The organism is Pseudonocardia sulfidoxydans NBRC 16205 (assembly GCF_007989085.1).
GTDB classification, from domain to species: domain Bacteria; phylum Actinomycetota; class Actinomycetes; order Mycobacteriales; family Pseudonocardiaceae; genus Pseudonocardia; species Pseudonocardia sulfidoxydans.
Genome location: NZ_BJVJ01000050.1, coordinates 1 through 45,951 on the forward strand (window position 1 = coordinate 1; position 45,951 = coordinate 45,951).

Below are 45,951 nucleotides of genomic sequence, written 5' to 3' on the forward strand. Positions count from 1 at the left end.
CACATATCGGGGCGCCGTTCGTGCACACATCGGGGGCGCAGGTGGCGCGTCAGGCCGGGACCGGGGCGCCCGGGACGAAGCCGGGTGCGACCTGCGCGGCGAGGTCGAGACCGGTGGCGCGGTCGCCCCAGGCGCGGGCGTTGCGCAGGTGGAACTCGACGGTGTCGCGGTGGTAGCGCTCCCAGTCGCGGGGGCGGGCGTCGAGGGCGGCGAGGACGTCGGCCAGCACGGCGAGGTTGGCCGGCTCCAGGTCGGCGACCGGGCGCAGCTCCCCGCGCTCGGCGGCACGCACCCACGGGGAGCGGCCCAGCCAGCCGATCAGTGCGTCGCCGGCGTGCTCGCGCAGGTAGGCGACGTCGGCGTCCTCGTCGACCTTGTTGCCCAGCACCGCGAGTGCGACGTCACGGCCGGCGGTGTGCGCGGCGTACTGGTGGAAGACGCCGACGCCGCGCCGGGTCGGCTCGCTGACCAGCACCGTCAGGTCGAAGCGGGTGAACAGACCGGACGCGAAGGCGTCGGCACCCGCGGTCATGTCGACGACGACGTACTCCCCCGGGCCGTCGACGAGGTGGTTGAGCCACAGCTCCACGGCGCCGGTCTTGGAGTGGTAGCAGGAGACGCCGATGTCGGCCTCGTCGAACTCGCCGGTGACGAGGTAGCGCACGCCGTCGGGGGTGGCGGCGGCGCAGCGGGCGAGCACCGGGTCGTCGGCGCGCAGCCCGGCGGTGCGGGAGCCGGGGCCGGGCGGGGTCGTCTTGATCATGGCCTCGGCCGACGGCACGAGGGGGTTGTTGCCGCGCAGGTGGTTCTTGAGCCAGGGCAGGTCGGCGCCGAGCGCGCGGGGCGCGGGGCCCGTGGCGCCGAGCGCCTCGCCGAGGTTCTGGTTGATGTCGGCGTCGACGGCGAGCACGGGGTGCCCGCGGTCCGCCAGGTAGCGGCTGAACATGGCCGCCGCCGTCGTCTTGCCGCTGCCGCCCTTGCCGACGAACGCTATCCGCACGAGCCGTCCCTTCCCCGATCCCTGACTGAACACGGTAACGGTATCGGTTTTCACTAACGGGTGATCATGCCGGGGTCTCGGATCGGCGTCGCCGGATTCACCACGCATCGTGGTGAATCACGACCGACTCGGTGTTTCACATCACATCGTCGTGGGCCCTAGCGTCGGCAGGACCCGAGGTCGAGGAGGACACCGTTGCGGCTCGTCACCTACCGCCCACCCGGCGACGCGGAGCCGCGCGTCGGCGCACTCGACGGTGAGCGGGTCGTCGACCTGCCGGGGTTCACCTCGATGCTCGACCTGCTCGAACGAGGCCCCACCGGGCTCGACGACGCCCGCACCCTCGCCTCCCTCGCCGCGACCACGCACCCGCTCGCCGACGTCACGCTGCTCGCGCCGCTCCCCCGGCCCCGCACGATGCGCGACTTCATGCTGGTCGAGGAGCACGTGCGCAACAGCTTCGGCGACGTACCCGAGGAGTGGTTCCGCATCCCGGTGCACTGGAAGTGCAACCCCGACACCGTGATCGGCCCCGACGCCGTCGCACCCTGGCCGTACTACACCGACAAGCTCGACTACGAGCTCGAGGTGGCCGCCGTGATCGGGGCGCCACTGTTCCGCGCGACCGTCGAGCAGGCCGAGGCCGCCGTCGCCGGGTACACGATCTTCAACGACTGGAGCGCCCGCGACATCCAGTTCCGCGAGATGTCCGTCGGCATCGGGCCCGCGTTCGGCAAGGACTTCGCGACGTCGCTCGGCCCGTGCCTGACCACCGCCGACAGCTTCGACGCCACCGGCGCCCGGATGAGCGCCCGGATCAACGGCGAGACCTGGTCGGAGGGCTCGATCGGCGCGATGCGCTTCAGCTTCGGCCAGGCCGTCGCGACACTGTCGCAGTACCAGCCGCTGCACCCCGGCGACGTCATCGGCGGCGGCACCACCGGCCGTGGCTGCGGTCTGGAGATCGACCGCTGGCTCTCCCCCGGCGACGTCGTCGAGCTCGAGGTCGAGGGCATCGGCGTGCTGCGCAACACCGTCGGCCGCAAGGACGACGACCCGCCGGCCGATTCCGGCATCAACCTGGTGAAACCCGAGGAGTTTCCATGACCGAGGTGATCCTGCAGGTCTACCCGACGCTCGGCGACGAGGCGGCCATGGCCGCCCAGCGACCGATCGGACGCAACAACGACGCCTACCAGAAGATGCTGGCCGGACTGATCGAGGTCTGCCAGGCCGCCGACGACCTCGGCTACTGGGGCATCACCCACGTCGAGCACCACATGCACACCGAGGGCATGGAGATCTCCCCCGCCCCGCTGATGCTCAACGTCCACCTCGGGCACTACACGAAGCGGCTGCGCCACGGGCAGCTCGGCCTCGTGCTGCCCGCCCACGACCCGCTGCGGCTGGCGGAGGAGATCGCCATCGCCGACCACATGCTGCAGGGCAGGCTGTTCGTCGGCATGGCCCGGGGCTACCAGGCGCGCTGGCAGAACATCCTCGGGCAGCGCTTCGGCGTCACCAGCACCGCGTCGGACCAGAGCGACGCCGACCAGCGCAACCGCCTGCTGTTCAGCGAGAACTTCGCGATCATGAAGAAGGCCTGGACCGAGGACCTGCTCACCTACGACGGCCCGACGTACAAGATCCCGTTCCCCGTCGAGGGCATCCCGAACTGGCCGCCGGCGTCCACGATCACCGGCAAGTACGGCGTCCCCGGCGAGGTCGACGAGAACGGCACGATCAAGGGCGTCGGCGTCGTCCCCAAGCCGTACACGAGCCCGCACCCGCAGCTGTTCCAGGCGTTCGGCGCGAGCCCCGGCACGCTGCGCTGGTGCGGCGAGGAGAACGTCACCCCGACGATCCTGATGGGCTCGCTGACCAAGCTGCGCGCGCTGATGGAGATCTACCAGGAGGGCGCCGCATCACGCGGCCGCAACCCGCGCTTCGGCGAGGGCATCGGCGTCTGCAGGACGTTCTACGTCTTCCCCAACGGCACGCCCGAGGACGAGGTCAGGGCCAAGATCCGGCGCAGCGTCGAGCTGTACGAGGAACCGGTCTGGCGCGGCTGGTACGAGCAGTTCGGCTTCATGGAGGGCAGCCGCCTCGACGACGAGGAGGGTCCCGTCCCGAAGCCCGGTGAGCACCTCGCCGACCGGCTGATCAACTCCGGGCTGCTCATCGGCGGCACGGTCGACGACGTGAAGCGCCAGATCGACGGTTTCCTCACCGACCTGCCGATCGACTACTTCGTGTGGCTGTTCCACTGGGGCATGATCCCGCGCGACGAGGGCCTGCGGATGCTGGAGCTGTTCGGCGAGAAGATCATGCCGGAGTTCGGGATCACGGGGGCTCCCGCCACGGTGGCCGGCTCATGAGCGAGGGGCAGCGAGCGAGTCGTCGACACAGCGTCCGCGCGCAGCGCCGACCGAGCCCCGGCGAGGGAGTGCGATGAGTACGCCTCGTTCGCGGCAAGCCGGGATGCCCGACCCCGCCGTCCAGGACCTCGGCAAGGGCTTCCACGTGTTCGTCCAGCTCGACGGCAGCTGGGGACTCAACAACGTCGGCATCTTCGCCGGGCGCGACGGGGTGATCCTCGTCGACACCACGTTCACCGAGGGCCGGGCGCGGGCGCTGCGGGCCGCGGTGACCGAGCTGTCGCCGCACCCGATCCGCACCGTGCTCAACACCCATCACCACGGCGACCACACCTACGGGAACTACCTGTTCCCGGAGGCCACGATCATCGGCCACGAGCTGTGCCGGTCGGCGACGATCGCCACCGGCTTCGAGACGAAGAAGTGGTTCCTGGGCGTCGACTGGGGTGACATCCGGATCGTCCCGCCCGCGGTGACCTTCCGCGACGAGATCACGATCTGGTGCGACGACGTGCCTGCCACCGTGAAGTTCGTCGGGCCCTCGCACACGACCAACGACGTCTACATGTGGGTGGCGGGGCACTCCCTGCTGTTCGCGGGCGACCTCGTGTTCAACGGCGGCACCCCGTTCGTGGTCATGGGGTCGATCTCGGGGCTGCTGCGGGCGCTCGACGAGATCGACGCTCTCGGCGCGCAGACGGTCGTGCCGGGGCACGGGTCCGTGGGCGGCCCGGAGCTGATCGGGCAGCAGCGCGACTACCTGCTGTGGCTCCAGGACGTCGCGAAGCAGGGGTTCGACGCGGGCACCGAACCTCTCGACCTCGCCCGCAGCCTGGACCTGGGCACGTTCGCGCGGCTCACGGACTCCGAGCGGCTGGTGGGCAACCTGCACCGCGCCTACTCGGAGCTGCGCGGCGAGCCGCTCGGCGGCGCGCTGGACTACGACCGGATCGTCGACGAGATGGTGGCGTTCAACGACGGGCAGCCGTTGCACTGCGTGGCGTGACGGCGGGGCCTCCGGCCCCTGTGAGTGGCAATAGTCGCTGTAGCGACTATTGCCACTCACGAGGCCGTGCGATCACAGGGCCCGCAGCTCCCCGGACCGCACGGGTCGCGGACCGGTCCACCGCTCGCGCTCGGCGACGTCGAGTGCGAGGGCGCGGAAGTTCTGCACCGCGGGCCCGGCGACGCTGCGCCAGAACAGATGGACCGGGACGACGGGCGCGGGCTCGACCGGCCGCCACACGAACCCGTCGGGAACGGGATGGAACTGGGTCTCGAACGCCACCGAGAACGCCCGGCCGTCCGCGACCCGGGCACGCGCGGCCGGATCGGTGTGGAACACCCCCGACGACAGGTACTCGAACTCGAGGATCGGCCCGTCGAAGCCGTTGAACCGGTAGAAGCCGACGACCTCGTCGAAGAACCCGGGCGACAGCGCCCGGGGCCAGATCGTCAGGGTCATCGCCGACAGTGCCGCCATCGGCACCGGCGACTCGCCGGCCAGCGTGTGGTCGGCCGCGAGGATCACGCCGATCTTCTCGTGGCGCAGCGTCGCGCACTCCAGGTCGCCCGAGAGCGTCGGGCAGCGCGCGAGCCCGATGTCGAACCGGCCCGCCTTGACCGCTTCGACGCCTTCGGCCTGCCACATCTCGCACATCTGCAGGGTCACGTCGGGGTGGCGGTGGTGCAGCTCGGCGACCAGCAGCGGGAGGGTCTCGTCGGCGAGCGTGGGGGTGAAGGAGATCGCCAGCAACCCGGCCTCGCCCGCCGCGGTGCGCCGGGTGCGTTCGAACGCCGTCGACACCGCGTCGAGGATGCCGCGGGCGTGGTCGAGCAGCTCACGGCCCGCCTCGGTGAGCTCGACGTTGCGCGTGGTGCGCCGCAACAGCTGCACCCCCAGCTCGTCCTCGAGCTGGCGGATCTGCGTCGACAACGCCTGCTGGACGACGTTGAGGCGCTTCGCGGCGCGCGAGAAGTGCAGCTCCTCCGCGACGGCGACGAAGGCGCGCAGATGCCGCAGCTCGGTGTGCCCGCTCACGTGTCCGATTCTCACCTCCCCGACCCGTCGCCTGCCAGGGCCGTACGGGCCCGGCACCCCGTCTCGGTCTCGTGAGCGGCAACAGTCGCGACAGCGACTATCGCCGCTCACAGGGGGACGCCCCCTGGGCGAGATCCCCCGTTGGGCACCAAGATGGCCCGAGACGGTTCGGGGACACGCGGACGCCACACACGACACGCACGGGAGTCGAGTATGAAGATCGGGATGGTCGGGCTGGGTCGTATGGGCGCCAACATGGTGCGCCGGTTGATCCGCGACGGGCACGAGTGCGTCGTGCACGACGTGTCGCCGGACGCCGTGACGCAGCTGGAGTCCGAGGGGGCGATCGGGGCCGCGTCGCTGGCCGAGCTCGTCGGCAAGCTGGAGGCGCCGCGCACCGTGTGGCTCATGCTGCCCGCCGCGATCACCGGCCAGATCGTCGACCAGGTGCTGGAGCTCGTCGAGCCCGGCGACGCGATCGTCGACGGCGGCAACTCGTCCTACCGCGACGACATCGACCGCGCCGAGCACACCGCCGCGCGCGGCGTGGACTACGTCGACTGCGGCACCAGCGGCGGCGTGTGGGGCCTGGACCGCGGCTACTGCCTGATGATCGGGGGGCCCGACCGCGCCGTCGAGCGGCTCGACCCGGTCTTCGCCTCCCTGGCGCCCGGCGTCGGCGACGTCGCCCGCACGCCGGGGCGCTCCGGGGACCCGTCGCCGTCGGAGCAGGGCTACCTGCACTGCGGGCCGTCGGGCGCCGGGCACTTCGTGAAGATGGTCCACAACGGCATCGAGTACGCCCTGATGGCCGCCTACGCCGAGGGCCTCAACATCATCAAGAACGCCGGCATCGGCACGCACGCCCACGACGTCGACGCCGAGACCGCGCCGCTGGCCGCGCCGAAGTACTACCCCTACGACGACATCGACCTCGGCGAGGTGGCCGAGGTGTGGCGGCGCGGGTCCGTCGTCAGCTCGTGGCTGCTCGACCTCACCGCGCAGGCGCTGCACGCCGACCCGACGCTGGAGCAGTTCTCCGGCCGCGTCTCCGACTCCGGCGAGGGCCGCTGGACCTCGATCGCCGCGATCGAGGAGGGTGTCTCGGCGCCGCTGCTGACCACGGCCCTCTACGCGCGCTTCGGGTCCCGGGGCAGCGAGCTGTTCGCCGACAAGATCCAGTCGGCGCAGCGCATGGGCTTCGGTGGGCACATCGAGAAGAAGGCATGACCACCCCGGCGGCTCCCGTCGCCGGGGACGTCCTCGTCCTGTTCGGGATCAGCGGGGACCTGGCGCACAAGAAGATCCTGCCGGCGCTGTACCGGCTCACCGAGCGTGGCGAACTGACCGTGCCGGTGGTGGGGGTCGCGCTCACCGACTGGGACACCGACGCGCTGCGCGCCCACGCCGCCGACGCCGTCCGCGAGGTGATCGACGACGTCGACGACGCTGTGCTGCAACGGTTCCAGGACCTGCTCACGCTCGTGGCGGGCGACTACGCCGACGCGGGCACGTTCTCCCGGCTCGCCGACGAGGTGCGCTCCCGGGCGGAGGCCGACGACCCGTTCGTCGTGCACTACCTCGCGGTGCCGCCCAGCCTGTTCGGCACGGTCGCCGACGCACTGGCGTCGGTCGGCCTGCACGAGCGGGCGCGGCTCGTCGTCGAGAAGCCGTTCGGGCACGACCTCGCGTCGGCCCGCGCCCTCAACGCCGGGCTGGCGAAGAACTACACCGAGGACCAGGTCTTCCGCGTCGACCACTACCTCGGCAAGGAGTCCGTCGAGGACCTGCTCGTGCTGCGCTTCGCCAACACGATGCTCGAGCCGCTGTGGAGCCGCACCTGGGTCGAGCGCATCGAGATCACCATGGCGGAGAGCTTCGACGTCGCCGACCGCGGCTCGTTCTACGACGCCGTCGGCACGGTGCGCGACGTCCTGCAGAACCATCTGCTGCAGGTGCTCGCCTACCTGACGATGGAGGCGCCGCTCAGCGACGCCGCCGACGACCAGCGCGACGCCAAGCACGCCCTGCTCGCGTCGGTGCGCGCGATCGACCCGGCCGAGACCGTCCGCGGCCAGTACACCGGCTACCTCGACGTCCACGGCGTGAAGCCGGGGTCGACGACGGAGACGTTCGTGTCGGTCGTGCTGCACATCGACGACTGGCGCTGGACCGGGGTGCCCGTGCACATCCGGGCGGGCAAGGCGCTGCCGGAGACGGTGCTGGACATCGAGCTCGTCCTGCAGGCCCCGCCGCGGCCCCTGTTCATGGGTGCCGACGCCGGCCCGCCACCCGCCAACCGGATCCGCATCCGGCTGCAGCCCGACTCCGGCCTGACGTTCTTCCTGCTGGCCAAGCAGCCGGGCAAGGGCGACGTCGCGGTCGAGGTGCCGGTCGCGGTCGACCTGCGGCAGGTCCTGGGCCTCGCGCACGAGCCCTACGAGCGGATCTTCGGCGACGCGCTCGTCGGCGACCCGGCGCACTTCGCCCGGTTCGACACCCTGGAGGAGGCGTGGCGGATCGTCGCGCCGATCCTCGACGCGACGACCACACCGCAGCCCTACGCGCCGGGCACGTGGGGTCCCGGATCCGTCACGGGCGGCACCACAGCGTCCAGCGGGTGACGGGCAGGTAACCGAGCCTGCGGTAGACGCCGACGCCGGCGTCGCTCGCGATCAGCACCGCGGGCGACGCCGGCTCGGCGACCGTCGCCGCGTGGGTGACGGCCGCGCCGATCCCCCGTCCGCGCGAGTCCGGCAGGGTTGCCACCGCCTCGACCGACACGACGCCGTGCGCGGTGTGCGACAACGCCGCCGCGACGGGAGCGCCGTCGAGCCGGGCGAGCCAGAACCGGGTCGGGCCGCCGAGCAGCGCGGGCGGCGCCGGCGAGTACGGCACCGGGTAGCCGTCGGCGAGGACGCGGTCCCACTCCCCCACCGACGCCGGTTCGGTGAGCTCCTCGACCGTGACACCGGGCGGTGCTGCGGCGGTGGTCCCGCCCGCGGGCCGCACCATGAACGGTGGGTGCCCCATCAGGGTCAGCCCGGCCGGGGCGAGGTCGACGGTCGGCGCGGCGCTGACCAGCAGGAACGGCCGCCCGGGCGGGAAGAACGCGACGATCCTGTCGGCGTCGGGCGGGTCCTCGGCGACGGCGACGTTGAGGAACAGGCAGGGCGACAGCGCGTCGGCGAGTACGAGGCCCGGCTCGCGGACGACGGTCCCACCGGCGGCACCCGCCCACGCGCAGGCCCTGTCCCCCATGGCGTGCAGGGCCGCGACGATGAGGGTGTCGGCCACCGCGCGGGGTGTGTCGGTCGCGGTCACGGCGATCAGCCCTCCAGCCGGTAGAAGCGGAACAGGGCGTCCTCGATCGGCAGGTCCACGACGCGGGCGAACCCGGCGTCGGCGGCGTAGCGGCGCAGCGTCGCGGGCCGCATCACGGTGCCGGTGGCCGCGGACGGCTGCGCGGACCGGCCGACCGGCAGGCAGTGCAGGACGCTCGCGGCGTAGAAGAGCCGGTCGACCGGGCCGCCGGGGACGGTGAAGACGTCGCCCACATTCTCGTCCATGACGATGACGGGCCCGCGGGTCAGCCGCCGGGCCGTCCGCAGGGCCGCGACGGGGTCGGCCAGGTCGTGGATCATCTCGAACGCGAACACGCCCGCGTGGTCGCCGGTCAGCGCCGGGTCGGTCACGTCGGCGACGACGAAGCGGACCCGGTCGGCCACCCCCGCGTCGGCGGCGTTGCGGCGGGCCGCGTCGATCGAGACGGGATCGGCGTCGAACGCGTCGACCGTCGCGTCGGGGTAGCCGCGAGCCACGGCGATCGCGGCCCAGCCGACACCGCAGCCCAGCTCCGCGACGCGCCCGCCCCCGCGCAGGGCCTCGTCGAGGTCGGGGACCGCGGGCAGCCATTCGGACACGAGCCGGCCCGTGAACGCCGCCCGGTTGAATCCGCCCTGGGCGTGCGCGACGCCGTAGTCGGCGTAGGGCACGCCGCCGCCGGTCCGGTAGGCGCGGTCGAGTGCCGGCATGACACGGGCGGCCGACTCCAGGAACTCCGGCAGTGGCACGACACATGCCGGGCTGTCCGGGTCGAGCAGCACCGCCTCCGCGCCCAGGGGCAGCGCGTAGCAGCGTTCCGCGGGGTCGGCGGCGGGGTCGTCGACGTCGAGGATCCCGGCGGTGGCCTGCTGCTCGCACCATTCCCGGACGTAGCGGGCGTCGACACCCGCGGAGCCGGCGAGGTCGTCGGCGGTGGTGGGACCGCCGTGGCCGGCGAGGGCCTGGTAGAGCCCGAGCCGGTCCCCCAGCCCGACGGTGAGCAGCTCGAACGCTGCGATCCCGGCCTGGAACAGCCGGCCCGCCACCTCGTCGGCGACCTGTTCGGGGGTGCGTGGCGCGATGGTGGTCATGTCGTCCTCCTCCTCGGGTCGTGCCCTCACGGGAGGAGGCGCCATGTCGCGCGTGGCGATGCCACGCGACAGTGCTACAGCTGCCAGTGCACGTCGCGGTCGGGGGCGTAACGGCAGGACGTGCCGGTCCGGACCGACACTGCCAGGTGCCGTCCGAGGTCGGGGTCGGCGGCGTCGATGCGGGCCAGCGCCTGCCGGATCCGGTTGCCGACGGCCTTGCGCATCCGCTCGACGTCCGACCCGGCGGTGCGGGGCCGCCCACCGAGCCCGGTGACGGCACCGAGCTCGGCGAGCAACGCGTCGCGCTCGGCGGCCGCCCGGGCACCGCGGGGCCCGGCGTCGTCGATCTCCGCCGCCAGCTCCCGCAGCCGCGACCGGTAGGCGGCGATCGCGGTGCGGTCGGCCACCTCGACCGCCGGGGCCGCGACCCGGGCACCCGTGAGCTCGTGCACCGTGACCTCCCGGCCCGGCCGGGCGAGCAGGACCGCGAGGTCACGCATGCCCTTCGAGTCGCGCAGCCGCACCTCCCGGCCCTGCCAGCCCACCGTCCAGATCTCGCCGCACCGGCGGAACGTCGCGTCCGCACCGGACGCCGGTGCCGGGGCGGCACCCGCCCAGCGGCGGGTCCGTTCCCCGAGGGCCGCTCCCGCCGCGCCGTCGAGACCGACCGCGACGGCGAGGTGCTCGCGCGCGGCGGCGTCGTCGCCGAGGAGCGCCGCGAGCCTGCCCAGGTGCCCGTCGACGCACCCCCAGGTGCCGGCGAGGATTCCCTCGATCGCGAACAGGCCGGCGAACGGTTCGAGCAGCTTGCGGACGGTGCGTGCGGCGACCCGGTCGCCGATCAGCACCGCGGTCTGGGCGGCCTGCACGACCTCGGGCAGCCACTCGCTGTCCCGCACACTCGTGCGTTGCTCGAGGTAGCGGTGCAGCGCCGGCCGGGCCGCCGTGGCGTCACCGGACAGGGCGTGCAGGAACGCGATGGTGCAGGCCGCGGCGGCGACCGACTCCGGGACCTGTTCGAGGAACAGGTCGACGCTGCCGAAGGCGCGCCCGGCGTTCGCGTCGCGGACGAAGTCCTGGGTCATCCGCAGCAGCCCGGCGTTGGGGCTCGACGACAGCGCGACCAGCCGGCGCAGCTCGGCGGCGTGTGCGGCCTCGGCGGCCACGTCGCCGCGCATCGCCGCCCGGGTCCCCCGCCACAGCGGCACCGGCCAGGCGAGGTCCGGGCGCCGCACGCTGTCCGCGACGCGCGCGTACACGTCGATCTCGGTGTCGACCGCCGGCCAGTCGCCCGCCTCTGCCGATGCCACGAGCCGCAGCCGTCGTCCGAGCAGCTCGGCGGCCCGGTCCCCGGCGTCGCGGGCGGTGTCGACGATCTCCGTCGCCGCGGCGCGCCGGGCCCCGACGTGCTCCGGCCCCGCGGCCGCGTCGCACCACGCCGCCAGCGCGCCGGCCAACGCCCTCACCTCACCCACCCGCCGCGCGGACCCGACCGCCTCCTCGGCCAGCCGCGCGCGGCGCCCCGCCCCGGCGGTGAACGACAGCGCCACCGAGAGCCGTGCCGTCACGGTCGCGCGCAGCACCGAGTCGGCCGCCGGGAGCGCGGCGAGCGCCTCGTCGAGGAGCGCGACGCGGTCGGGGTCCACGAGGTCCACCTCGAACCCGGTCGCCCCGCCGGTGCGGCCCAGCGCAGCCGTCGCGAGCAGGTCGGGGCGGTCGAGGGCACGCGCGAGCACCGCCGCGGCGGCGAACGACTCCCGCGCCGCGGCCGGGTCACCCGAGGCCAGCAGCGCCTCGCCGCGGGCACAGAGCAGGGCCGGGTCGGCCGTCGGGGTCGGGCTCGTCGCCGGGCAGGGCGGCGAGGGCGGCGTCGAACCACACGACCGCGTCCTCGTGGGCGGCGGCGGAGACCGCGCGGTCGGCCGCGGCCTCGGCGGCGCAGGCGGCGGTGTGCGCCTCCCCGGGGTCCCCCGACAGTCTCGCCGCCGCGACCCGTTGGCGCGCAACGGCCGCCGCCGACGCCGTGCCGGCCGCCTCGCGGACCGCGAGCGCCGTCGCGGCCCGCCGGTGCAGGTCGAGCCGCTGTTGCGGCGGCGTCCTCGCCGACACCGTCTCCGCGACCAGCGCGTGCGGGAAACGGAACCGGCCGTCGACGACCCGCAGCAGGCCCGCGTCGACGGCGGGGTCGGCCGTCCCGGGGACCGCACCGGCAGCGATCCCGGCGACGCGGGCCAGCAGCACCGCGTCCACCCCGGCGGTGACGCCCGCGTCGAGGACGGCCGCGGCGCGCAGCACCACCTCCGTCCCGTCGGGGAGCGCGTCGAGGCGGCGGTCGAGGACCGCGCGGACCCCGCCAGGGACACCGGCCTCGTGCCCCGCGCGGCGCATCCGCACGACCTCGGCGGCGAAGAACGGGTTGCCGCCCGTGCGCGCGTGCAGATCCGCCGCACCGGCCGCGTCCAGCTCGGTACCCGTCAGCTCGACCAGCACAGGGACCAGATCGGGCGGCGCGAGACCGCGCAGGACGATGCGCCGCTCGGCCACGAGCTCACCGAGCGCCCGGCCCGCACCCGGGTCCGTGTCGCGCACGGTCGCGAGGAGCACCACGGGGGCGGCGGCGAGGTGCGCCCGCAGGGCGGCGAGCAGGCGCAGCGTCGGTAGGTCGGCCCACTGCAGGTCGTCGACCACGACGAGCAGCGGCCCGGCAGCGCGGAACACCTCCGCGACGGCGTCGACCAGCAGGAACCGGGCGAACTCGGGCTCGGCCGACGTCGGCGGCCCGATGGCGTCGCCGCGGCCGAGCACGCCGAGCAGCTGCGCGACGGGCCAGTACGGCGGCGCCCCGCCGTCGGCACGGCAGGCCGCCCAGGCGACGGTGGCGCCGTCGGCCCGGGAGCGGTCGGCGACCTCGGCGACGAGGCGGGTCTTGCCGATCCCGGCGTCGCCGACGACCAGCGCGGACGTGCCGCGGCCTGCCGCGAACGCGGCGGCCACCGCGGCGAGCAGCTCACGCAGCTCGGACTCCCGCCCGTGGAGCACGGCGGGAGTATGGCCCGCGCCGTCCCGCCGCGGAACCCCTCGGCGGGACGACCGGACGCGACGACTGCGCCGTCACCGCTGGTAGACCGGCCCCATGGTCCCGTCGAGGTCCGGGGTCCGGTCGACGACGCCGTAGCGCACCATCAGCTCGCCGAGCAGCGCGACCTTGTCCTTGTCGAGGGTCGGCGAGTAGTTGGGCAGCGCCATCTTCTGCAGCGTGGCCGGTGGGATCTTCGTGTAGGAGGCGACGACCGCGCGGGTCTCGTCCGGGTTCGCCTTCGCGTAGTCGGTCGCCCGGTCGATGACGGTCCTGAACGTGCGGACGGTCTCCGGGTTCTCCGACACGAACTGGCGGGTCGCGAAGTAGACGCCGATCGGGAAGTCCAACGCGGGTCCCTCGAAGTTGTAGAGCACCGGTCGCAACCCGGCGTCGAGGCCCGCGGTCATGTACGGCTCGACCAGCCATGCCGCGTCGATCCGTCCCGCCGAGACGGCCGCGGACATGTCGGGGAACTGCATCTCGACGAACTTCAGCCCGGACGGGTCGACGCCGTCGCGTTCGAGGGTGGCCTTGATGGTGAGGTCGCCCAGCCCGTTGAGGGAGTTGACCGCGATCGTGCGGCCCTTCAGGTCTGCCTCGGTCGTGATCGGGCTGTCGGCCGGCACCACGACCGCCGACGTGATGTGTGCCGTGTCCTCGAGGCTGCTCGCGGAGTTGTTCTGGCCGGCGATGGCCTGCAGCGGCAGTCCCTGCGTGTTGGCCTTGAGCACCGAGATCAGGTTGCCGGTGCCGACCTGACGTTCGCCGTTGACCAGCGACGGGATGATCGCGGCAGCTCCGCCGCCGGTGCTGATGTCGACGGTCAGCCCCTGTTCGGCGAACCATCCCTTCTGGTCGGCGAGGTAGAGCGGCGCGTCGGTCGTGAGCCCGACGATGCCGACGGTCAGCGCCGTGGTCTCGGCCGAGCCCGAACCGGAACCCGATCCGGATCCGCAGGCGGCGAGTGTGGTGGTGAGGGCGGCGATCGCGACCAGCGCGGCCGCCCGTGGGGGGAATCGCATGGGTCCGTCCTTCGGTCGGCGTGCATGAGTGGTGTCAGTGCCGTGCACGGTGGCGGCGCCCGCCGGTGCGGGCGCCGCTGCTCCGGACCGCTGCGGCGGTCAAGACCTCGTCCCGAGCCAGGTGAACCGGTCGTCGTCGAGGCGCGCGGTGCCGACCGCGCACATGTCGGCGAGGTAGGCGCACATCGTGTTGAGCAGCGGGCTGCCGTCGTCGTAGCGCGGGTAGTGCTCGCGCGTGGCCCGCGAGAGCTCGGCGACCGTCGCCGACCCGGCCTTCGCGAGCAGGGTCTCGATGACCGCCGCGTACTCGTCGGCGAACCGGCGGGACTCGGCGACCAGCTGCGCCGCGCGGTGTGCGCTGCACACCCCGGTGTGGGCGGTCCCGACGATCTCCGCGCCGCACCCGGCGAAGAAGTCGAGGGACCGGCGGTACTCGTCGACGTGGCGGTAGTTGGGGAAGAAGTCGGCGCGCCGCTGCAGCGGGGTGCCCCTGGCCTGCAACGCGTCCCCGGTGAACAGCACCTTCCCGGCCCGGTGCAGCAGCGCGACGGAACCGTCGGTGTGGGCCGGGATGTGCTCGACCGACAGGACGTGACCGCCACCGAGGTCGAGCTCGTCGCCGTGGGCGAGCTCGACGGTGACGGGGAGGTCGGCGCCGCAGAGCCGCCGGATCCGGTCCACGGCCTCGGCGGGCGGCTCCCAGGCGGGCCGGAAGCGCAGGTACTCCTCGGCGAGGTAGCGCTCGGTGTCGGTGACCCAGGCGGCGTCGGCGGGGTGCGCGGCGATGGCGACGTCGGGGTTGTGCTCGGCGACGACGCCGTTGCCGCCCCGGTGGTCGTGATGGCCGTGGGTGTTGATCACCAGGTCGACGTCGGCGAGCCGGCGACCCAGCTCGCGCAGCCCCTCCGCCAGCCGGCCCGCCGCGGTCTCGGGAACGCCGGGATCGATCACGGTGAGCCGGCTGCCCTCGACGACGTAGATCTGCAGCGGGACGTCCTCGAAGGGGGCGTCGATCGCGTGGACACCGGGCGCGAGGGTCTCGACGATCACGACCGCACCCCCAGTGCGTCGGCGACCAGCTCGCGGGCGAACAGCGGCGCGAACTTGAAACCGCGGCCCTCGCAGGCGACGACGGCCGTGACCGGGCCCGACCGCTCGATCACGAATCTGCCGCCGGTGTGGGTGAACAGGCAGGTGTCGAGCCCGACGGGCGCCGCCGACGCGTGCGGGAGCCGGGCCCGGACGTGGTCCATGAGCACCTCGACCGTCCGCGGGTCGGGCTCGCCTCGGGTGCCCGGTTCCGGCGCGGGAGCGCGGTGGTCGTCCATGCCGAGACGGACGGTGGTGTCGCCGCTGGACACCCAGTACGTCGACGGGTCGCCCTCCTCGAACAGGGCGGGTAGCGTGCGGGCACCGGGGTCGTCGACGTAGACGACGGTCTGCCGGGTCGCACAGGCGTCGACCCGGATGCCCAGCGGCGCGACGAGCGCGGGCGTCCACGACGCGGCGGCGACGACGGCGTGCCGCACCCGGGTGGCACCGATCGCGGTCTCGAGGACGACCCCGTCGCCGTCTCGGGCGACGCCGTGGACGGTCACGCCCTCGCGGACGACGGCGCCGTCGTCCTCGGCGAGGCGGCGCAGCAGGGTGAGGACGCGGTCGGCGCGCAGGGTGCCGCCGTCAGGGGTGTGCACGACGGGCGCGCCCGGTCCGAGGGTGAGACCGGACCAGCGGGCCTCGACGGCGGCGGGGTCGAGGACCTCATGCTCGATCCCGGCCGCGGCGAGGGCGGCGGCGACCGGTTCGGGCCGGGCGGTGCGCAGCATCGCGCCCTGCGCCCAGTGGATCTCCGGGTCGTGGGCGGCGAGCTCACGCCAGATCGCACCGGCCCGACCGGCCGGTTCGACCAGCTCGGGCATCAGGTGCGGGGTGGCGAACGCGCGGGCCGGGCCGTGGCTCGACCCCAGTGGATGACCGATGTGGTCGCGTTCGAACGCGATCGCGCTGCGCCCGGCCGCGGCGGCCTCGCGCAGCACCGACAGACCCATCACTCCGCCGCCGACGACGCCGATGTCGTAGGTGTCCATCCGGGGTTCCTTCCGTGCGCGGGGGTCAGTGGACCGGGAGCTCGGGGGCGAGGGTGTGCACCACGTCCGCGGTGGGTGCGACCTGGGCGAACACGGTCCCCATCAGCCGCAGGCTGTGGTGGTGCAGCTCGTCGAGATAGCCGGCGACCGCATCCGCCGCGACGACGACGCGCAGGTCGCGGAAGAACGCGTCGCGCACCGTGGACTCGACGCAGAAGTCGGTGCGCACGCCGGCGACGACGATCGTCGTGGCGCCGAGTCCGGCGAGGACGTCGTCGAGGGTCGTGTCGTGGAAGGCGCTGAAGCGGCGCTTGCGCACCTCGGTGTCGCCGGGGCGCCGGTCGAGCCCGGCGACGAGCTCGGCGCCCCAGGTGCCGGTGCGCAGCCCCGCCTCGGCGAGGAACGGGCTGCGTTCGGCCAGGAGACCGACCTGGGTGTCGTCGTCCCATTCCATCCGCACCCACACCACCGGGCACCCGCCCGCCCGGGCAGCGGCGACGAGCAGGTTGATCTGATCGACGAGCCCGTCGAGGTCGGCGACCCGCAGCCCGGCGCCGGCGAACACGCCGTCGGGGTGGCAGTAGTCGTTCTGGACGTCGATGACCACCAGGGCGGTCGTGTCGGGGCGGGTCACGACGTCGCCCCCCGGTTCGCGGTGAGCTGCGTGTGTGCGGCCGCCGCCGCCGTCGCCCGGGCGATGTCCTCGCTCGCGATGGCGTCGACCAGCTCGAGGTGCACCTGCGCGCCCAGCCGCGTCGACACCTCGGGGCCCGGCGCGATGGGCGTGACGCCCTGCAGCCTGCTCTCGACGTACTCCAGCATCGACAGGTAGGTGTGGCGCAGCACCTGGTTGGGCGTGATCTCGACCATCCGCCGGTGCAGCGCCCAGTTGATCCGCAGGTACTCCCCCCACGCCAGGTCCTCGACCGCCATAGCGGCGACGAGCTCGCGCAGCTCCTCGACGTCGCGCGAGTTCCGGTAGCGCGTGGCCTCCAGGATCACCAGCGGGTCGAGCTGGTCGCGCACGGTCAGGCAGTCCGCGACCGTGACCGAGTCGCCCGACAGCTCCAGCATCTTGCGGCCCAACCGGACCAGCGCCGTCGGGGACGCGACGAACACGCCGCCGTTGGGGCCGGGCCGCATCGTCGCCGTGCCCCGGGCGCCGAGCAGCCGGATCGCCTCGGTCAGCGTGGCGGGCGCCGCGTCGTACTCCTGGCAGAGCGTCTGCTTGGTGCCCAGCCGGTGCCCGCTGGGCAGCTGCTCGTCGGCGATGCGGCGCTCGATGGCCGACGCGATCGTCTCGGCGCGTGAGGTCCGCGCCGTCTCCCCCGTGCTCACCAGGGCTCTCCTTCGTTCGTCGCGGGCACGGGCGCCGGCAGGCGCAGGCCCAGCAGCCGCAGAGCATTCTCGCCGAGCACCGCGGCGGTGCCCGCGGCGTCCAGCCCGATGCCGGTGACCGTCGTGACCGGGTCACGGTCGGCGAGGTCGAACGGGGTGTCGGTGCCGAGCAGCACCCGGTCGGCGCCCATGTCGTCGACGAGGCGACGCAGCTGCACGGGGTCGAAGACGGCGGTGTCGTAGTAGAGCCGCCGCAGGTAGCGCGTGGGGGGCACCTGCGAGACCCGGGTGACGTCCTTGCGGTGCCAGCCGAGGTCGAGCCGTGGCCCGACGCCGGGTAGGCAGCCGCCGCCGTGGGCCAGGCACAGCACCAGGTCGTGGCGGTCGAGCACGCCCCCGAGCACCAGCCGGGCCGTCGCCAGCGCGGTCTCCGCCGGGTACCCGAGCAGCTGGACGAGGTGGTAGGAGCCCAGCCGGTCGACCGCCGACACGGTGCTGGGGTGCACGAGCACGAACGTCCGGCGGCGGGCGAGCTCGGCCCACAGCGGCTCGTTGACCGGGTCGTCGAGCTCGCGGCCCCCACCGAAGGTGCCGATGGTGGCGCCGTGCAGGCCCAGCTCGTCGAGGCAGCGCCGCAGCTCGTCGACAGCACCGGGGAGACCGACCGGGACCGTGGCCAGACCCGTGAGCCTGCCCCCCGAACCGGCGACGAGCTCGGCGACGGCATCGTTGGAGGCGGACACGACGGCCGCGGTGAGCCGGTCGTCGCGACTCTCCGACGCGAACACGAACGGCGGCGCCGACACGACCTGGTGCGACACGCCCGCGCGGTCCATGTCGGCGAGCCGTGCCGCGAGGTCGTACTGCTGCGCGGGCAGCGGGATCCGCGCCCCGTCCGCCAGCCCGCACACCCGCGGGTCGAGCGAGACCCACTCGTCGGCGACGCCGCTCAGGTCCGCGAGCCCGCGATCGGCGAGCCCGCGCAGCAGCGGCATCGGGAGGACGTGGGCGTGCACGTCGACGACGTGGCGCGGGCGTGGCTCAGCCACGGGAGGTCACGTACCGGTCGTAGTCGTCACCGAGCAGCGAGCGGAGCAGCGCGGTGGCGGGCGTCGACGACCCGGCGTTCTCCCCGGTGCCGAACACCAGCCGCGCCAGCTGCGACAGCAGGTACGGGTGCAGCCCCATGTCGTGCAGCGCCCGGAAGTCGCGCTCGCGGATCGCGGCGCGTTCGGCGCCGGTCATGTCGTAGCCGGCCAGCACCGCGTCCTCGTCGGCGACGAAGCGGGCGCGCAGCCCCTCGTCCCACTTGAGGTCCTGCACGAAGTCGTTGGCCCGCAACTGCGGGTCGAAGCTCTCCAGCGGCATCGTCACACCGTTCCGGTCGTCGCGGTCGCCGGTGCGTCGCCGAGGTCCCAGCAGACCGCGCCGACCCCGCACCGCCATTGGTCGAAGGCCACGTAGCCGAGCGACTCGCACGGCCGCGGCCCGATGGCGCCCATGACGACGACCCAGCTCAGCAGCTCGGCGGTGCCACCGGACCCGGCTTCCTCCATGCGTGCCAGCGTCGCCTCGGCCAGGACCCGGTCGTGGTCGCCCTCGACGAGCAGGTCCAGCCACCAGCGGTCGAACTTCTCGTCGATCTCCAGGTAGCGGGGCCCGCCCGGCTCGTGGCTGAGCCCGCCGGACCCGAGCAGCGCGACCCGCAGCCCGGCCGGCAGATCGTCGCGGATCGCGTCGGCCAGCGCTCGGCCGAACGCGTAGCAGTCGTCCTGGTCGGGGATGGGTGGGACCGTGCAGTTCTGCAGGACCGGGACGACGGCGACCCCGAGATCGGCGAGCCCGGTGAGCGTCGCCGGGACCGACAGGTTGTCGTCGAAACGCAGGTTGTCGCGTGCGCCGCGCAGGCGGCGGCCGGTGTCGCCCAACGCCTCCAGTAGCCGGCCGGCGACGTCGGGGGCGCCCGGGAGGTCGTAGTCGGGGACCCGCAGCCACGGCTTGAACCACTCGTCGGGGCCCCGGTGGCGCTCGGCGAGGCCGAAGGTGAAGTCCGGGTAGTCGTGCAGCCGGGCGTTGGCGACATGGTCGTTGCCGACGACCAGCACCACGTCGGGCCGGGCTGCGACGAGCACCTCGCGGATGCCGTCGTAGGCGCGCCGGACGGTCCGCTGGTCCTCCTCGGACGCCTTCGAGAACCAGCCGGTCAGTCCCGGTGCGTGGCTGGCCGCCACCGCGGCGGTGATCTCAGCCATGGTCGTGTCGTCTCCTCGCTGTCAGGCCGCCGGGCGCCGGATGGCCCGGTAGATGTGCGCACGCAGGTGGGTGAACTCGGCCGTCTCCTTCGTCGTGACCTGGTCGCGGTCCGCAGGCAGGTCGACGGTGACGACCTCGTGGACCGACGTCGGGCGCTGGGTCAGGACGACGACCCTGTCGGCGAGGTACACGGCCTCGTCGATGTCGTGGGTGACGAACAGGATCGTGACGCCGTACCGGCGCCGGACGGCGAGCATGACGTCCTCCAGGTCGGCGCGGGTCTGGGCGTCGACCGAGGCGAACGGCTCGTCCATGAGCAGGATGTCGGGCTGGTAGGCCAGCGCGCGGGCGATCGCGACACGCTGCTGCATGCCGCCGGAGAGCTGGAACGGGTAGTGGTCGGTGAAGCCGGTGAGGCCCACCGAGTCGACGGCCTCGCGGATGCGTTCGTCGCGGTCGGCGGCCGACAGCCTGCGTCGGCGCAGGGGCAGCGCGATGTTGCCGCGCACCGTCAGCCACGGCATGAGCGAACGGCTGTAGTCCTGGAACACGAGCGCCAGCTGCTCGGGCGGACCGTCGACCGGGGTGCCGGCGAGCCGGACCTGTCCGGCGGTCGGCGTCATCAGCCCGGACATGCACTTGAGCAGCGTCGTCTTCCCGCAGCCCGACGGCCCCACGACGCAGACGAACTCCTCCTTGGCCACGTCGAAGCTGACGTCGCCGATCGCGACGGTGGCCCGGGCGCCACTGCCGTAGGTCTTCTGCAGACCGGAGACCTCGAGCACGGAGTCCCTCTTCCCGTCGGTGGCCGTGGGCCGGTGGTTGTCGTCGGTCCGGGTGTTCATCGGGCACTCTCCGTCGCGTGTCGGTGCCAGGCGAGGACACGGCGTTCGACCAGGCCGAGTGCCGCGTTGAGCAGGTAGCCGAGGACGCCGAGCAGGATGATCCCGGACCACATCTGCGGGATCGCGAAGTCGCGCTGCGACTGCAGGACGAAGTAGCCCACGCCGTTCGTACTGGCCACGAGCTCCGACACCACCGTCATGATCAGTGCGAGGGACAGACCGGTACGCATCCCGGCGACGATCTGCGGTCCGGTCCCGGGCAGGACGACCCGCGTCAGCCTGTCCCGGCCGGTGATGCCGTAGATCCGGGCCGTCGCGGTGAGCGTCGGGTCGAGACCGCGGATGCCGTCGACGGTGTTGAGCAGGACCGGCCACAGGCACACGACCGCGATCACGAAGATCTTCATGGTGTCGCCGATGCCCAGCACGAGGATCCCGAAGGGGATGAGCGCGGGCGGCGGGATCGCGCGCAGGAACTCGACGATCGGTTCCGCGGCCCGGGCGGCGAGCGGCACCGACCCGATGACGACGCCGGCCGCCACCCCGACGACGGTCGCGATCGCGTACCCGGCGGCGAGCCGGTAGAGGCTGGGCAGTACGTCGGAGCCGAACCGGTCGAACAGCCACGTCTGTTCGAAGGTGACGAGCATGTCGGTGACCGGTGGGAAGTAGAACGACGTGCTGCCGGCCGACCACAGGATCAGCGCGGCGACGACGAGCAGCGGGACGGCGATCTCCAGGATCAGCCCGATCCTGCGGCGGTTCATGCGACCTCCTCGAGCCGGTGGGAGGCGTGCCAGTGCAGCAGCGGTCGCTCGACCCGGCGCAGCACCGCGTTGAGACCCCAGCCGAGCAGGCCGGTGACCGCGATCAGTGTGTACATGAGCTCGACGTCGCCGCCGTTCTGCGCCTCGGTGATGGCGCGCCCGATGCCCGGCGACCCGACGACGAGCTCCGCGGTCACCGCGAGGACGAGCGCGACCGACGACGAGATCCGCACCCCGGTGGCCAGGTAGGGCAGCACGCTGGGGATCAGGACCCGGGCGACGGTGTCGCCGCGGCGCAGCCGGTAGGACCGCGCGGTCTCCAGCGCAACGGGGTCGACGTCGCGGGCGCCGTAGATCATCTGCAGCAGCAGCGGCCACAGCGCCGCGAACGCGACGAGGAAGACCTTCGTCTCGATCCCGGACCCGTAGACGAGGATGGCCAGCGGGATCAGCGCCACCGACGGCACGGGTCGCAGGAACTCGACGACCGGGCGCAGTGCGCGGTAGAGCCACCAGCTCGACCCGATCGCCAACCCGGCGGGCACCGCGACGACGATCGCGATGAGCAGCCCGATCGCCCAGCCCTGGAGCGTCTGGGCGAGGTCCGTCCAGAACCGTCCGTCGCCGAGCTGCCCGACGAGCCGCCCGGTCACGTCGCTCATGGGCGGGAACCAGCGGGCCGGCAGCAGCCCGGTCCGCGAGGCGATCTCCAGCAGGGCCAGTACGCCGATGACGGCGACCGTTCCGGGCAACCAGCGATGCGCTCGTGGCATCGGCGCCTCCTCGCCCTCGGGGTGCGTCGTCGCACTGTCGCGGCGCCGCTCGACTATTGACTATATTCATTATGGTTTGACGCGCAAGAGGCTTCCCCGGACCCGCTCCGGACACGACGAGGCTCCCGGCCGTCGTTCACGACCGGGAGCCTCGTCGGACACCCTCTGCGGACCCCGCGCTACGGGGCCCGTGTCAGCGCGGGAGCGCCTTGTTGTTCTTGTTCTTGATCGCTGTGTAGGCGGCCGCGCCGACGAACAGCACCGCGCCGATCACCAGCGCGACGCCCAGGAACTTGAACACGGCCCCGAGCACCGAGATGACGATCCAGATCGCGAGCGCGACCCCCAGGACTTTCAGCAGCATGTGCGAACCCCTCCTCCGCCGTCATCCTGTCCGACGAACGGCGCGGCGCAGTAGTTCCCGCCCGCGTCCGTTCCGTCACGGTTCGAGCCAGGACTCCCCTGCGTCGAGGTCGCCGGTCGAGGCCGGGCCGGCGTCGTCGACGGGTGGAAACCGGGCCACCCGCGGGGGTGCTGTCCACACCCCCGGACTCGCGGTGGTGCCGTCGCCGCGCATCCCTGCCCGGCGGGAGCCTTCTCCTCGAACGCCGGGGCCGCCCCCGCGGCTCCGCTCACAGGGGGAGACACCGATGACCGCCATGATCGACCAGCACGACAGCCTGTCCCGCATCGCCGGACCCGTCCTCTTCCCGGGCGACGACGGCTACGCCGAGGAGACCGGCGGCTTCAACCTGACCTACCGGCCCGGTCCCGCCGTCGTCGTGGGAGCGACCTGCGCGGACGACGTCGCCGCCGCCGTCCGGCACGCCGCGGCGACGGGCCGCCGCGTCGCCGTGCAGGCCACCGGCCACGGCCTGACCTGCGACCTGTTCGGCACCGTCCTCGTCTCGACGCGCCGCATGACCGACGTCCTGATCGACCCGCTCGCCCGCACCGCCCGCGTCGGCGCCGGGGTGCGCTGGCGCGCGGTGATCGACGCCGCCGCACCGCACGGCCTCGCCCCGCTCAACGGCTCGTCGTCCGACGTCGGCGTCGTCGGCTACACGACCGGCGGCGGCCTCGGCCCACTGGCGCGCCGCTACGGCTTCGCCGCCGACCACGTCCGCCGCTTGACCCTCGTCACCGCCGACGGCGCCGTCCGCGACGTCACGCCGTCGTCGGAGCCGGACCTGTTCTGGGCGGTCCGCGGCGGCAAGGCAAACTTCGGGATCGTCACCGACATCGAGTTCGACCTCGTCCCCGTGACCCGCTTCTTCGGCGGTGCCCTGGCCTTCGGCGCCGACGACGCCCGCGCCGTCCTGCACGCCTGGCGCGCGTGGGCGCCGACGCTGCCCGAGGACACGACGACGTCGGTGGCGCTGCTGCGCACCCCGCCGGACCCGGCGCTGCCGGAGCCGATCCGTGGCCGGTTCGTCGTGGCGCTGCGGTTCACCCACCTCGGCGACGCCGCGTCCGGGGAGGCGCTGCTGGCGCCGATGCGGGCCGCGGCCACGCCGGTGCTCGACGGGATCGCCGACATGCCCTACCCGGCGATCGACGCCGTCCACATGGACCCGACGACCCCGATGCCGGTGTGGGACCGCGGCGGCGCGCTGTCGGCGCTGCCCGCCGAGGCCGTCGACGCCGTGCTGGCCACCGCGGGCCCTGACGCCGACTGCCCGCTGGCGATGGTCGAGCTGCGCCTGCTCGGCGGCGCCATCGGTCGCGAGCCCGCGGTACCCAACGCCGTCTCGGGCCGCGACGCCGCGTTCTCGCTGTTCACGGTCGGCGTGCCCGTCGGCCCGCCCGTCGAGCTGGTGGCGGCCGCGGCGGCGCGGGTCGTCGAGTCGGTGCGGCCGTGGGCCTGCCGGGGGCTGGTCAACCTGCTGGGCCCGGCCGGCCCGGACCGCGTCGGCAACCTGTGGGACGACGCCGACCGCGCCCGGCTGCTCGCGATCCGGGACGGGGTGGACCCGCAGCACCTGTTCGCGACGAACGTGGTCCTGGGCTGATCTGCCCGCTCTGATCCGGTGCGCAGTCAGGTCAGGTCGACGGCCTCGCGGAAACGCGGAGAGACCGGGCTCGGACTGCGTGCTGTGCGAGCGCTCGCTCGTCGAACGCCGCGGCGCCCGGGGGGTGCTGCCGCGGCCCGACTCCCCCACCGTGCACCTCGGCGGGCACTCGGTGCTCGGCCACGTCCGGGTGCACGTGGGCCGAGGCGCCTTCCGTCAGAACGGGTTGCGGCTGCCCTTCAGCTCGCTGAACGACGGGACGTCGGCCAGCAGCCTCACCGCCTCGAAGAGACGCAGTGCCTCGTCGCCGGTGGGCACCGGGACGACGACGGGCCCGAACCACGCCGTGGCGCCCAGCCGCAGGACCGGGCTGCCCGACTCCTCGCCGACCGCGGTCTGCGACTCCTCGTGGGAGGCCTTGACCGTGGCGTCGAGTCCGGCGTCGTCGGCGGCGTCGATCAGCGTGGCGAGCAGGCCGGCCTCGGCGATGGCGGCGGCGAGCAGGGTGTCGTCCCAGTCCTCGCCGTTGTCGTGGCGGCGCACGCCGAGCGCGGTGAACAGCCGGCCCCGGGCGTCGTTGTCCTCGACGGCCGCGAGCACCCGCAGTACGCGCGCGCTCTGCACCATCAGCGGCCGGTACTGCTCGGGGACGTCCTTGCCCTCGTTGAGCACCGAGAGGCTCATCAGGCGCCAGGTCACCGTGGCGGCGCCGGCGTCGGCCACCTCGGTGATCCAGCGTGAGGTCCGCCAGGTGAAGGGGCACCCGGGGTCGAAGAAGAAGTCGACGGCGGTGGGCTGGGAGATCGAGGCGGAGGTCACGGCCGCAGGCTACGCGTCGAGAGTTGACCGTTCAACTTTTGACCGTCTCGCGGCGGCGCTCGGCGAACACCTCGCGCAGCGGACGCACCGGGAACCCCTCGTCGGCCAGCTTCCGGCGGGCCCGCCGGCGCGCGATGATCACCCCGGCCAGCGCGATGCCCCACACCGCGTACTGGACCACCCATGCCGCGCGGAACGAGTCGGGCGTGTAGCCGCCGGCCAGGCCCAGCACGGCGCCGACACCGAGCGTCACCAGCAGCGACGCGGTGAAGCCGCCGATGTTGACGATCCCGACGGCCGTCCCCTGCCGGTGCCCGGGGTTGAAGGTGCGGGCGTAGTCGAACCCGATCATCGACGCCGGACCGCCTGCGGCCAGGACGACGACGAGCACGACGATCAGCCAGCGCGGCGCCGGGGCCGGGGTGAGCAGGACGGCCGTCCACGCGACGGCCGTCGCCATGATCACGCCGATGACCAGCCAGGACCGGCGCGTGGGGTGGCGGGCGGCGAACTCGCCGAACAGCGGGCCCGCGACCACCCCGACGAGGACGAGCAGCGTCAGGATCCCGCCGGCCGCCGCGGACGACATGCCCTGGCCGACGACGAGGTACGGCACGCCCCACATCAGCGCGAACACGGTGCCGGCGAACTGCGTGCCGGTGTGGGTCCACAGGCCCAACCGGGTGCCGGGCTCCGACCACGAGGCCTTGAGGGAGTCCGACACGGCCCGCCACGACGTCGCCGACACCGGGGTCGGGGCGCCCGCGGGCCGGTTGCGCAGCACCGCGGCGACGGCGATCGCCGCGGCCACGCCCAGGCCCGCGGCCGAGACGAACGCCGGTGTCCAGCCGCCCTGGTGCAGCAGCGCGGCGAACGGGAGGGCCGAGAGGATCTGGCCGCCCTGGCCGAGCAGGCCCGTCAGCTGGGTCATGACCGGCACCGTGCGCGGCGGGAACCACGCGTTCACCACGGACAGCACGCTGATGAAGGTCAGTGCGTCACCGGCGCCGACGAGGACCCGCGCGGCGATCGCGATCGGCAGCGTCTCGGCGAGCGCGAGCAGGAGCTGCCCCGACGCCATGACCAACGCGCCGACGACGACGAGCGTCCGGGCGCCGAAGCGGTCGAGGAGGATGCCGGTCGGGATCTGCAGCAGCGCGTAGACCAGCAGCTGCAGGACCAGGAACCCCGACAGCACCGCGGGGGCGGCGCCGAAGCGGTCGGCCGCGTCGAGACCCGCGACGCCGAACGACGTCCGGTTCATGACACCGATGAGGTAGGCGAACAGACCGACGGACCAGACCACCCACGGGCGGTAACCACTCATGCTCATGACTCGCTCCAGGATGCGCCCGGACGGGCCCGAAAGGACCCTGATTGCGGGCCGCCTCACGATGTGAGATGCATCGGCCGCGCAAGTCACCGCGGCCCGATCCCCCGCGCCCGGCCCCGGACCGGGACAATGGAACGGCTCGACGGCTCCACGGGATGCTGTGCGGGCTCCCGTGCGTTGTGCGGGAAGGCCGGGCACGTCGCCCGGCGACGGGTGCCCCGCACGGGGCGCGCGAGACGACGGCCGGAGGACACACGGTGCTCGACCCGCAGGAGCTCTACACGGTGGCCGACGACGCCCCGCAGCTGAGCGACCCGGTGCTGGTGGTCGTGCTCGACGGGTTCGTCGACGCGGGCAACGCGGCGCGGCTCGCCGCGGAGGCCCTTCTCGAGGGCCGGGAGACGACGCCGGTGGTCCACTTCGACGTCGACCAGCTCGTGGACTACCGCAGCAGACGTCCCCCGCTGCAGTTCGAGACCGACCACTGGGCCTCGTACTCGCCGCCGGTGCTCGACATCGTCGCGGTCACCGACACCGGCGACACCCCCTACCTGCTGCTGTTCGGCCCGGAGCCCGACAGCCAGTGGGAGCGGTTCGTCGCGGCGATCGAGCAGATCGTGCGACGGTTCGGCGTGCGGCTGGTGATCACGCTCAGCGGCATCCCGATGGCCGTCCCGCACACCCGCCCGATCGGCGTCACCGCCCACGCCACGCGTGCCGACCTCGTCGAGGGGCACACGGCGTGGTTCGGCAGCGCGGAGGTCCCCGGCTCGGCGACGGCGCTGCTGGAGTACCGCCTCGGCGAGGCCGGCCACGACGCCATGGGCTTCGCGGTGCACGTGCCGCACTACCTGGCCCGCGCGGAGTACCCGCAGGCGGCGCGCACGCTGCTCGACCACACGGGTGTCTCGGCGGGCCTGTTCCTGCCGACGGAGTCGCTGACCAAGGCGGCCGAGCGCACCGAGGTCGAGATCGCCGAGCAGGTCGAGAACTCCGAGGAGGTCGCGCAGGTCGTGGCCGCCCTGGAGCGGCAGTACGACACCGTCGCGGAGGCGGCCGGTGAGGGCGGCTCCGGCGGGCTCGGCGGCGAGCTGCCCAGCGCCGAGGAGCTCGCGGCCGAGGTGGAGCGTTTCCTCGCGATGCGCGACCCCGAGGACGAGCTCCCCGGCGACGACGGCTGACACCCCGTGAGTGGCGATGGTCGCCAGAGCGACCATCGCCACTCACGAGCTCAGTCGGTGACGTCCAGCGCCGCGGTGACGACGGCGTCGGCGTCGATGCCGTGGTGGCGGTAGACCGACTCCAGGTCGCCGGACTGGCCGAACCGGGACACACCGAGGTGCGTCGCCCGCACCTGGTTGATCCCGGCGAGGAACGCCAGCGTGTGCGGGTGCCCGTCGAGGATCGTGACGAGCGGCGCCGCCCGGTGGGCGGGGAACGCAGCGTCGAGCACCCAGGTGTCGGCGTCGCCGTGGCCCGCGCGGGCCTGGACGGCGTCGAACAGCAGCCCGGGGCTGGTCACGCACACGACGTCGGCGGCGATGCCCTGCTCGGCGAGCCGGTCGGCGGCGGCGAGGGCCTCGGGCACGATCGCGCCCATCGCGGCAATGGTGACGTCGGGCTTCCCCGGCGCACGCCGCAGCGGGTAGGCGCCGGCCACGACCTGCGTGCGACGGCGTTCGCGCGCCGCCGGGTCCGTCGGGACCGCGGCGAGGGTCTGGTCGATCGGGCGCGTCGAGAGCCGCAGGTAGGCCGACGTCCCACCGGGACGGCCCAGCCGCGCGAGCGAGGCCAGCAGCGTCCACTCGACGTCGATCGCGAACGCGGGCTCGTACGTCGTGCAGCCGGGCTGCTCCAGGCCGACCGACGGCGTCGTCACCGACTGGTGCGCACCGCCCTCCGGCGCCAGCGACACCCCCGACGGCGTGCCGACGAGGATCGACTGCCCGCCCGCGTAGATGCCGAACGACCACGGCTCCAGCGCCCGCTCGACGAACGGGTCGTAGAGCACGCCGATGGGCAGCAGCGGCTGACCCCAGCGGCTCCAGGTCGCACCCAGCTCCCCCAGCAGGCCGACGAGGTTGCCCTCGGCGATGCCCAGCTCCAGGTGCTGGCCGGTGGGTCGCTCGCGCCAGTGCAGGATCGTCTCGGGGTCGTCGTCGAACCAGTCGCGGCGCTCGTCGGCCGACCACACCCCGACCTTGTTCACCCAGCCGCCCAGGTTCGTCGACGACGACACGTCCGGGCACAGGGTGACGACGCGCGCCGCGGCCTCCGGAGCGGAGCGGGTCAGGTCGAGCAGGGTCCGGCCCAGCGCGGCCTGCGTGGTGGCCTTCCCGCTGGGGGTGCGACCGATGTCGGTGGGCACGTCGACCGTCGGCAGCGCGGGGACGGGCGCGCGGTGCAGCCGGGTGGCGGTCTCGCGGCACAGCTCGGCCGCGGCGGAGTCGTCGGCGAACCGGGCCCACGGGTCGTCGACCGAGGTGCCGACCGACGCGGCCAGCTCACCCAGCTGGTCGGCCGTCAGCAGCGACGAGTGGTTCTGCGGGTGCCCCGCCGTCGCCAGGCCGTGCCCCTTCACCGTGTAGGCGAGGATGACCGTCGGGCGGGTGTCGTCGATCGCGCGGAAGGCGTCACCGACCGCCTGCAGGTCGTGCCCGCCGAGGTTGCGGATCGCGGCGAGCAGCGTGTCGTCGTCGAGTGCGTCGACGAGTCCCTGCAGCTCGGGCGAGTCGGGCAGGCGTTCGCGCAGCTGGGCCGGGGTGCAGCGCAGCAGCCGCTGGTACTCGGGGTTGGGCATGTCGTCGATGCGCCGGCGCAGCGCGTCGCCACCCGGGCGTTCGAACAGCTCGTGCAGCAGCCGGCCGTACTTGACCGTGAGCACCTGCCAGCCCGCCGCCTCGAACATGCCCTGGATGCGGAAGGCGCCGATGTTGGGCACGACGCGGTCGAGCGACTGCCGGTTCAGGTCGACGATCCACACGACCTCGCCGAGCTCGGCGACCATCGGGTCGAGGATCGCCTCCCAGCAGGCGCCCTCGTCGAGCTCCGCGTCGCCGACCAGCGAGTACTGCCGGCCCGTGCCCGCGCCCCCGCCCTTGGAGTCGACGTAGCGGCGCGCCAGCGCACCCCAGATCGGGGCGGTCGCGCCGATGCCGACCGAACCCGTCGAGTAGTCGACCGGGTCCGGGTCCTTCGAGCGGCTCGGGTAGGACTGCAGGCCACCGAACTCGCGCAGCGTCGTCAGGTAGCGCTCGTCGAGCTCGCCGAGCAGGTAGTTCACCGCGTGCAGCACGGGCGAGGCGTGCGGCTTGACCGACACCCGGTCCTGGGCGCGCAGGTGCTCGAACCACAGCGCCGTCATGATCGTCACCATCGAGGCCGACGACGCCTGGTGCCCGCCGACCTTCAGCCCCGTCGGGTTGGGCCGCACCCGGTTCGCGTGGTCGATGATCGCCGTCGAGAGCCACAGCACCCGCTTCTCGACCTCCGTGAGCACGGCGAGCCGGTCGTCGGCGATCGCGGCGTCGGGGCCGGACGGCTGTCCGGACGTCATGGCGGTGGTCATTCCGATCACACTCCGGGCATCTGGGACGCAAGTTGCCCGCCCATCCGACCACCAGGCACCATGTCTGCACCAGTTCCCGGCCGCCGACCGTGCAGACTGCACGGTCGGCGTCACCCGCCACGTCCCGGAAAGGTGCAACGTGCCCAGTCCCGGCCCCCTCGACCCCCGCATCGATCCCACGGGCCACCGCATCGACGACGTCGACGCCCGGCTGCTGCTCGCCCTCTCGGAGAGCCCCCGCGCCACCGTCCTCGCCCTCGCCGAGCGGATGGGCATGTCGCGCAACACCGTCCAGGCCCGGCTGGCCCGCCTCGACCAGCACCGCGTCCTCGGCGGGTTCGAACGGCGCATCGACACCGCCGCGCTCGGCTACCCGCTCGTCGCCTACGTCACCGTCCAGGTCACCCAGAGCCGGCTCGACGAGGTCGGCGCCGCCCTCGGGCAGGTCCCCGAGGTGCTGGAGGTCCTCGGCATCTCGGGCCAGTCCGACCTGCAGGTCCAGGTCGTCGCCCGCGACGCCGACGACCTCTACCGCGTCGCCGGTGAGCTGCTCGCCGTCGACGGGGTCGAGCGCACGACGACGGGGCTCGTGATGCGCCGGCTCGTCGACTACCGGGTGGAACCCCTGCTCCGGCGTATCGCGGCGGGCTCCGGATAGCGTCCGGGGTGTGACAGAGCTGCTCCCCGGCACCGCCCGCACCCTCTACGCCCGCACCGCCCGCGCCCAGCGCGACGGCCGCGTCCCCGGGCTCGTCGCCGGCGTCGTGCGCGGCGGCGGGCTCGCCTGGTCGGCCGCCCGCGGCGACGTCGCCGAACCCCACCGCGACGTCGCGCACCGGCTCGGCTCGATCACCAAGACCGTCGCCGCCATCACCGTCATGCGGCTGCGCGACGAGGGCCGCCTCGACCTCGCCGACCCGCTCGAAAAGCACCTGCCCGGCACCCCGCTCGGCGACCGCACCCTCGGACAGCTGTTGTCCCACATGGGCGGCGCCACCTCCGAGAGCCCCGGCGGCTGGTGGGAACGGACCCCCGGCACGACGCTGGAGGGGCTCGGTCTCTCCCCCGCCGACGCCGTCCTCGCCCCGGCCCGCCGCTTCCACTACTCCAACCTCGGGTTCGGGCTGCTCGGCGAGCTCGTCGCCCGGGCCCGGGGTCGCAGCTGGGTCGAGGTCGCCCGCGACGAGGTGCTGCTGCCGCTGGGCATGACCCGCACGACTCCGCGCCCCGTCGCCCCTGCGGCGCAAGGGTTCGCGGTGCACCCGTGGGCCGACGTCCGCCAGCCCGAGCCCGAGCACGACGCCGTCGTCATGGCCCCCGCGGGACAGCTCTGGGCGAGCGCGACGGACCTCGCGCGCCTCGGCGCGTTCCTCCTCGGCGACACCGGCGACGTCCTCGCGACCGCGACGCTCGAGGAGATGTGCCTGCCGTCGGGCATCGACCCCGGCGACGCCCCCGGCTGGTCGTCCTACGGGCTCGGCGTGCAGGTGCGGCGCGTCGAGAGCGGCGCGACGCTCGTCGGGCACGGCGGCTCGATGCCGGGCTTCCTCGCCGGGCTGTGGGTCGACCGCGAGGAGGCCACCGGCGCCCTCGCGCTGGCCAACACCACCTCGGGTCTCGACGGCGGGCTGCCCGCCGCGCTGCTCGCCGACGTTCGCGAGGCCGAGCCCCACATCGTGGACGCCTGGCGGCCGTCGGCGTCGCCGGTGCCCGTCGAGCTGCTCGGCCCCTGGTACTGGGGTCCGTCGCCGTATGCGCTACGCGCGATTCCCGGCGGGCTGCTGCACCTGGGCGGGCTCGGCCGGCCGGGGCGGGCCAGCCGGTTCCGCCCGGGTCCCGCCGGCACCTGGATCGGCATGGACGGCTACTTCGCCGGGGAGACGCTGCGCCTGGACCCGGTGGCGCTGAACCTGGCGACGTTCGTCTTCACCCGCACCCCCTACGACCCTGCGGCCCCGGTCCCGGGCGGCACCTGTGAGTGGCGATAGTCGCTATAGCGACTATCGCCACTCACGACCCCGGGACGGGCCGGCGCGCAACCTCACGGTCGTCCTCGGGTCCTCGGACAGCGGTGAGGTTGCGCACCGATGTTCGCGCGCAACCTCACTGTCGTGCCGACGGCTGCGGACAGCGGTGAGGTTGCGCGCGGGTCGTCTGGTCAGGGCTGCAGGACGACCTTGCCGGTGACCCGGCGCTCGTCGATCAGGGCCAGCGCCGCCGCCGCCTCGTCGAGCGGGAACGTCTGCGAGACCACCGGGTCGAGGGCCCCGGAGCGCAGGTGCGGCAGCAGGTCGGCCCACTGCCCGTGGATGTAGCCCTCGTGGGCCAACGCGTAGCCGCCCCACGCGACGCCGACGACCTCGGTGTTGCCCAGTAGCAGCCGGTTCACCTTCACCGTGGGGATCTCGCCCGCGGTGAACCCGACGACCAGCACGCGACCGAAGGGGGCGAGCGAGCGCAGCGAGTCGGTGAACCGGTCACCACCGACGGGGTCCACCACGACGTCCACGCCGCGGCCGCCGGTCAGTTCGCGGGCGGCGTCCTTGAACCCGTCGACGAGCACGGTGTCGTGCGCGCCCGCGGCCCTGGCCACCTCGGCCTTCTCCGCGCTCGACACGACGGCGATCACGCGCGCACCCATGGCCCGTGCCAGCTGTGTGACGGCGGTGCCGATGCCACCCGCCGCGCCGTGGACCAGCACGTCGTCGCCCTCGCGGAGCCGGCCGCGGACGGCCAGGGTGAAGTGGGCGGTGAGGTAGTTCATCGGCAGGCAGGCGCCCGCGGCGAAGGACACCTCGTCGGGCAGCGGGACGACGTGGTCGGCCGCGACCGCGGCGACCTCGGAGAAGGCGCCGTAGACCGAGAAGGCCGCGACCCGGTCGCCGGCGGCGAACCCCGACCCGGCGGGTGCCTCCCGGACGACGCCGGCCAGCTCGGAGCCGAGACCGAAGGGCGGGTCGGGCTTGTACTGGTAGAGCCCGCGGGTGAGCAGGACGTCGGGGAAGTTCACCCCGGCGGCGCGGACGTCGATCACCACCTGCCCGTCGGCCGCCGCGGGCTCCTCGACGTCGCGCACCTCGACCGCCGCCGGACCGTCGAGCCGGACCACCTGAACCGAACGCACCCGTACCTCCTCGTACCGCTGGGCTTCTCAGCCCATCCTCGCCGGAGACCGCGGGGCCGCGACCGGTAGGTGTGAGCGACTCGACGCCGCGATCGTCACCGTCCCGGCCGCCGCGATCACGACGAGCGCCCCCAGCAGCCACGGATAGCCGACGACGTGCGCGGCCACGGCGAGCACCGTCGGCAGCAGGAAACCGATGTAGGCCAGGGCGTAGTAGACGCCGGTGAGCCCCGCGAGGTCCTCGGGCCGGGCGAGCCGCTGGATCTCCAGCAGCCCGGCGACGACCGCCACCCCGTACGCGGCGCCGAGCACGATCGCGGCGCCCAGCGCGAGCCACGGCGAGCGCTCGACGGCGGCGACGACACCGAACGCGAGCCCGCCCGACATGACGATCATCGAGACGACGACGGCGCGTGCGTCGGTACGCCGGTCGAGCCGCTTGGCGATGGGCTGCACGGCCGCGCCGGTGAGCAGGGTCGCGACGGTGAGCAGCGTCGAGTAGGCCAGGCCCCACGAGCCGAGCCGGTCGCCGACGAGCTGCGGCATGATCGCGTAGGCGACGCCCGCCGAACCGAAGATCCACGGCGCCATCGGGAGGACGACGCGCAGGAACCGCGGGTGCCGGGCCGCGCGCAGCGGCGGGACGTGCGTCCCTGTGCCGCCGGGGACGGTCTCGGGGACCCGGGGCAGCAGCGTGAGGGCGGCGATCGTCAGCACCCCGTGCACGACGTAGGGCAGCTCCATCGGCAGCGGGCCCCACTGCGCGAGCACCCCGGCGACGCCCGCGCCCAGGCCGAACCCGAGTGTCAACGACAGTGCGGCGCGGCGGGCCCCGGTGCCGGCGGGCGCGTCGTCGAAGGGCGGTTCCGACAGTTCCTTCACCCACGTCGACCCGACCGCCATGGCGACGGCGACAGCGGTGCCGGTGGCGAAGCGTCCGGCGAAGATCGGGACGGGGCCGGTCTCGCCGAGCGCGAGCAGGACGCTGGCCAGCAATGACATGACGGTGCCCGCGAGCATCAACGGGCGCCGGCCCCAGCGGGCGCACAGCCGTCCGGCGAGCAGGAGCGTCGGAACCACGCCGACGACGTAGGCGCCCAGGAACGCGTCGACGGTCAGCACCGAGTAGCCCGCCGCGTCGCGGTACATGATCAGCAGCGGGGTGAACTGGTTGCCGCCCCAGCCGCAGCAGAACATGGCCGCGGCGACGGCGAGCCAGGCCTTCCGGTTCACCGGGTCGGCCGGTGCGTGCCGTCGAGGTGCGCCGGGAGCAGGGCCGCAAACCGCGCGGCGTCGAGGGCCTCGATGGCGTCGACCAGGGCGGCGTGCTCGTCGACCACCACGGCGACCTGGTCGGGGTTCGGCGCCAGCGCGTGGATGCTCATGCGGCGCTGCCGGTCGCCGAGCGTGGCGTAGAAGCGGGCGGTGAGCCGGTTGCCCCCGGCGTCGACGATCGTGCGGTGGAAGGCCTCGTCGGCGGCCGCGACCGCGGGCAGGTCGCCGCGTGCGGCGTGGCGGCGCTGCACGTCGAGGGCGGCCCGCAGGCGCTCGACGGCGGCGGGGACGTCGGTGGGACGGCGCAGCAGCCGGCGGACGGCCGCGGTCTCGACGGCCTCGCGCGCGTCGAGCACGTCGTCGGCCTCCCCGACCGTCACCGGCACGACCACGGCCCCGCGCTTGGGGATGAGCTCCAGCAGCTCCTCGGACTGCAGCCGCAGGAACGCCTCCCGCACCGGGGTGCGGCTCATCCCGAGCCGCTGGGCGATGTCGCCCTCGCTGAGCAGGTGGCCGCCGGGGAGGTCGCCGGACAGGACGAGCTCCTTGGTGGCGGCGTAGGCGCGGTCGGCCGCGGCTTCCCTGGAGGGCATGTCGCGACCCTACGGCATAGATGCAAGCTTGTATCCATGGTGTGCGCCGTACGGTGAGCACGTGGCGGGGGCACGGGCGTGGGGGCTGTTCGCGGCCGTCTCCGTGCTGTGGGGCGTGCCGTACCTGTTCATCGGTGTCGCGCTGCGGTCCGGGTTCGGCCCGGTCTCCCTCGCCGCCGCCCGCGTCGTGCTCGCCGCGCTCGTGCTCGCCCCGTTCGGCCTGCGCCGCGCCCGGCGGGAACTGCTGCGCGGCCGGGGCGGGCGGCTCGCGGTACTCGCCGTCGTCGAGGTCGTCGTCCCGTTCGTGCTCATCCCCGTCGGCGAGCAGACGGTCGCATCCGGCACCGCCGCCGTCGTCATCGCGACCGAACCACTGTTCGTGCTGGTCACCGGCCTCGTGCTGGGCACCCGGGCCCGGCCGGGGACGGCGGCGGTGATCGGGCTGCTCGTCGGCCTCGGCGGTGTCGCCGTGCTGTCGGGCGTCGCCGGTGGCGGCATCGGTGTCGTGCCGCTCGTCGCAGCCGCCGCCTGCTACGCCGTCGGCGCCGTGCTCATCAGCCACTGGTTCGGCGACGTCCCCGCCCTCGGGGTCGCCGCCGCGATGCTCGCGATCGCCGCGCCGCTGCTCGTCGTCGCCACGCTCGTCCTGGAACCGCTCCCGACGCCGACCCTCGCGGGACTCGCCGCCATCGGCGCGCTCGGGGTCGGCGCCACCGCGGTCGGGTTCGTCGCCTTCTTCGCCCTCGTCGCCACCTCCGGACCCGACCACGCCGCGCTCATCACCTACGCCGCGCCCGTCGTCGCCGTCGCCTGCGGCGCGCTCCTGCTCCACGAACCCCTCGGTCCACGGACCCTCCTCGGCACCGCGCTCGTCTTCGCAGGGGCGTGGCTGGCAACCCGACCGCGGCCCGCGCAACCTCCCTCGCGCGAGTGACACGACCATCCGCCGACGTCACCGCGCGCGACCCCGCTGTCACCCTCCCCCGCCTGTCGCCGGGGATCTCCGAGCTGGAAAAGTTGGGTCGATGCGTCTGGTCTTCGCGGCACACGAACACGAGGAGTACGGACTCGTCCGCGACCGGCTGCTGACCGCGGTCCTGGCCCGGTCCCGGCGGCTCGGCCGCGAGGTCGATCCCGTGCTCGTCGGAGCCGCCCTCGACTACAAGATCGGTGTCGACGGGCGGCTCGGCCGCTGGACCCGCCGCCACGTCGCCGACGCCCTCGCCGTGTGGTTCCCCCGCACCGTGGCCGTCGCCGACAACGAGTGGGCCGAGATCCCCCACGCCCTGCACGGCCTGTTCGCCCTCCTCGCCGAACAGGACCACCTCGACGGCGGCTCCGCCCCCGTCCAGGAACTGCACGACCAGGTCGCCGACTCCACGCCCGCCCTCTACGACGCGATGGCCGACGAGCGCAACTACGACCTCGGCAAGTTCTGGAACGTCCAGATGATGCGCCACGACGTCGACAAGGCCGACGTCCTCGCCGTGCAACGCTTCCTCGAGCAGGCCACCCGCGGCGAGCTCGACATCGACCGCGACGCCCTCGCCGCCGTCACCCGCGAGGAGACCCGCCGCCGCGAGCAGCCCGACGACACCCCCCCCACCCCCGGACCGGTCCTGCTGCCCTCGGCGGCCACCCTCGTCGAGAGCGCGTCGGCATCATCGGCGCTGGAACGGTTGCGCGCCTTCACCTACTGGATCCGCGCCGGACGCCGCCTCACCCGCGACGGCCGACTCCACCTCGCCGACGCGCTCGCCCTCGCCGAAGCCCTCGGCCTCGACCACTTCTACCGCGACACCGCCCGCACCAGCGACGACCTCCCCGACGTCGCCCTGCTCGTGTCGTGGGCGCGCCAGGCCCGGCTCGTACGCGTCGTCAACCGGCGGCTCGTACCCGTCAAGGGCTCCGGCCCGCTGCTGCACCGCCCCATCGAGTTCTTCCGCCGCGCCTTCGACGCCCTCGCCCGCCTCGGCGACCACTTCGGCGGTACCGACGTCTTCGGCGCCCCCTCGCTGTTCAGCATGTCGCTCGGCGAGGCCTTCCCCGTGCTCTGGTACGACCTCTACCAGGCAGGCGGCGGCCCCGTGCCCATCGAGCACTTCTACCGCGTCGTCCGCGACACCGTGAACGGCCAGTTCGGCTGCGTCGTCGACGACCTCGCCGGCGACGTCGAACAGCGGCTCTGGCGCCGCGACGTCACCGCCCTGCTCGACGCCATGGAGCTCCTCGGCGCCGTCGAGCTGGAGGAGAGCACCGACCACGACCACCTCGCCGCCCTCGCCGGCCGCGACGACCCCGACCCCACCGTGGTCTCGCTGACCCCCATCGGCATCTGGGTCTGCAACCAGCTACTGCTCGAGCAGGGCGTGCACGCGCCGCTGGTCGGCGAGTACTCCGACGAGGACGTCGAGTACGTCTGCGTGCGGATGTCGGGCTGCCGCCCCGAGATCGCCGAGGCCGAGCTCGCCGCCTGGGTCGCCGCCCGCGACCCGCGCACCGCCGCCCACGAGCTCACCCGGTTCCTGCGCCGCACCGACGACCCCGGCCACCGCGGGCTCGTCGTCGCCGCGCTCGCCCGGACCGGGGAGGGCGGCCACGAGGTGACGCGACGGCTCGAGGAGCACGCCGCCCGCCGCAGCCGCCGCGCCCCCGACGCCGCGCCCCCCATCCCCGAGCCGCGCGTCGCCGTCGTCCGCTCCTGACGTCCGCGCGCAACCACACTGCTGCGAAGCGGCCCCGGCACGACCGTCAGGTTGCGGCCGGACCTTCGCGCGCAACCACACTGCTGTCCTTGGGCCCCGGCACGACCGTCAGGTTGCGCCCGGACATTCGCGCGCAACCACACTGCTGTCCTTCGGCCCCGGCACGACCGTCAGGTTGCGCCCGGACATTCGCGCGCAACCTCAGTGCTGTCCTTGGGCCCCGGCGCGACGGTGAGGTTGCGCCCGGACGTGCGAGGGCAACCTCGTCGTGGTCGAGCCGGGTCAGGCGCTGCGCTGGTGCGGGATCCGGGCGGCGACGTCGATGCGGCGGGCGAGGGACGTCGTGTCACGGGTCAGGTGGTAGTGCCCGTGGGTGGAGCGGTTGCAGCGGTAGGAGCGCATCGGCTGCGCGCCGAGCGACTCGAACTCGCGCCCGGCCTGCTCGGCGGACTCACGGTCGGGGTAGATGACCTTGCCGTCGGTGCGGCCGCCCTGACGTCGCGGGGCGGCGCCGCTCATCTCCGCGCGGCTGGGCCGGCAGAACTGCGGGCCGCCGTCGGAGCGCAGGCGCGCGTGCCGCAGGACGACGGCGGCGCGGGCGGGGTCGCGGACCGGCGTGCGGGGCACCGGGATCATGGGGACCACGGTGGCCGTCGGGGCGGGGGTCGGCGCGTCGTCGGGGGCGGTGCGGGGCGCCCCGATCACGGTCTCGCCGTTGCCGTGCGTGCCGTCGGGACGGGTCGCGTCACCACTCGTGTGGCGGTCCATGTCGTCCTCCGTTCGCCGTTGTCTGAGCATCGCTGATCGGACGGCGTGTCGTTAGCCGTGCACCGACCGCTTCGCCCGTTCGTGTGACCCCGGAACGATTCGTGACAGCGGGTCAGATTGGAACGCTCCGGCCCGCGTCGATCACCGCTTCGTGGTGGCCGCATACGGCCGTCCGGATCACCGCTGGTGAGCGGGTCGTCGACGGTCGGTCACGCGGCACCGTATGGTCGGTCGGCTGGGACGGCGGTCGTCACGGACTGCCCCTACCCTTCCCCTCGCCGTCGCCGACGGGACGACCCCGGCGCCGAGGGCACGGGAGGTCCGCGATGCAGTGGTCCGACGCGTTCGTGACGACCGGGGAGGGGCCCGGCGTCTTCGCCGTGGTGCCCGGGCACCGCCACGTCGTGCTCGACTGGATCGCGCGCCGTCGCCCGCCGCTGGTCGTGGCGCGTGAGGTCGGGTCGCCACCCGTCGACGCCTGGGTGGTCCTCGACGGCGGCATCCTGCGGACCCACCGCCATCGTCGCGAGCCGGCCTGCGACCACGGGGCACCCGAGTCCTGCCCGCCCGACGGAAGGGACGGGGTCGTGCTGGCGCCCGGCATGCGGGTCGTCGGCTGGGCGGCACTGCGCCTCGTCGCCGGTGACCTCGACCTCGGCCTCCCCACCGGCTCCCTGCCGGGCGAGCCGTCCGTCCCCGCCGATCTGGCGTCGCTGCGCCACCGCTACACGACGACGGAGCCGACCGACCCCGGTGTCGCCGAGCAGGCCGAGCTCCTCGCCTCCTGCACCGACGTCCGGATGCTGCGCTGGGTGTCGACTGCGCTGGCCGCGACCGCTCCCCCGATGGCCGTTGCGGACCTGCGGGGCGTGTGAGCAGTACCGTCGACGTCCACACTGGGCGGATGGCGGGGCGGATGGCGGGGCGCTGGGTGCTGCACGTCGACCTCGACCAGTTCATCGCGGCGGTCGAGGTGCGGCGGCGGCCGGAGCTGGCGGGGCTCGCCGTGGTCGTCGGCGGACGGGGTGACCCGACCGAGCGTGCGGTCGTCGCGACGGCGTCGTACGAGGCCCGCGAGTTCGGGGTCCGATCGGGGATGCCGCTGCGCACGGCGGCGAAACGCTGTCCCGACGCCGTGTTCCTGCCCGCCGACAACCCCGCCTACGAGGCTGCCTCCGACGAGGTGATGACGGTGCTGCGGTCATTCCCGGTGGTCGTCGAGGTGATGGGCTGGGACGAGGCGTTCCTCGGCGTGGTCACCGACGACCCCGAGGCGCTCGCACACGACGTGCAGCGCGCCGTCGCCGAGCGCACCGGGCTGTCGTGCACGGTCGGGATCGGGGACAACACGTTGCGCGCCAAGATCGCCACCGAGTTCGGCAAGCCCGCGGGCACGTTCCGGCTGACCCGCCACAACTGGTTCGCGACGATGGGCGACCGCCCCACGACGGCGCTGTGGGGCATCGGCACCCGCACCGCGCGCCGCCTCGACGAGCTGGGCTACCGGACCGTCGCCGAGCTCGCCGAGGCCCGGCCCGGCGAGCTCGCCGAGCGCATCGGTCCGGCGATGGGGCCCTACTACGTGCAGCTGGCGCGTGGGATCGGGCGCGAGGAGGTGTCCGACGCCCCGCACGTCGCCCGGTCCCGCAGCCGGGAGACGACGTTCCAGACCGATCTCGACGACTGGGCCGTCGTCGGCGAGGAGATCGCCGTGCTGGCCCGCCGGGTGGCCGACGACGTCGCCGCCGAGGGGAGGCCTGCCGTGCGGATCGGCGTCAAGCTGCGGTTCGCACCCTTCACGACACGCGGCCGCAGTGCGACGTTGCCGGCGCCGGCGTCGGCACCGGAGGAGCTCGTCGCCGGGGCGCTCGCGGTGCTGGACCTGTTCGAGGAGCGCTACCGGGCGCGGCCGGTGCGCCTTGCCGGGGTGCGGGCGGAGTTCCCGCCGCCCTGACCGGGTCAGTGCACCGGAACCGCGACCGGCGTGTCCGCGGTGTCCCACGCCGCCCGGCGCAGCGCCCGGTAGATCACGCCCGCGTCGCCCAGCCGCCTGCGCAGCAGCCGTTCCAGCCCGCCGATCGGATAGAGGTTCTGGGGGGCGCGGGAGTCCTTGTAGCCGTCGGAGGCGTAGCGCGGCAGCGTCACCTGGGACAGTGCCGCCATCGCGATCGCGTCGGCCGGCGGCTGGGCGGCGCTGCACTCCAGGCGGACCACGCCCGCCCACGGCGAGCCCGGCCCGGTGGGCAGCCGCATGTACCAGGTGTAGCGCTGCCACGACGTGCCCAGCAGGAACACCGGCGTCCGCTCCCCCGGCGCGAGCGTCGCGACCAGGGCGTCGAGCTCGGGCTGCAGCCGCTGCAGGTAGCGGGTCCGGTGCGTCTTGACGTAGCCGAGTGCCCGCGGCAGGTGCTGTCGCCCGCGCAACGGACCGTCGACCACCAGCAGGTCGTCGTCGCCGGTGCCGGCCTCGGTACGGGCGCGGCCGGCCGCGTCGACCTCGACCGCGGCGAGACGTCCCTGCAGGGCGAGGCTCAGGTTCTGGGCGGGTGCGAGCCCGCCACCGGCCGGGACCACCTCGGCCACGTACCGGCCCGCGGGGGTGACGACGTCGGTCGCCCCCGCCGCCGACGTCAGCAGCGACCGCGCGACCGTCACCGCGACCGGCTCGGCCCGCTCGCCCGCGCAGCACACGACGCCCGCGGCGTAGGACGCGCACAGCGCCGCCGTGCTCGATCCGGGGCCGATGTCGGCCGACCCGTCGTCGACCCAGGCCTGCGCGTCCACCCGCCGCACCCCGTCGACGAACAGCGTCGCCGCGGGCGGGCGCACCCGCGGGTCGGGCGCGACGGGCTCCCAGCGGTCGGCCGGCAGCTCCACGGCGACGTCGACGCTGGCGTCGGACGTGGCGGCCTCGTCGCCCGCGTCGGCGTCGAGGCCCGTGCCGTAGGACGGATCCCACGGGTCGACGGTGAACCGCATCCTCGGGTCCTCCCTGTCGTCGCGGCGGTGTCGGGTGCGCCTCCGATCGTCGCCGATGCCCGCCGCGCCGCGGCCCCCGACCCGCCGAGCGGCCCGCTCGGATGCGCCGAACCGCCCGAATGCGGCAGCCACCAACCGTTCACCGATCGACCCGCGCGAACTGTCGGTGGGTGGTGCCACGCTCGCGGTCCGAAGCAGTGCGACGCACTCACGGAGGTGTGCGATGGCCACTCACGAGGGCCCGTGGCAGGCGGGGACGCCGTGCTGGGTCGACCTGACGGTTCCCGACGTCGCTGCGGCGACGCGGTTCTACGGGTCGGTGCTGGGCTGGACGTTCGTCGACACCGGACCCGACTTCGGCAACTACCGGATCGCCCAGTCCGGCGGCCGGGCCGCGGCGGGTATCGGCCCCGTCATGCAGGAGGGCCAGCCGTCGTTCTGGACCGTCTACGTCGCCTCGGACGACGCCGACGCCACCGCGAAGCTGGTGTCCGACAACGGCGGCACCATCATCGCCGGGCCGATGGACATCCCGGGCAGCGGGCGGATGCTCATCGCCGCCGACACCGTAGGCGCGGTGTTCGGGGTGTGGCAGACCCTGGGGATGGACGGCGCGCAGGTCGTCAACGAGCCCGGGGGCCTGGTGTGGGAGGACGCGCGGCTGACCGACCCGGAGTCGGCGCGCGCCTTCTACGCGTCGGTGTTCGGCTACACCTACGACGCCGTCGAGGGCGCCCCGGGCGACTACACGACGTTCTCGCTCGCCGGGGAGGTCAAGGGCGGTATGGGCGGCCTGATGGGGGCGCCCGAGGGCACCCCGAGCCACTGGATCGCCTACTTCGGGGTCGCCGACGTCGACGCGGCGGTCGCCGCGGTGCAGGCCGGCGGGGGCGCGGTGGTGATGGCGCCGGAGAGCACCCCGTTCGGGCGCATGGGCATCGTGGCCGACCCGTTAGGGCGCCCCGTTCTGCGTGCACGGACCGGTTCCGGACTGACCGGCCGCCGCCCGACAGGCCCCGCATCTCGCCACCCGTCCATGGTGACGACGGCGGGGCCGCACGGGATGCCCGGCACTAGACTCGGGTCGTGGATTACCTGGTCAGCGGCGTCGGGGTGCTCGACAAGACCATGCATCTGCTCAACCAGATCGAACGCCGCCAGCCGCTCGGTTTCCAGGAGCTCGCCGAGTCCGTCGTGTTCCCGCGGACCACGACGCACCGCCTCGTCGCGGCGCTGGAGACCCACGGGTTCGTGCGCCGCGACGAGCGTGGACTGCTCGTCACCGGTAGCCGGTTCGCCACCGCGACCCTGTCCCAGATCGCGACGCCCGTCCTGGAGCGTCTCTCCGCCGACACCGGCGAGAGCACGCAGCTGTTCGTCCGCCGGGGCCCGCACCGGCTCGTGGTGGTCTCGATCGAGTCGTCGGAGGAGCTGCGCACGATGGTGCCCGTCGGGGCGCTGCTCACCGTCCACAAGGGGTCGGCGGGCCGGTTGCTGCTCGGTGACGAAACCGCCCTGCGGGCCGGGTGGGTGCAGAGCGTCGGGGAACGCGCGGCCGGGATCGCGTCGGTCAGCGCCCCCGTCCACGGAGGTCGTCAGGTCGTCGCGGCGGTGTGCCTGTCCGGCCCCGTCGAGCGGCTGGGCACCGACCCGGGCTCCCGCTACGCCGAGCAGGTGATGGCCGCCGCGAAGGAGATCGAGATCGCGGCGGCCACGTCGGCGGGCTGATGCCGGCGCCGCGCGCCACGGGCAGGTGCCCGCGGCGCGCGGCCCGGCTCCTCGTCACGACGCGGGCAGGCCCCAGAGCTGCAGGAACCCGGCCGGCAACGCGCCGCCGTAGCCCTTGCCGACCTCCGGCGGAACACCGGACTCGTTCACGTTCGTCTTGTCCCAGATGCGGATCGGGGTCCGCTCGTCGACCGTCGGCTGGCCGAGCAGGATCCGGAAGGCCTGGTCCATCGAGGCGTAGCCGATGCCGACGGTGTCCTCCCCGACGTTCATGGCCACGATGTCGCCGTCCTGGATGAGCTTGAGGGCGTACGGCGAGCCGTTGTAGCTGACGACCTTGACCTGGCCGACCCGGCCGAGGGTCTGGATCGCGGGCACCGCGCCGGCGACCATCGCGTCGTAGAGCGGGTAGACGTAGTCGATCGACGGGTCGGCGGTGAGCGCGGACTGGATCTCGCTCTGGGTCTTGGTGTTCCAGTCCGACACCGGGATGTTCTTGACCGTGACCTTGCAGGCCGGGCACTCCGCGGCGAACTCCTTGCTGATCGTGTCGAGTGTCGCCGGGCTCGGGAGCACGTCGGCGCCGCCGATGAGCAGGACGTTGGCGTTGGCGCCGGAGTCGGCGATGATCCAGTCGGCGGCTGCCTTGCCCGCGACGTTGAACGGGGCCGTGACCAGCGCGGTCACCCCGGCAGCACAGCCCTCGCAGGCCGGGGGTACGGGCGAGGAGTCGTCGTAGAAGTGGGTGACCAGCACCGGGATGCCGGCGGCCTTGGCCGCCTCGAGCTGGGGTTGGAGGGTGCGCGGGTCCGGGGCGGTGCTGAGCACGATGATGTCGGGTTTCGCGGTCAGGGCCGTGTTCATGCCCTGCACCCACTCCGACGGTTTGCCCTGGTTGGGATAGATGGTGAACTCCATCCCGACCTTCTGGGCGATCGCCTGCATCGTCTCCTGGATGCTCTGGTTGAACGGGTTGGGCACCAACGGGATGAGGAACATCCGCTTGCCGCGCAACGTGGTCGGGTCGATCGGCGGCCCGGGCGGGGTGAAGGTCGGCAGCCCCTTGTACGTGGCGACGTTGTCGGTCACCGCGGACGAGACCGTGTTGGCGGCCCCGGAGGCCGGGGCGCCCGCGCTGCCCCCACCGCCGGTGCTGCACGCCGTCAGGGCGAGCGCGAGCGCCGCCACCGCGACGATTCCGCGGCGTACCAGCCGCGTGCTGACAGGACGAACGATCCCCATGGGAGTCCTCCGGTGCGGCCGTCGAGGGCGGCGGGCAACGCTGCCCGTCCACTATTTGGACATCACATCACCGCATGCTGGAAGCTAGCGGCTTCCGACGATCGAGGACAAGCGACCGGACATCGCAATTTCGGCGTTCGGCGTCGGGGCCCGGGGCGGGCCCGCCGCTCGTCGTCCGGACATTTCGCTCAGGGGCCTTCCCGCACCACCGAGGCGGTTCGCTGGTCGCGGCTCACGGCGAAGCGCACCGGGACGCGCTCGGCCAGCGCCGCGACGTGGGTGATCACACCGACCATCCGGTCGCCGCGCGCGGCGAGGTTCTCCAGCGTGGTGGCGACGACCTCGAGGTTCGCCTCGTCGAGCGTGCCGAAGCCCTCGTCGAGGAAGATCGAGTCGAGCCGGGCGGCGCCGTCGGCGGCCAGCGACGACATCTGCGCCGACAACGCCAGCGCGAGCGCGAGACTCGCCTGGAACGTCTCCCCTCCCGACAGCGTCTTCACCGGCCGGTGGGCGTCGGCGTCGGCATGGTCGACCACGACGAACTCGCCGTTGTCGTGGGTCAGCTCGAACTGGCCGCCCGACAGCTCGGCCAGGCTCGCCGACGCGTCGGCGACCAGCACGTCGAGTGCCGACGCGACCAGCCACCGCGGGAACCGGTCGGACTTGAGCAGCTGGCCGAGCATCCGCGCGACCTGCTGGTTCTCCTCCGCCGCGGCGCGGTCGGCCCGCAGCTTCGCCGACTCTGCGACGCGCTCGGCCAGCCGGTCGCGGCGGGCCTGGGCCTTGGCGTGCTCGGTGGCGACGACCGACGCCGCCCGCTGCACGAGCCGGTCGGTCTCCTCGGCGGCCGACCCGGTGCCGCGGGGCGGGGCCAGGTCGTGGCGGCCGAGGTCGTCGAGCAGGTCGGCGGTGAGCGCGTCACGACGGGTCCGGGCCGCAGTCACGGCGTCGCGCTCGGCGGCGAGGCGGGTGCCGCGCTCGGCGGCGGCCGCCGCGGCCCAGCCGGCAAGCGTCTCCCAGGCGGCGACGAGGTCGTCGCCCGAGAGCGCCGGGGCGCCGAGCACGACGAGGGGGTCGCGCGCACTGCGCAGCACGTCCCACGCCGCGGCCGCCGCCCGTTCCGCCGCCGTCGACGCCGCGGCCGCCGCGGCCGCCTCGGAGTGGGCGGCGCGCAGGGCCTCGGCCGCGGACCGGGCGGTCGCGTCGAGGGCGTCGATCCGCTCGAGAGTGCCGAGGATCTCGTCGGGGGCCGCGGCGTCGGCGAGCGCGGCGACGAGCCCGTCGATGCGGGTGTCGAGCGCGGTGAGTGCCGAACGGGCGGCCTGTTCGGCGCGGGCGGCGGCGGTCTCGCGGGCGCGGGCGGCACCCAGAGCGGTGTCGGCGTCGGCGAACGCCGCAGCCGACGTCCTGGACGCCTCGGTCGCGGCGGTGCGTTCGGCGCGGGCGGGCCCGGCGGCGGCGTCGCGGTCGTCGACCGCGGCGGCGGCCCAGCCGGCGAGGGCCGCCCAGGCGCCGGGCAGGTCGTCGTCCGCGACGGCGGGCGCACCCAGCCCGACGAGCGGGTCGCGGGCCGACCGCAACGCCCCGGCGGCACGGCCCAGCTCGGCACGCACGGTCTCGACGGCAGTGGCGGCGGAGTCGCGCTCGGCGCGGGCGCGGCGCAGCGCGGCGTCGGCGCGGACCACCTCGGCCTCGGCGTCGTCGAGCCGGCGCAGCTCGGCACGCAGGGCGGCCACGTTCCCGACGCCGTCGACCGCCGCGCGCAGAGCGTCGATCTCGGTGTCGAGCCGGGCCAGCTCGGTCGCGG

Annotated in this window: 42 protein-coding genes and 1 pseudogene; 15 read left to right on the top strand and 28 right to left on the bottom strand. The window is 73.9% G+C overall.

From position 1 onward, the window contains the following. Positions 1-49: 49 nt before the first annotated feature. Positions 50-1,000, bottom strand: a complete 951-nt coding sequence (locus tag PSU4_RS21085; RefSeq protein ID WP_147111178.1) for an ATP-binding protein — start codon at positions 998-1,000, stop codon at positions 50-52. A 195-nt stretch (positions 1,001-1,195) separates the two neighbouring features. Here PSU4_RS21085 and PSU4_RS21090 point away from each other — a divergent pair, with 195 nt between their 5' ends. The 3 genes from PSU4_RS21090 (at position 1,196) to PSU4_RS21100 (ending at position 4,384) form a co-directional block, all read left to right on the top strand. After that, positions 1,196-2,107 carry a fumarylacetoacetate hydrolase family protein gene (locus tag PSU4_RS21090; RefSeq protein ID WP_147111182.1) on the top strand — a complete coding sequence of 304 codons (912 nt, stop codon included), beginning with the start codon at positions 1,196-1,198 and terminating at the stop codon, positions 2,105-2,107. Beyond that, the gene (locus PSU4_RS21095) at positions 2,104-3,378 is read left to right on the top strand and encodes an LLM class flavin-dependent oxidoreductase (protein WP_147111185.1); all 1,275 of its coding nucleotides are present in this window, start codon (positions 2,104-2,106) and stop codon (positions 3,376-3,378) included. Before PSU4_RS21090 ends, PSU4_RS21095 begins: the two co-directional genes overlap by 4 nt. Positions 3,379-3,451: 73 nt before the next feature. After that, positions 3,452-4,384 carry an MBL fold metallo-hydrolase gene (locus tag PSU4_RS21100; RefSeq protein ID WP_147111188.1) on the top strand — a complete coding sequence of 311 codons (933 nt, stop codon included), beginning with the start codon at positions 3,452-3,454 and terminating at the stop codon, positions 4,382-4,384. A 72-nt stretch (positions 4,385-4,456) separates the two neighbouring features. Here the strand turns inward: PSU4_RS21100 and PSU4_RS21105 are convergent, their stop codons facing one another. Continuing rightward, a complete protein-coding gene (locus PSU4_RS21105; RefSeq protein ID WP_147111191.1) occupies positions 4,457-5,419 on the bottom strand; it encodes a LysR family transcriptional regulator in 963 nt (320 codons plus the stop codon). Between the two features lie 213 nt (positions 5,420-5,632). Between PSU4_RS21105 and gnd the strand changes: the two genes are divergently transcribed. Both gnd and zwf read left to right on the top strand, forming a co-directional pair. Further along, the gene (gene gnd, locus PSU4_RS21110) at positions 5,633-6,649 is read left to right on the top strand and encodes a phosphogluconate dehydrogenase (NAD(+)-dependent, decarboxylating) (protein ID WP_147111193.1); all 1,017 of its coding nucleotides are present in this window, start codon (positions 5,633-5,635) and stop codon (positions 6,647-6,649) included. Continuing rightward, positions 6,646-8,043 (top strand): glucose-6-phosphate dehydrogenase, encoded by a 1,398-nt coding sequence (gene zwf, locus PSU4_RS21115; protein ID WP_147111195.1) that lies wholly within the window; start codon positions 6,646-6,648, stop codon positions 8,041-8,043. Before gnd ends, zwf begins: the two co-directional genes overlap by 4 nt. On the opposite strand, the gene PSU4_RS21120 is transcribed toward zwf, so the two are convergent. The 16 genes from PSU4_RS21120 to PSU4_RS31455 form a co-directional block, all read right to left on the bottom strand. Continuing rightward, a complete protein-coding gene (locus tag PSU4_RS21120) occupies positions 8,012-8,743 on the bottom strand; it encodes a GNAT family N-acetyltransferase (protein ID WP_147111198.1) in 732 nt (243 codons plus the stop codon). The genes zwf and PSU4_RS21120 overlap by 32 nt on opposite strands. Positions 8,744-8,748: 5 nt before the next feature. Next, positions 8,749-9,834 carry a class I SAM-dependent methyltransferase gene (locus PSU4_RS21125; RefSeq protein ID WP_147111201.1) on the bottom strand — a complete coding sequence of 362 codons (1,086 nt, stop codon included), beginning with the start codon at positions 9,832-9,834 and terminating at the stop codon, positions 8,749-8,751. 74 nt (positions 9,835-9,908) lie between these two features. Continuing rightward, positions 9,909-11,570, bottom strand: a complete 1,662-nt coding sequence (locus tag PSU4_RS21130; protein ID WP_147111204.1) for a hypothetical protein — start codon at positions 11,568-11,570, stop codon at positions 9,909-9,911. A gap of 37 nt (positions 11,571-11,607) precedes the next feature. Continuing rightward, positions 11,608-12,873, bottom strand: a complete 1,266-nt coding sequence (locus PSU4_RS21135) for an AAA family ATPase (RefSeq protein ID WP_147111207.1) — start codon at positions 12,871-12,873, stop codon at positions 11,608-11,610. Between the two features lie 72 nt (positions 12,874-12,945). Next, positions 12,946-13,935: an ABC transporter substrate-binding protein gene (locus PSU4_RS21140; RefSeq protein ID WP_147111210.1), complete on the bottom strand. Its 990-nt coding sequence runs from the start codon at positions 13,933-13,935 to the stop codon at positions 12,946-12,948. 99 nt (positions 13,936-14,034) lie between these two features. Continuing rightward, positions 14,035-14,985 carry an MBL fold metallo-hydrolase gene (locus tag PSU4_RS21145; RefSeq protein WP_186817097.1) on the bottom strand — a complete coding sequence of 317 codons (951 nt, stop codon included), beginning with the start codon at positions 14,983-14,985 and terminating at the stop codon, positions 14,035-14,037. Continuing rightward, entirely contained in the window at positions 14,982-16,022 is a 1,041-nt protein-coding gene (locus tag PSU4_RS21150; protein ID WP_147111216.1) for an NAD(P)/FAD-dependent oxidoreductase, read from the bottom strand. Before PSU4_RS21150 ends, PSU4_RS21145 begins: the two co-directional genes overlap by 4 nt. Before the next feature lie 25 nt (positions 16,023-16,047). Then, positions 16,048-16,656: a cysteine hydrolase family protein gene (locus tag PSU4_RS21155; RefSeq protein ID WP_147111218.1), complete on the bottom strand. Its 609-nt coding sequence runs from the start codon at positions 16,654-16,656 to the stop codon at positions 16,048-16,050. Then, positions 16,653-17,360 carry a FadR/GntR family transcriptional regulator gene (locus tag PSU4_RS21160; protein ID WP_222596359.1) on the bottom strand — a complete coding sequence of 236 codons (708 nt, stop codon included), beginning with the start codon at positions 17,358-17,360 and terminating at the stop codon, positions 16,653-16,655. The genes PSU4_RS21155 and PSU4_RS21160 overlap by 4 nt, the downstream gene beginning before the upstream one ends. Then, complete coding sequence (locus PSU4_RS21165) at positions 17,357-18,409, bottom strand: amidohydrolase family protein (protein ID WP_246115254.1); 1,053 nt, start codon at positions 18,407-18,409, stop codon at positions 17,357-17,359. Before PSU4_RS21165 ends, PSU4_RS21160 begins: the two co-directional genes overlap by 4 nt. Further along, entirely contained in the window at positions 18,402-18,728 is a 327-nt protein-coding gene (locus PSU4_RS21170; protein ID WP_147111224.1) for an extradiol ring-cleavage dioxygenase, read from the bottom strand. Before PSU4_RS21170 ends, PSU4_RS21165 begins: the two co-directional genes overlap by 8 nt. A gap of 2 nt (positions 18,729-18,730) precedes the next feature. After that, entirely contained in the window at positions 18,731-19,612 is an 882-nt protein-coding gene (locus tag PSU4_RS21175) for a DODA-type extradiol aromatic ring-opening family dioxygenase (RefSeq protein ID WP_147111226.1), read from the bottom strand. Positions 19,613-19,633: 21 nt separating this feature from the next. Next, a complete protein-coding gene (locus tag PSU4_RS21180; protein ID WP_147111229.1) occupies positions 19,634-20,458 on the bottom strand; it encodes an ABC transporter ATP-binding protein in 825 nt (274 codons plus the stop codon). Beyond that, positions 20,455-21,225 carry an ABC transporter permease gene (locus tag PSU4_RS21185; protein WP_147111231.1) on the bottom strand — a complete coding sequence of 257 codons (771 nt, stop codon included), beginning with the start codon at positions 21,223-21,225 and terminating at the stop codon, positions 20,455-20,457. Before PSU4_RS21185 ends, PSU4_RS21180 begins: the two co-directional genes overlap by 4 nt. After that, positions 21,222-21,998, bottom strand: coding sequence for an ABC transporter permease (locus tag PSU4_RS21190; RefSeq protein ID WP_147111234.1), 777 nt, complete (start codon positions 21,996-21,998; stop codon positions 21,222-21,224). The genes PSU4_RS21185 and PSU4_RS21190 overlap by 4 nt, the downstream gene beginning before the upstream one ends. Positions 21,999-22,191: 193 nt before the next feature. Continuing rightward, positions 22,192-22,362, bottom strand: coding sequence for a hypothetical protein (locus tag PSU4_RS31455; RefSeq protein WP_186817098.1), 171 nt, complete (start codon positions 22,360-22,362; stop codon positions 22,192-22,194). A gap of 286 nt (positions 22,363-22,648) precedes the next feature. On the opposite strand from PSU4_RS31455, the gene PSU4_RS21195 reads away from it, so the two are divergent. Then, on the top strand, positions 22,649-24,010 hold the full coding sequence (locus PSU4_RS21195; protein ID WP_147111237.1) for an FAD-binding oxidoreductase: 1,362 nt from the start codon (positions 22,649-22,651) through the stop codon (positions 24,008-24,010). Between the two features lie 216 nt (positions 24,011-24,226). Here the strand turns inward: PSU4_RS21195 and PSU4_RS21200 are convergent, their stop codons facing one another. Together PSU4_RS21200 and PSU4_RS21205 are read right to left on the bottom strand one after the other, a co-directional pair. Further along, on the bottom strand, positions 24,227-24,829 hold the full coding sequence (locus tag PSU4_RS21200) for a DsbA family protein (RefSeq protein WP_147111240.1): 603 nt from the start codon (positions 24,827-24,829) through the stop codon (positions 24,227-24,229). A 31-nt stretch (positions 24,830-24,860) separates the two neighbouring features. Continuing rightward, complete coding sequence (locus PSU4_RS21205) at positions 24,861-26,162, bottom strand: MFS transporter (RefSeq protein ID WP_147111243.1); 1,302 nt, start codon at positions 26,160-26,162, stop codon at positions 24,861-24,863. A gap of 257 nt (positions 26,163-26,419) precedes the next feature. On the opposite strand from PSU4_RS21205, the gene PSU4_RS21210 reads away from it, so the two are divergent. Continuing rightward, entirely contained in the window at positions 26,420-27,343 is a 924-nt protein-coding gene (locus PSU4_RS21210; RefSeq protein ID WP_147111246.1) for a proteasome assembly chaperone family protein, read from the top strand. Positions 27,344-27,393: 50 nt separating this feature from the next. Here the strand turns inward: PSU4_RS21210 and PSU4_RS21215 are convergent, their stop codons facing one another. Beyond that, a complete protein-coding gene (locus tag PSU4_RS21215; protein ID WP_147111286.1) occupies positions 27,394-29,718 on the bottom strand; it encodes a transketolase-like TK C-terminal-containing protein in 2,325 nt (774 codons plus the stop codon). A gap of 151 nt (positions 29,719-29,869) precedes the next feature. On the opposite strand from PSU4_RS21215, the gene PSU4_RS21220 reads away from it, so the two are divergent. Both PSU4_RS21220 and PSU4_RS21225 read left to right on the top strand, forming a co-directional pair. Beyond that, a complete protein-coding gene (locus tag PSU4_RS21220; protein ID WP_147111249.1) occupies positions 29,870-30,388 on the top strand; it encodes an Lrp/AsnC family transcriptional regulator in 519 nt (172 codons plus the stop codon). 10 nt (positions 30,389-30,398) lie between these two features. Continuing rightward, positions 30,399-31,718, top strand: coding sequence for a serine hydrolase domain-containing protein (locus PSU4_RS21225; protein ID WP_147111252.1), 1,320 nt, complete (start codon positions 30,399-30,401; stop codon positions 31,716-31,718). A 170-nt stretch (positions 31,719-31,888) separates the two neighbouring features. Here PSU4_RS21225 and PSU4_RS21230 read toward each other — a convergent pair whose 3' ends face one another. Genes PSU4_RS21230 through PSU4_RS21240 form a run of 3 tightly spaced genes read right to left on the bottom strand, consistent with a single transcriptional unit; the run spans position 31,889 to position 34,722 of the window. Then, complete coding sequence (locus PSU4_RS21230) at positions 31,889-32,854, bottom strand: NADPH:quinone oxidoreductase family protein (RefSeq protein ID WP_147111255.1); 966 nt, start codon at positions 32,852-32,854, stop codon at positions 31,889-31,891. Between the two features lie 27 nt (positions 32,855-32,881). Then, positions 32,882-34,087, bottom strand: a complete 1,206-nt coding sequence (locus PSU4_RS21235) for an MFS transporter (protein ID WP_246115255.1) — start codon at positions 34,085-34,087, stop codon at positions 32,882-32,884. Continuing rightward, positions 34,084-34,722 carry a GntR family transcriptional regulator gene (locus PSU4_RS21240; RefSeq protein WP_147111258.1) on the bottom strand — a complete coding sequence of 213 codons (639 nt, stop codon included), beginning with the start codon at positions 34,720-34,722 and terminating at the stop codon, positions 34,084-34,086. The genes PSU4_RS21235 and PSU4_RS21240 overlap by 4 nt, the downstream gene beginning before the upstream one ends. Positions 34,723-34,783: 61 nt before the next feature. Here PSU4_RS21240 and PSU4_RS21245 point away from each other — a divergent pair, with 61 nt between their 5' ends. After that, complete coding sequence (locus PSU4_RS21245; protein WP_186817099.1) at positions 34,784-35,656, top strand: DMT family transporter; 873 nt, start codon at positions 34,784-34,786, stop codon at positions 35,654-35,656. A 91-nt stretch (positions 35,657-35,747) separates the two neighbouring features. Further along, on the top strand, positions 35,748-37,427 hold the full coding sequence (locus PSU4_RS21250; RefSeq protein WP_147111263.1) for a hypothetical protein: 1,680 nt from the start codon (positions 35,748-35,750) through the stop codon (positions 37,425-37,427). A 282-nt stretch (positions 37,428-37,709) separates the two neighbouring features. On the opposite strand, the gene PSU4_RS21255 is transcribed toward PSU4_RS21250, so the two are convergent. Continuing rightward, positions 37,710-38,195 carry a hypothetical protein gene (locus tag PSU4_RS21255; RefSeq protein WP_147111267.1) on the bottom strand — a complete coding sequence of 162 codons (486 nt, stop codon included), beginning with the start codon at positions 38,193-38,195 and terminating at the stop codon, positions 37,710-37,712. Positions 38,196-38,521: 326 nt separating this feature from the next. On the opposite strand from PSU4_RS21255, the gene PSU4_RS21260 reads away from it, so the two are divergent. Together PSU4_RS21260 and PSU4_RS21265 are read left to right on the top strand one after the other, a co-directional pair. After that, entirely contained in the window at positions 38,522-39,070 is a 549-nt protein-coding gene (locus PSU4_RS21260; RefSeq protein WP_147111270.1) for a hypothetical protein, read from the top strand. A 29-nt stretch (positions 39,071-39,099) separates the two neighbouring features. Beyond that, positions 39,100-40,149, top strand: coding sequence for a DNA polymerase IV (locus tag PSU4_RS21265; protein ID WP_246115256.1), 1,050 nt, complete (start codon positions 39,100-39,102; stop codon positions 40,147-40,149). 5 nt (positions 40,150-40,154) lie between these two features. Here PSU4_RS21265 and PSU4_RS21270 read toward each other — a convergent pair whose 3' ends face one another. Continuing rightward, positions 40,155-41,174, bottom strand: coding sequence for a DNA double-strand break repair nuclease NurA (locus PSU4_RS21270; protein ID WP_147111274.1), 1,020 nt, complete (start codon positions 41,172-41,174; stop codon positions 40,155-40,157). Positions 41,175-41,397: 223 nt separating this feature from the next. Between PSU4_RS21270 and PSU4_RS33070 the strand changes: the two are divergent. Both PSU4_RS33070 and PSU4_RS21280 read left to right on the top strand, forming a co-directional pair. Then, positions 41,398-42,072, top strand: a pseudogene (locus PSU4_RS33070) (VOC family protein); the annotation flags it as partial. Between the two features lie 188 nt (positions 42,073-42,260). Beyond that, the gene (locus PSU4_RS21280) at positions 42,261-42,902 is read left to right on the top strand and encodes an IclR family transcriptional regulator (protein WP_246115257.1); all 642 of its coding nucleotides are present in this window, start codon (positions 42,261-42,263) and stop codon (positions 42,900-42,902) included. A gap of 54 nt (positions 42,903-42,956) precedes the next feature. On the opposite strand, the gene PSU4_RS21285 is transcribed toward PSU4_RS21280, so the two are convergent. After that, a complete protein-coding gene (locus tag PSU4_RS21285) occupies positions 42,957-44,144 on the bottom strand; it encodes a sugar ABC transporter substrate-binding protein (protein WP_147111277.1) in 1,188 nt (395 codons plus the stop codon). Between the two features lie 188 nt (positions 44,145-44,332). Continuing rightward, on the bottom strand, positions 44,333-45,951 hold a 1,619-nt coding region (locus PSU4_RS32525; protein ID WP_147111280.1), incomplete at its 5' end, for an SbcC/MukB-like Walker B domain-containing protein.

Excerpts from the sequence above, each read along its gene's own strand:
- gnd (WP_147111193.1), top strand. The coding sequence starts at position 5,633 with ATGAAGATCGGGATGGTCGGGCTGGGTCGTATGGGCGCCAACATGGTG.
- PSU4_RS21205 (WP_147111243.1), bottom strand. The coding sequence starts at position 26,162 with ATGAGCATGAGTGGTTACCGCCCGTGGGTGGTCTGGTCCGTCGGTCTG.
- PSU4_RS21185 (WP_147111231.1), bottom strand. The coding sequence starts at position 21,225 with ATGAACCGCCGCAGGATCGGGCTGATCCTGGAGATCGCCGTCCCGCTG.
- zwf (WP_147111195.1), top strand. The coding sequence starts at position 6,646 with ATGACCACCCCGGCGGCTCCCGTCGCCGGGGACGTCCTCGTCCTGTTC.
- PSU4_RS21215 (WP_147111286.1), bottom strand. The coding sequence starts at position 29,718 with ATGACGTCCGGACAGCCGTCCGGCCCCGACGCCGCGATCGCCGACGAC.
- PSU4_RS21190 (WP_147111234.1), bottom strand. The coding sequence starts at position 21,998 with ATGCCACGAGCGCATCGCTGGTTGCCCGGAACGGTCGCCGTCATCGGC.
- PSU4_RS21170 (WP_147111224.1), bottom strand. The coding sequence starts at position 18,728 with ATGCCGCTGGAGAGCTTCGACCCGCAGTTGCGGGCCAACGACTTCGTG.
- PSU4_RS21240 (WP_147111258.1), bottom strand. The coding sequence starts at position 34,722 with ATGCCCTCCAGGGAAGCCGCGGCCGACCGCGCCTACGCCGCCACCAAG.
- PSU4_RS21285 (WP_147111277.1), bottom strand. The coding sequence starts at position 44,144 with ATGGGGATCGTTCGTCCTGTCAGCACGCGGCTGGTACGCCGCGGAATC.
- PSU4_RS21175 (WP_147111226.1), bottom strand. The coding sequence starts at position 19,612 with ATGGCTGAGATCACCGCCGCGGTGGCGGCCAGCCACGCACCGGGACTG.
- PSU4_RS21140 (WP_147111210.1), bottom strand. The coding sequence starts at position 13,935 with ATGCGATTCCCCCCACGGGCGGCCGCGCTGGTCGCGATCGCCGCCCTC.
- PSU4_RS21265 (WP_246115256.1), top strand. The coding sequence starts at position 39,100 with ATGGCGGGGCGGATGGCGGGGCGCTGGGTGCTGCACGTCGACCTCGAC.
- PSU4_RS21125 (WP_147111201.1), bottom strand. The coding sequence starts at position 9,834 with ATGACCACCATCGCGCCACGCACCCCCGAACAGGTCGCCGACGAGGTG.
- PSU4_RS21100 (WP_147111188.1), top strand. The coding sequence starts at position 3,452 with ATGAGTACGCCTCGTTCGCGGCAAGCCGGGATGCCCGACCCCGCCGTC.
- PSU4_RS21095 (WP_147111185.1), top strand. The coding sequence starts at position 2,104 with ATGACCGAGGTGATCCTGCAGGTCTACCCGACGCTCGGCGACGAGGCG.
- PSU4_RS21250 (WP_147111263.1), top strand. The coding sequence starts at position 35,748 with ATGCGTCTGGTCTTCGCGGCACACGAACACGAGGAGTACGGACTCGTC.
- PSU4_RS21150 (WP_147111216.1), bottom strand. The coding sequence starts at position 16,022 with ATGGACACCTACGACATCGGCGTCGTCGGCGGCGGAGTGATGGGTCTG.
- PSU4_RS21260 (WP_147111270.1), top strand. The coding sequence starts at position 38,522 with ATGCAGTGGTCCGACGCGTTCGTGACGACCGGGGAGGGGCCCGGCGTC.
- PSU4_RS31455 (WP_186817098.1), bottom strand. The coding sequence starts at position 22,362 with ATGCTGCTGAAAGTCCTGGGGGTCGCGCTCGCGATCTGGATCGTCATC.
- PSU4_RS21195 (WP_147111237.1), top strand. The coding sequence starts at position 22,649 with ATGACCGCCATGATCGACCAGCACGACAGCCTGTCCCGCATCGCCGGA.
- PSU4_RS21180 (WP_147111229.1), bottom strand. The coding sequence starts at position 20,458 with ATGAACACCCGGACCGACGACAACCACCGGCCCACGGCCACCGACGGG.
- PSU4_RS21270 (WP_147111274.1), bottom strand. The coding sequence starts at position 41,174 with ATGCGGTTCACCGTCGACCCGTGGGATCCGTCCTACGGCACGGGCCTC.
- PSU4_RS21255 (WP_147111267.1), bottom strand. The coding sequence starts at position 38,195 with ATGGACCGCCACACGAGTGGTGACGCGACCCGTCCCGACGGCACGCAC.